General features: G+C 64.7%; 44 protein-coding genes and 1 pseudogene (1 of these 45 running past the window's edge). 11 read left to right on the top strand and 34 right to left on the bottom strand.

Annotation, left to right across the window (positions count from 1 at the left end; all coding sequences use genetic code 11):
• From DM374_RS25580 to DM374_RS25545, 9 genes are all read right to left on the bottom strand, one after another.
• Positions 1-143, bottom strand: the 5' portion of a protein-coding gene (locus DM374_RS25580) for an SGNH/GDSL hydrolase family protein (RefSeq protein ID WP_095153480.1). The gene continues 517 nt to the left of window position 1, outside the view; the window shows 143 of its 660 coding nt (coding positions 1-143); its start codon is at positions 141-143; its stop codon lies beyond the left edge, outside the window.
• A 21-nt stretch (positions 144-164) separates the two neighbouring features.
• Positions 165-4,172 carry a cellulose biosynthesis protein BcsC gene (locus DM374_RS25575; protein ID WP_110972379.1) on the bottom strand — a complete coding sequence of 1,336 codons (4,008 nt, stop codon included), beginning with the start codon at positions 4,170-4,172 and terminating at the stop codon, positions 165-167.
• The gene (bcsZ, locus tag DM374_RS25570; RefSeq protein ID WP_110972378.1) at positions 4,148-5,368 is read right to left on the bottom strand and encodes a cellulose synthase complex periplasmic endoglucanase BcsZ; all 1,221 of its coding nucleotides are present in this window, start codon (positions 5,366-5,368) and stop codon (positions 4,148-4,150) included. The genes DM374_RS25575 and bcsZ overlap by 25 nt, the downstream gene beginning before the upstream one ends.
• Positions 5,369-5,371: 3 nt before the next feature.
• Positions 5,372-6,433: a cellulose biosynthesis cyclic di-GMP-binding regulatory protein BcsB gene (locus DM374_RS34170; protein WP_318531821.1), complete on the bottom strand. Its 1,062-nt coding sequence runs from the start codon at positions 6,431-6,433 to the stop codon at positions 5,372-5,374.
• Positions 6,351-7,709, bottom strand: coding sequence for a cellulose biosynthesis cyclic di-GMP-binding regulatory protein BcsB (locus DM374_RS34165; protein WP_318531820.1), 1,359 nt, complete (start codon positions 7,707-7,709; stop codon positions 6,351-6,353). The genes DM374_RS34170 and DM374_RS34165 overlap by 83 nt, the downstream gene beginning before the upstream one ends.
• Entirely contained in the window at positions 7,706-9,931 is a 2,226-nt protein-coding gene (bcsA, locus tag DM374_RS25560) for a UDP-forming cellulose synthase catalytic subunit (RefSeq protein ID WP_110972377.1), read from the bottom strand. Before bcsA ends, DM374_RS34165 begins: the two co-directional genes overlap by 4 nt.
• Positions 9,928-11,091 (bottom strand): cellulose biosynthesis protein BcsQ, encoded by a 1,164-nt coding sequence (gene bcsQ, locus DM374_RS25555; RefSeq protein WP_110972376.1) that lies wholly within the window; start codon positions 11,089-11,091, stop codon positions 9,928-9,930. Before bcsQ ends, bcsA begins: the two co-directional genes overlap by 4 nt.
• Before the next feature lie 450 nt (positions 11,092-11,541).
• Positions 11,542-13,533, bottom strand: a complete 1,992-nt coding sequence (locus DM374_RS25550) for a peptidase U32 family protein (protein ID WP_110972375.1) — start codon at positions 13,531-13,533, stop codon at positions 11,542-11,544.
• Between the two features lie 256 nt (positions 13,534-13,789).
• A complete protein-coding gene (locus DM374_RS25545) occupies positions 13,790-14,170 on the bottom strand; it encodes a RidA family protein (protein WP_095153473.1) in 381 nt (126 codons plus the stop codon).
• A gap of 138 nt (positions 14,171-14,308) precedes the next feature.
• Between DM374_RS25545 and DM374_RS25540 the strand changes: the two genes are divergently transcribed.
• The 3 genes from DM374_RS25540 to DM374_RS25530 all read left to right on the top strand — a co-directional run bounded on the left by DM374_RS25540 (position 14,309) and on the right by DM374_RS25530 (position 16,124).
• A complete protein-coding gene (locus tag DM374_RS25540) occupies positions 14,309-14,578 on the top strand; it encodes a PepSY domain-containing protein (protein ID WP_095153472.1) in 270 nt (89 codons plus the stop codon).
• Between the two features lie 178 nt (positions 14,579-14,756).
• Positions 14,757-15,557, top strand: a complete 801-nt coding sequence (locus tag DM374_RS25535) for an exodeoxyribonuclease III (protein WP_110972374.1) — start codon at positions 14,757-14,759, stop codon at positions 15,555-15,557.
• 3 nt (positions 15,558-15,560) lie between these two features.
• A complete protein-coding gene (locus DM374_RS25530) occupies positions 15,561-16,124 on the top strand; it encodes a cupin domain-containing protein (RefSeq protein ID WP_110972373.1) in 564 nt (187 codons plus the stop codon).
• Here the strand turns inward: DM374_RS25530 and DM374_RS25525 are convergent.
• The 4 genes from DM374_RS25525 to DM374_RS25510 all read right to left on the bottom strand — a co-directional run bounded on the left by DM374_RS25525 (position 16,101) and on the right by DM374_RS25510 (position 19,438).
• Positions 16,101-16,778 carry a class I SAM-dependent methyltransferase gene (locus DM374_RS25525; protein WP_110972372.1) on the bottom strand — a complete coding sequence of 226 codons (678 nt, stop codon included), beginning with the start codon at positions 16,776-16,778 and terminating at the stop codon, positions 16,101-16,103. The two genes, DM374_RS25530 and DM374_RS25525, sit on opposite strands and share 24 nt — an antisense overlap.
• Positions 16,779-16,799: 21 nt before the next feature.
• Positions 16,800-17,465: a M24 family metallopeptidase gene (locus DM374_RS25520; protein WP_110972371.1), complete on the bottom strand. Its 666-nt coding sequence runs from the start codon at positions 17,463-17,465 to the stop codon at positions 16,800-16,802.
• Positions 17,466-17,556: 91 nt separating this feature from the next.
• Positions 17,557-18,084, bottom strand: a complete 528-nt coding sequence (locus DM374_RS25515) for a YbhB/YbcL family Raf kinase inhibitor-like protein (protein ID WP_110972370.1) — start codon at positions 18,082-18,084, stop codon at positions 17,557-17,559.
• A 46-nt stretch (positions 18,085-18,130) separates the two neighbouring features.
• Positions 18,131-19,438: an MFS transporter gene (locus DM374_RS25510; protein ID WP_110972369.1), complete on the bottom strand. Its 1,308-nt coding sequence runs from the start codon at positions 19,436-19,438 to the stop codon at positions 18,131-18,133.
• A 426-nt stretch (positions 19,439-19,864) separates the two neighbouring features.
• Here DM374_RS25510 and DM374_RS25505 point away from each other — a divergent pair, with 426 nt between their 5' ends.
• The 3 genes from DM374_RS25505 (at position 19,865) to DM374_RS25495 (ending at position 25,326) form a co-directional block, all read left to right on the top strand.
• A complete protein-coding gene (locus DM374_RS25505; protein WP_225422588.1) occupies positions 19,865-21,187 on the top strand; it encodes an alginate export family protein in 1,323 nt (440 codons plus the stop codon).
• Positions 21,188-21,247: 60 nt separating this feature from the next.
• Positions 21,248-22,933 carry an arylsulfatase gene (locus DM374_RS25500; RefSeq protein WP_110972368.1) on the top strand — a complete coding sequence of 562 codons (1,686 nt, stop codon included), beginning with the start codon at positions 21,248-21,250 and terminating at the stop codon, positions 22,931-22,933.
• Positions 22,934-23,070: 137 nt separating this feature from the next.
• Positions 23,071-25,326, top strand: a complete 2,256-nt coding sequence (locus DM374_RS25495; protein WP_110972367.1) for a tetratricopeptide repeat protein — start codon at positions 23,071-23,073, stop codon at positions 25,324-25,326.
• Between the two features lie 108 nt (positions 25,327-25,434).
• On the opposite strand, the gene DM374_RS25490 is transcribed toward DM374_RS25495, so the two are convergent.
• The gene (locus DM374_RS25490; protein ID WP_110972366.1) at positions 25,435-25,917 is read right to left on the bottom strand and encodes an OsmC family protein; all 483 of its coding nucleotides are present in this window, start codon (positions 25,915-25,917) and stop codon (positions 25,435-25,437) included.
• Between the two features lie 194 nt (positions 25,918-26,111).
• Here DM374_RS25490 and DM374_RS25485 point away from each other — a divergent pair, with 194 nt between their 5' ends.
• The 3 genes from DM374_RS25485 to DM374_RS25475 all read left to right on the top strand — a co-directional run bounded on the left by DM374_RS25485 (position 26,112) and on the right by DM374_RS25475 (position 28,887).
• The gene (locus DM374_RS25485; RefSeq protein WP_110972365.1) at positions 26,112-27,806 is read left to right on the top strand and encodes an FAD-dependent monooxygenase; all 1,695 of its coding nucleotides are present in this window, start codon (positions 26,112-26,114) and stop codon (positions 27,804-27,806) included.
• Positions 27,807-27,817: 11 nt separating this feature from the next.
• On the top strand, positions 27,818-28,000 hold the full coding sequence (locus DM374_RS25480) for a DUF2783 domain-containing protein (RefSeq protein ID WP_110972364.1): 183 nt from the start codon (positions 27,818-27,820) through the stop codon (positions 27,998-28,000).
• An 83-nt stretch (positions 28,001-28,083) separates the two neighbouring features.
• A complete protein-coding gene (locus DM374_RS25475) occupies positions 28,084-28,887 on the top strand; it encodes a helix-turn-helix transcriptional regulator (protein WP_110972363.1) in 804 nt (267 codons plus the stop codon).
• A gap of 102 nt (positions 28,888-28,989) precedes the next feature.
• Here the strand turns inward: DM374_RS25475 and mgtA are convergent, their stop codons facing one another.
• The 11 genes and pseudogenes from mgtA to DM374_RS25425 all read right to left on the bottom strand — a co-directional run bounded on the left by mgtA (position 28,990) and on the right by DM374_RS25425 (position 44,225).
• Complete coding sequence (mgtA, locus tag DM374_RS25470; protein WP_110972362.1) at positions 28,990-31,704, bottom strand: magnesium-translocating P-type ATPase; 2,715 nt, start codon at positions 31,702-31,704, stop codon at positions 28,990-28,992.
• Positions 31,705-31,925: 221 nt separating this feature from the next.
• Positions 31,926-32,630 carry an MgtC/SapB family protein gene (locus DM374_RS25465; RefSeq protein WP_110972361.1) on the bottom strand — a complete coding sequence of 235 codons (705 nt, stop codon included), beginning with the start codon at positions 32,628-32,630 and terminating at the stop codon, positions 31,926-31,928.
• Between the two features lie 397 nt (positions 32,631-33,027).
• Positions 33,028-34,647 (bottom strand): mechanosensitive ion channel family protein, encoded by a 1,620-nt coding sequence (locus DM374_RS25460; protein ID WP_110972360.1) that lies wholly within the window; start codon positions 34,645-34,647, stop codon positions 33,028-33,030.
• Between the two features lie 93 nt (positions 34,648-34,740).
• A complete protein-coding gene (locus DM374_RS25455) occupies positions 34,741-36,483 on the bottom strand; it encodes an amidohydrolase (protein ID WP_110972359.1) in 1,743 nt (580 codons plus the stop codon).
• Positions 36,484-36,581: 98 nt separating this feature from the next.
• Positions 36,582-37,418, bottom strand: coding sequence for a methyl-accepting chemotaxis protein (locus tag DM374_RS34515; RefSeq protein WP_404821380.1), 837 nt, complete (start codon positions 37,416-37,418; stop codon positions 36,582-36,584).
• Positions 37,419-37,445: 27 nt separating this feature from the next.
• Positions 37,446-38,141, bottom strand: a pseudogene (locus tag DM374_RS34510) (cache domain-containing protein); the annotation flags it as partial.
• Positions 38,142-38,301: 160 nt separating this feature from the next.
• Entirely contained in the window at positions 38,302-38,871 is a 570-nt protein-coding gene (locus tag DM374_RS25445; RefSeq protein WP_110972357.1) for a DUF3237 domain-containing protein, read from the bottom strand.
• 60 nt (positions 38,872-38,931) lie between these two features.
• Positions 38,932-40,794, bottom strand: a complete 1,863-nt coding sequence (locus tag DM374_RS25440) for a CocE/NonD family hydrolase (RefSeq protein WP_157969746.1) — start codon at positions 40,792-40,794, stop codon at positions 38,932-38,934.
• Positions 40,795-40,872: 78 nt separating this feature from the next.
• Positions 40,873-41,610, bottom strand: coding sequence for a TorF family putative porin (locus tag DM374_RS25435; protein WP_110972355.1), 738 nt, complete (start codon positions 41,608-41,610; stop codon positions 40,873-40,875).
• A gap of 233 nt (positions 41,611-41,843) precedes the next feature.
• Positions 41,844-42,971 (bottom strand): extracellular solute-binding protein, encoded by a 1,128-nt coding sequence (locus DM374_RS25430; RefSeq protein ID WP_110972354.1) that lies wholly within the window; start codon positions 42,969-42,971, stop codon positions 41,844-41,846.
• Positions 42,972-42,992: 21 nt separating this feature from the next.
• Positions 42,993-44,225, bottom strand: a complete 1,233-nt coding sequence (locus tag DM374_RS25425) for a serine hydrolase domain-containing protein (RefSeq protein WP_110972353.1) — start codon at positions 44,223-44,225, stop codon at positions 42,993-42,995.
• 127 nt (positions 44,226-44,352) lie between these two features.
• Between DM374_RS25425 and DM374_RS25420 the strand changes: the two genes are divergently transcribed.
• On the top strand, positions 44,353-44,955 hold the full coding sequence (locus DM374_RS25420; RefSeq protein WP_110972352.1) for a TetR/AcrR family transcriptional regulator: 603 nt from the start codon (positions 44,353-44,355) through the stop codon (positions 44,953-44,955).
• A 49-nt stretch (positions 44,956-45,004) separates the two neighbouring features.
• On the opposite strand, the gene DM374_RS25415 is transcribed toward DM374_RS25420, so the two are convergent.
• From DM374_RS25415 to araD1, 9 genes are all read right to left on the bottom strand, one after another.
• Positions 45,005-45,574, bottom strand: a complete 570-nt coding sequence (locus tag DM374_RS25415) for a nucleotidyltransferase family protein (protein WP_110972351.1) — start codon at positions 45,572-45,574, stop codon at positions 45,005-45,007.
• A complete protein-coding gene (locus tag DM374_RS25410) occupies positions 45,571-46,593 on the bottom strand; it encodes an XdhC family protein (RefSeq protein ID WP_110972350.1) in 1,023 nt (340 codons plus the stop codon). The genes DM374_RS25415 and DM374_RS25410 overlap by 4 nt, the downstream gene beginning before the upstream one ends.
• A 16-nt stretch (positions 46,594-46,609) precedes the next feature.
• Positions 46,610-47,962 (bottom strand): c-type cytochrome, encoded by a 1,353-nt coding sequence (locus DM374_RS25405; RefSeq protein ID WP_110972349.1) that lies wholly within the window; start codon positions 47,960-47,962, stop codon positions 46,610-46,612.
• A gap of 12 nt (positions 47,963-47,974) precedes the next feature.
• Positions 47,975-50,233, bottom strand: a complete 2,259-nt coding sequence (locus DM374_RS25400; protein WP_110972348.1) for a xanthine dehydrogenase family protein molybdopterin-binding subunit — start codon at positions 50,231-50,233, stop codon at positions 47,975-47,977.
• Positions 50,233-50,691 carry a (2Fe-2S)-binding protein gene (locus DM374_RS25395; RefSeq protein WP_110972347.1) on the bottom strand — a complete coding sequence of 153 codons (459 nt, stop codon included), beginning with the start codon at positions 50,689-50,691 and terminating at the stop codon, positions 50,233-50,235. The genes DM374_RS25400 and DM374_RS25395 overlap by 1 nt, the downstream gene beginning before the upstream one ends.
• A 285-nt stretch (positions 50,692-50,976) precedes the next feature.
• A complete protein-coding gene (locus tag DM374_RS25390) occupies positions 50,977-52,548 on the bottom strand; it encodes an aldehyde dehydrogenase (NADP(+)) (RefSeq protein WP_110972346.1) in 1,572 nt (523 codons plus the stop codon).
• Positions 52,549-52,582: 34 nt separating this feature from the next.
• Positions 52,583-54,136 (bottom strand): UxaA family hydrolase, encoded by a 1,554-nt coding sequence (locus tag DM374_RS25385; protein WP_110972345.1) that lies wholly within the window; start codon positions 54,134-54,136, stop codon positions 52,583-52,585.
• A gap of 29 nt (positions 54,137-54,165) precedes the next feature.
• A complete protein-coding gene (locus tag DM374_RS25380; protein WP_175650274.1) occupies positions 54,166-55,485 on the bottom strand; it encodes an MFS transporter in 1,320 nt (439 codons plus the stop codon).
• A 73-nt stretch (positions 55,486-55,558) separates the two neighbouring features.
• On the bottom strand, positions 55,559-56,557 hold the full coding sequence (gene araD1 / locus DM374_RS25375) for an AraD1 family protein (protein ID WP_110972343.1): 999 nt from the start codon (positions 56,555-56,557) through the stop codon (positions 55,559-55,561).
• A 111-nt stretch (positions 56,558-56,668) separates the two neighbouring features.
• Here araD1 and DM374_RS25370 point away from each other — a divergent pair, with 111 nt between their 5' ends.
• Positions 56,669-57,586, top strand: coding sequence for a LysR family transcriptional regulator (locus tag DM374_RS25370; RefSeq protein WP_110972342.1), 918 nt, complete (start codon positions 56,669-56,671; stop codon positions 57,584-57,586).
• Positions 57,587-57,671 lie beyond the last annotated feature (85 nt).

Genomic DNA, 57,671 nt, shown 5'->3' with positions numbered 1-57,671 from the left:
GAGCCGCAGACACCCAGCGAGTGCACTTGCGCGCCCTGTTGCACGAGGTTGTCGTGCAGGCTCTTGATCAGGTAGTCCGGCGTTGCCAGGTGGCTGTCGCCGATCATCAGGATCGTCAGACCAGCGAGAAGAGAAGCAGCCATTTCATTAACTCCTTTTTTGGCTCAGTTCGAATAAGGGGAACGGTAAGGGTTGACGGGCAGCGGCATGGCGCCGCCGCCATCCTCGAACAGGTAGCGCAAGTACAGGCCACCGGTGAATTGTCGATAGTCGCGGGCGTTGTCCACGCCGAAGGTGCCGCCGAAGAAGAAACCGTCGCCAAGGCGGTATTCGCCACTGGCGCCCAGCGAATAACCGATGCCGGTCTTGTTCTGCGATTCGTAGCGGGTGTTGATGAACTGCCCGTCGGCTGCATAAGCCTGGGCGAGGCTTTCCAGCGCTGCCTGCGAACTGTTTTTGCGATAGTACGGTGCGCTTTCCTGCTCGATGTGTTGCAGGCCGACCGAGCTCTGGACCTGATAGCTCCAGTTCGGCCCACGTTGTGCCCAGCTGACTGGCAGGCCGATGGAGAAGAAGGTCTGCGGGCTGAAATAACCGCCGTGGCCGTAGGTGAAGAAGCTCTGGTTGTTGTCGTAGGTGGAGCCAGACAGGCTGAGCCCGCCGGTCAGTCGCCAGTCCTGGTTGTTGAGCAGGTACCAGTAGATGCCGCTGCCCAGTTCGACGCGCTCGTTGTCCTCGACGTTGGTACCCGTCAGCTTGTGCCAGCCGGCGTAGGTATAGGCACCAAAACGCTGGTTGTCATAGCTGGCCTGGGCCCGCAGGCCGTTGGCAGTGACGCCACCCCATTCCACGCCGGTACGCGCGTCCCGTGCCCCGGCGAACGACACCAGGCTGTCGGTCACCGAGCGCCGCGACAGGTTGAGGTTGTAGCGGAAGTTGCTGGTCTCGGTGAAGGCCCGGTCCAGACTGACGCCGCCGATCACGTTGGTTTCCCGGAAGCCGACCGGGCTGGTGCCCAGGTCGGTCGTCAGGCCCAGCGACGGCATTTCATAGGCCACGGCGAGGCCGACACCCTTGTCTCTCTGGGAGCCGATGCCACCGAGGTCTTCCTGCCAGGCGTCGGCCGCGTCAGGTTGCTGGGCTGTTGGAAGCGTCAGGATGTGGGCGACATCTTCGACGCGGAACCCACCAAAGCGCGGACTGCTGTTGCTCGATTCATGCATGCTGCCCGCATTCAGCGACACCGGTGTCACGCGAATCGCCATGCGGTCATCACGCACCGGGAAGCTGATTTCCAGGGGCGCCTCGATATCGGTGATCTTGCCGAGCCCCGACTCGCCGTTGTTGGTGCGCACGGTGAAGCCCTGCTTGATCTGCGGGCTGCGCGACTCGCGGATGCTCGCCAGTTCCGCTTCGATCGATGCACGTGGATCAGGATTGACCACTGCGCGCTCCGGCTCCTCCACCGGCAGCGCGCGGCGGCGCTGGCCGGGCTCGACCTCGCGACTGGCAACCAACACTGGCTCGTCGAACGGCTCGCTGTCTTCTGGCGCGGCGGCAAGGCTCGCGGCCTTGCGCGCCTTGACCTGGACCTGCGCCGGCTCGGGGATTTCGTTGAACGCCATGCCTTCCAGACGCGACGCCTTGCGCTGGCCGGGTTGGCCGACGAAGGGGTTGGCCGCGATGGCTTCGCCGAACGGATTGTCGATCAGCGTGTCCTTCGGACCCTGCAGGGCCAATGCCTGGGCGTACAGTTCCTGAGCCTTGGCCAGCTTGCCACGGCTGCGGTACCACGCGGCGGCGGTGCTCAGCACTTGCGGGTTTTCCGGGGCCAGTTGCAGGCCGCGCTCGATGGCCTTTTCGGCTTGCGCGGTCTGGCCGTTCTGCTGGAAGGCCAGGGCGGCACCCATCTGCACATCGGCGTTGTCCGGTTGCGTGGCCAGCAACGGTTGGTACAGGTTGACGGCTTTCTGCGGGTTGCGGTTATCCAGGTACATACGTGCGAGCGACGACACCGCCTGGGCGTCGTCCGGACGCTGGGCCAGAGCCGGGGCGAGGGTGTCGTAGGCGGCGACCAGGTCGCCTTTTTCCCGAAGCAGGTCGGCCTGACGCACGGTGTACTGGAACAGCAGGTCGTCGTAGCTACGTTGTTCGGTGCTGCTCAGTGGCACGCCGCGCACATCGCGCAGGATCTGGCTGACTTCAACGTCCTTGCCGCCCTTGAGCAGGGCGCCGCCGTAGGCGATGCGCAGGCCCGGGGTCGGCTTGCTGCTCTGGGCGATGGCGTTGCGCAGCAGGCTTACCGCGCGGTCGGTGTAACCAATGTCGATATAGGCCGAAGCCAGCGCGGCGTATAGCTCGGGGCTGGCGCGAAGGCTGCTTTCCGCTCGCTGCAGCAGGCCCAGCGCCTGGGAACGCTTGCCCTGTTTGGCGAGGGCCTGGGCCTGACTGGCGAGCAGGCGCAGGTCGATTTCCTCGGCGAGGCTGTCCATGGCCGTGGTGCGTTGGCCGGTCGGGATGCGGTCGAGCAATTGCCGGGCTTTCGACCACTGCTCCTGGCGGCTGGCGAACAGCGCGCCGGCGAACAGCGCTTCGGCCTTGTTGGGATTGGCTTGGACCAGCTCGTCCATGATCTGCCGCGCTTTGTTCGGCGCATCGGTCTTCAGGTAGATGTTCGCCAGGTCGGAGCGGGTCCAGGGGTTTTGCGGGTCGTTGCGCACCGCGTCTTCCAGAGACTTGCGCGCACCTTCCAGGTCACCGCGGCGCTCGGCGTCCTTGGCTTGGCCAACGGCGATGGCGGCGCGCAGTTTGCGCAGGTCGCCGAGGCGCTGGCGTTGGACATCGCTGAGGTTGTCGATCAGGCGCTGGGCTTCACTGAGCTTGCCGTTCTGCGCGAGTACGCTGACCAGGCCCGTGAGGGCGTCCGGCTGGCCGGCGTCCAGGCTCAGGGCATGGCGATAGGTGGTTTCGGCGCTGCCGAACTGACCTTGGGACGCTTGCAGGTCGGCCAGGCTCAGATGGCCCTGGACTTCTCGCGGGTTAGCGGCGATGGCCCGTTGCAGCAGCTCGCGGGCTTTTTGCGGATTGCCGGCCTCGCGGGCTTCGGCGGCTTCGTCCAGCCATACCCAGTAGCGGTTGGCGACCAGTGCGCTTTGCCAGCGACTGGCATTGCCTTGCTTGATGGCCTGGCGCAGCAGGGCGTCGGCATCGTTCAGCCGGCCCTGGCGCTGGCGCACCAGACCCAGGCCGCCGAGCGCATCGGCATCCTGCGGGGCTTCACGCAGGCGTGCCTGGAAGGCCAGTTCGGCGGCGCTCAGGTCTTCGTTTTCCAACGCCTTGAAACCGCGCTGCAGATGGGGATTCTGCTGATAGGTCGATTGCGCCTGGCGCAGGCCGGTGCGCATCTGTTCGCGGATTTCCTCGTCGTCCGGGTAGGCCTTCAGGTAGTCCTCGTACAGCGCGATGTCGGCCTTGCCGCCGCCGAGCCAGGACAGGCCCTGGCGCCAGGCTTCCACGGCCTGGCTGCCGATGGCCGGATCGTTGCGGTAGGACGCCAGCCGGCGAATGCCCTCGGCGCGGGTGCTTTCGTTGCTCAGCAACAGCTTGGCCAGGGTCAGCTTGATCCGGCCATTGTCAGGGTCCTGGCGTTGCAGGCGTTCCAGACCCTGACGCGCTTCCTGCCAGCCGTTGGCGGTGTAGCCGAGGGTGCCGTAGAACTCCAGGGCCAGTTCGCCCTGCGGAGCACTGCCGTCGAACAGCTCGCGGTAACCCGCCACGGCCTTGTCGCCTTCACCGGACTCGACCTGTACCCGCGCCTGGTTCAGGCGCTCGGCGTTGTCGTCGCCGTGCAGCTTGATTTCCTGTTCCAGCAGCAGCGCCTGGCGCTCGCCGGGATGGGCTTTTTTCAATTGCTCCAGGTAGCGCTTGGCGCCGTCCGGGCGATTGCCGTCCAGTTCCAGCAGGCCGAGGTTGTAGATGGCATCGGCCTGTTGCGGATCGATCAGCAGCAGCTTGCGCCAGGCTTCGGACGCCCGGGCCCGGTCCTTGCGCGCTTGCCAGTACTGCCCCTGTTCGAGCAGCGCCTTGCCGTTCTCGTTGAGTTCGGCGTGGCCACTGTTGTGGATCAGGGCGGCGAGCAGGCCGACGGCTATGGTTTGGCGGCGCGAGCGCATGAAGTCTCCCAGAGAGGTTGCAGCTTCCCGTCGGCGAGGAAGCGGTAGTGCTGGTCCATGTAGCCAAGGGCGAACAGGCTGAGCACCACGTCGTAATAAGGGGGTTGTCGGGCCTGGACCGCTTCCGGGGTCAGGCTCTTGGCCAGCAGCGTATCGACGCGCGCGCGCTGCTGTTGCTCCAGCCAGGGTTGCTGGCGGGCCTTGAAGTAGGGCAGCAGGGCGGCAGAGAAACCGAAGGGCCCGTCGCCGCTGGTGGTGTTGCTTTTGACCTGGACTTTTTCCGGCGGCGTGCCTTGGGTCGCGACGGTCTGGGCCATGCCGCCGAGGCTGTCGAGCATCGGTTTGAATAGCGGGTCGCTGTTGGGGGTCAGGCCCACCCACAGGTAGACGCGGATGGCGTCGTAGCTGCCAACTTCGCCCTTGACCGGGTCGATGACGAACAGGCCGTTGCCCGGCCCGGTGCCGCGGTAGCCAACCCAGTCGGCGACGAAACCGTGCTGGCCGGCGCCTTTCATCAGCGTGGCGGTGCTGCGGGCGATATCGTTCCACGGACCTTGCGGATCGACCCCGGCCATGCGGCGCAGCACTGGCACCGGCAGGTAGCTGGGGTTGAGGTGCCAGAAGTGGTCGGGTTTGGCGAAGCCTTGCGGGCCGGGCAGCATGATCTTGCCCAGGCCTGGCAGATCGGCCACTTCCTTGCTTTTGATGTTGTTCAGCAGCAGCGCGGCTTCCTGGCTGTAGCGCTCGTCCTTCCACAGCCGGGCGGCTTCGATCAGGTCGTAGGCGAACCACAGGTCGGCGTCGGAGGCCGAGTTGGTGTCCAGCAGGCGCCACTGGCCCTTGTCGTCCTTGCCCCACCACCAGCCAGGCAGGTTGTTGCCGATGTCGCTGCCGGCAAGGTTGTTCTTGGCCCAGGCCCAGAGCTTGTCGAAGGCGACGCGATCGTTGGCCACCAGGGCGAAGAACATGCCGTAAGACTGGCCCTCCGAAGAACTGTGCAACTGCGGCGTGCTGGCATCCAGCACCCGGCCGTCAGGCTGGATGAAGTGCTGGGTGAAGCTGTGCCACAGCGGCCACTCGGAGACGGCGCACTGGCTCGCGGCCTGGCTCGTGCCGGGCAGCAGCCAGGCGCTCAGCGCCGCAGCCAGCAGAGTTTTCAGCGGCGCGCGCCGCTTGGCGAGTTTGACGGTTTTCATGGATTACTCGTCCTTGAGCCGGCGTCTGGCGATCGCCCGCAGCGAGAAGTAGGCTGCGCAACTGACCAGGGTTACACCCAGCACGGTCAGCCCCAGCAGCAGGAAGACGTGCTGCGACAACACCCACTGAATGTATTTGAACGGGCCGAGATGGCCGACGTAATAGGACTCATCGGCCACCAGCGACTGGACGTGCTTGCCTTTGATCATCGCGAGGCTGCCTTGCAGCGACTGGGTGTAATGTTCACCGCCGATCAGCGCATCGGTGACCTCCGCCAGGTTCTGTGGCTGTGGGCTGGACAGCACCACCACGCTGCGGCCGCGCTTGAGCGGCGATTCGAAACCGCTGACGTAGGAACTGCCGTTTTCGCCGCTGAAGGTCAGTGCGCCACGGGCCTTGCGCTGGTTGGCGACCGGGTCCGGGCTGATCCATTCGCGCACGCGCATCGGCAGGTCGGAGAACTCCACGTAGCGCTTGGCATCTTCGCTGCGGCTCGGCAGGTAGTCGGCCCATTCCTTGAGCAGCGGCTGGTTGTTGCCGGACGACAGCACCAACAGATCCTTGTCGGTGAACTGTGAGATATCGTCGGCTTGGCCCACGCTGACCGCGGTGGCCGGGTAGCCGGTGGAGTCGCCGAAGCGGCCGAGTACGGTCAGGTAGGCGTCCCATTCAGCCGGGCCGGCGTTGTCCGGAAGGATTACTGCGGTCTGCGACAGGTCGGCCAGGCGGGTGAATGGGAAACCGCTGTCCTTGAACACGCCGAGGTTGGGCATGGCCATGTAATGGTCATAGTGGCTCAGGTCGATCGTGGATTCCGGGTCGATCGCACTGCGCATGTTGTCGATGATGATGTCGTTGCATTCACCCTGCTTGATGAAGTCGTACATGAACCGAAACTGCAGGCGCGATTGCAGCGCAACCGACTCCAGCGGCAGCAGCATACTGGCTTCGCGGAGTACATTGTCGTCGGCTTTCAATGCCTTAAGCAGCTTCTCGCCGGTATTCATGTTCTCGATCGACGGCAGGTTCATCGAGCGGATGAACTGGTCGTTGAAGGCAACCATCAACGACGAACTGGTCGTTGAAGGCAACCATCAACGACGAACTGGCCGAGGTCTGCTGCAGTGTGTAGCGGTACTTGAGGTTCAACCGGGCGCCGTCTTCACGCCAGTTGAACAGGTCTGGCGGCAGGCGCATCGGCACGGTGATCATTGCCGGGGAATAGCCGGAAACGTTGAGCTGGCGCGGTTCGAGCAATTCGCCCAGGCGCACCGGGCGATCGCTCGGTAGCCAGTTCGGCGCGTCATAAGGTTGGCGTGGCACCAGGATATCGACCGTGTCGATCTGCACGCTTTGCCCGGACAGACTGCGACTGCCCACCACCAGCGCGGTGGCGGCGCGCTTGATCTCGTCGCTGTCGCGGCCGGCGATCACCAGCAGCTTGCCGTAGGGGTCGTTGGGGTTGCTTACCAGCGACAGGGTCGGGCCCTGCACTGACGGCAGGTCGAGGCCGTCGAGGTGACTGGCTTCATTGCTGTTGACCAGAACGATGCCGTTGCCTTTGGCTGGCAGGCTCTGCACCTGACTGGAGAACCGCGCGCCGCGGTAACTGGCCAACGCACCCATCCACGACGACACCGCACCGGCGGCTTCCAGCGTGGTGGTATCTGGCGCTGCGGCAAACACGAACGGCATTGCCAGGGCACGGCGGTCGCGGCGGTCGAACAAGGGCAATGGCAGACCGGCGAGGTCGTTGGGCAGCTCGACCTGGGAGACCTGAATGCTCAACTGGCTGTCGTTGCTGACCTTGGCCCACAGGCTCGAATGCGCCGGGTCTTCACATTGCATCGAGTAGTGGCCGATCAACTGCACGCTGAGGCGATTGAACTCGGTGATCAGGTACGGCGGGATTTCGATGGTGTGCTTTTGTACCGTGCCAGCGTTTTCCTTGGGCAGCGGCAGGCTGGCAGCCACCTCGTCGTTGACCATGATATTGATCTGCGACAGCTCACTGAGCAGCGCTGGCGAATAGGTGTATTGCAGCGTCAGTTGGGCGCCGGTCACCACTTCGTCGGCGCGCATGTCGAAGTTGACCGTGTCGCTCGACTCGATTCCGCGCAGGCTCATGGTGTAGTCCTTGCCCAGCTCCTTGAAGCTGAGGCGGTAGCCCGGCGCGCCAGCAACGGATAGGGCGTCGGCCTCCGGGCTGGCGGGCACTTGCGCCGTTTCTTCGGCGACGGCGGCGTGTCCAAGGCTGCCCAGCAGCAGTGCGCAGGCCAGCAGGGTGCGCGGACGGCGCAGCGGATTCACTTTTTCGTCGGTGAGAGCCGTGACAGTCATTGCGTTTCCATTGCAGGTTCAATGTTCGGGGTGTTGGTCTTGCGGAAGTAGCGACGATGGTGCAGCGCGGCCAGGGTGGCTTTGGCCAGGTCGGACATGCCGCGCAGGCCGACCTTGCTGACGTCGCGCAGACCGCTCAGTGGGGTGTCGACGTTGCTGCTGCCCCAGGACGACGCCCAGGTGTCGGCGCGGGAGAAGGTCAGACGGACCATGTCGCTCTGCTGTCGCAGGGTCAGTTCATGGAAGCGCATACCGGCCATGTTGCCGCGGGCGAACATCACCCGGGCCGGCAGCACGCAGGCCTGGCCCTGACGGTGCAAGGTGACGTTCAGATCCATGTCTTTGTTCAGGCTCACGCCCGGCGGCAGTTTCACGCCCACGCCGCTCTGCGAGAAATCGACGGTGTGGCAGTCGATCTCGCGGCCGTCTGGCAGGTTCAGTCGTACCGGCAGTTCGGCGTGAACCCGCGGCTCTGTGCGTACCTGGCGGCTTTCACTGGCCACCGCCACGGCGGTGCTGCTCATGATGACGTTGTAGAGCGTCCAGCCGAGGTTGATGACGATGGTGAGTACGGCGTCGGGGTCGCCGATGAACAACTGCACGACGCCGCAGATGATGCCGATCAGGTTCAGCACCAGCAGCACGATGTAGGGCCGGGCCAGCTTCCAGTCGAAGTAGTCCTTCTCGATGATCCCGCCCTTGTCGGTGACGTTGAAACCACCGATTTTCGGGTTGATCAGCGCGACCAGCACCGGGCGCATGATGTACCAGGCCAGCACCGAGTCGTACACCTCGTTCCAGAACGAGTGGCGGAAGCGCCCCTGGATCCGTGAGTTGGTCAGGCTGGCGTGGAAAATATGCGGCAGCACGTAGGCGGTGATCATCATGGCCGAGGCGTGGAAGATCTGTGCGCCGAAGATCAAGTAGGCCAGCGGCGCGGTGAGGAACACCAGGCGGGGCAAACCGTAGAAGAAATGCATCATGGCGTTCACGTAGCAGATTCTCTGGCCGAAACTCAGTCCCTTGCCGATGAACGGGTTGTCGGTGCGGAAGATCTGCGCCATGCCCCGTGCCCAGCGAATGCGCTGGTTGATATGGCGCGACAGGCTTTCGGTGGCCAGCCCGGCGGCCTGGGGGATGGCGAGGTAAGCGGTGTTGTAGCCCTTGCGGCTGAGTTTGAGGGCGGTGTGGGCATCTTCGGTCACGGTTTCCACCGCCACGCCGCCGACTTCCAGCAGGTGGGTGCGGCGGATCACTGCGCAGGAGCCGCAGAAGAAGGTGGCGTTCCACAGGTCGTTGCCGTCCTGCACCAGGCCGTAGAACAGCTCGCCCTCGTTGGGTACCGAACGGAAGGTGTCGAGGTTCTTCTCGAACGGGTCGGGGGAGAAGAAAAAGTGTGGCGTCTGCAGCAGCGACAGCTTTGGGTCCTTGAGGAACCAGCCCATGGTCACTTGCAGGAAAGAACGGGTCGGCACGTGGTCGGCGTCGAAGATCGCGATGAATTCGCCGTCGGTGACCTTCAGCGCTTCGTTGAGATTGCCGGCCTTGGCGTGACGGTTGTTGTCGCGAACGATGTAGTTGACCCCGATCTGCCGGGAGAACTCGCGAAACTCCTCGCGGCGGCCGTCGTCGAGAACATGGACGCGCAGCTTGTCACGTGGCCAGTCCATCGCCTGGGCGGCCAGCACGGTGAGTTTGACGATGCTCAGTTCTTCGTTGTACGTCGGCACGAACACGTCCACCACCGGCCATTCATTCGGCGGCGTGGTAAGGATCATCGGCTTGCGCTGAAGTGGCCAGGCGGTCTGCAGGTAGCCGAAGGAGAGGATGATCAGAGCGTAGATATCGGCGGCTACCAGCCCGTAGCCGAAAAACATGTCCAGCCCGTTATCGAAGTCGAGGGTGTCGGTAAGTCGCCAGTACACGTAGCGCAGGGTGGCGATCAGCGACAGCGCGATCATCGCCATTACCGGGATGCGTCCTGGCACCTTGCGCAGGACCAGCAACAGCGCCAGGCACAGAACCGCGAAGGCGACCTGTGGCACCAACTCCAGTGGCGTGGTGACTACAGCTACCAGCAGCAGCAAGCCGAGCACCGCCGAGCCGATCTTCAGACCGAGCTTGAGGCCGTCTGGCAATTGTTCGAAGCGGGCAAACCAGGCTATCGCCCGCGCCCTCCTGGACGTCGGCAAGACCGGCGTCGGGGTGAGTTGGGCGGTCATGAGGCGCTGGTTTCTTCGCGGTATTGCTCGATTCGTTGAGCCAGATCATGGGCAACCGCGCGCAGAACTTGGCATGCAGGACTGTCGAGCGGTTGTTGCAGGGGGTCGTACTCGTAGGCCAGGGACTCGTCGAACTGGTGGTCCAGCGGCAGGGCGGCCAGCCAGCGCTCGCCCAGTTGCTGACGCAGCACTTCGGCCATATCCAGGCTCAGCGGACGCTGGGCATCGACCTGGTTGACGAGGAAACCACAGGTTCCGGGACGCAGCGGCGCGAGCCAGGCTTGCAGCTTGTCCAGTACCAGATAGGACGCGGCGTCGGCCAGCGTCAGGGCAATCACCTGATTGGCAACGCCTAGTACCTGGTGCAACCACGGCGTGGCGCCGGTTGCAGTGTCGATGACCAGCAGGTCGTCGGCGCTCAGTTCGAGGGTCGCCAGTTGCTGCATCAGCCAGGCTGGATTGGCCGCCAGTTGCGCTTCGAAGGCGCGCACATCGGCGACGTTGCTCGGGCCGAAGGGCAGGCATTCGATACCGCTTTCGGTTGGTGCGCGGATGCCATCCCAGCCGGCCTCCTGCAAGCGAGCCTGGTTGATACCGGGCGTGGAGCGGGGCAGGTTGAAGTGGCTGAGCAGGGAATTCTGCGAGTCCAGGTCGAGCACCAGAGTGCGACCGGTGGTGCGTTTGAGCAGTTTGCCCAAGGACGCTGCGACGGTAGTTTTGCCAGCACCGCCTTTGGCGGATATCACAACGATGACATGGGCCTTGGGCCGTTGTGGCGGCTGGGCGCGCAGGGCGTTGTCGAGGGCTCGGCGGATGTTTTCTTCGGCGGCGGCGTGACGATCGCGGGCCACGACTGCCAGGCGTTCACGCAGGGAGGTGCCGAGGGGGAGGTCTTCGCTACTGCCTACCAAGGGCACCGCAAGCACGGGCGCTGTTAGTGGCGGTGCGGCGGGAAGGGCGGCTACGACGAGCGGGCGCTTGACTTCGACCAGGTTAATCGCCACCGGCCTGGCCGGCGCTGGAGCGGCGGGCGGTGAGGGCGGGGCGGCAGCGACTGGCAACGGTTCGAGGAATTCGAATTCGGTGTTGATTTCTTTGTAGCTGTCAGCACTTGCCCCAAAGCGGTGGAACAGGTTTCCAATATCGTCTGCTTGACTCATATATGTACTTCCAGCCTACGGCTATCTGGACTACAGAAGGGCAGGTTCGGATCTTCCAAGTGGGTAAGGGTGTGATATCAAAATAGTTGTGTCAATATTTTGTTTATTTGCTGTATGTCGTCTCGAATGCTGGCGTGATAGAAAAATAATCGCCATATTTTTGACCTGCTCAGCGATGGCTCTAGATTGGCCTCTCAATTCCCCCATCGGCTCGAAATCCTCAAAGTTGAATAATCTTTAAAGATTAGGCTGACAGATTTTTTCAGAAAAACCCCGAGCTGCGTACGAGAAAGCTTACAGATGATATCAATAATTCCTACAGTTTGCGCAAAGCGCAACCGGTCGGTGGTCGGCTGGGAAGGAGATTGGGGATGATTTTCGGGACCGCGGCGCGGTCCCGAAAGGGTCAACGATGCTTCAAGGCAGGCAACTTCAATGCCAGCCCTGGCCTCAGTGAGGCGCGCGGGGAATGGTCTTGAGCAGGTCTTCGGCGCTGATGTGGCCGACGATAGCGCTGCCGGGCTGCGGCAGGTCGAGGATATGGCCCTTCATCTTGCCCACCACATGCATTTCGCAGGGTTTGCAGTCGAATTTCAGGGTCAGCACTTCATCACCGTGCACCAGTTGCATTGGTGCCACCTTGGTGCGCACGCCGGTCACACCCTTCGCCTGTTTGGGGCAGAGGTTGAAGGAGAAACGCAGGCAGTGCTTGGTGATCATCACCGGCACTTCGCCTGTTTCCTCATGCGCCTCGTACGCTGCGTCGATCAGCGCGACCCCATGACGGTGGTAGAAGTCACGGGCCTTCTGGTTGTAGACGTTGGCCAGGAACGACAGGTGCGACTCGGGATACACCGGCGGCGGCGTGGTTTCGGCCTTGCGGCCACCGCGTGGGTGGGCGGCGACACGGGCATTGGTCAGCGACTCGATGACTTCGCGGCGCAGGGCCTTGAGCTGCGAGTTGGGGATGAAGAACGCCTGTGGCGCGTCCAGCTCGATGGAGTCGGCGTGGTACTGGGTGGTACCCAACTGGCCGAGCAGGTCGTGCAGTTGGTCCAGTGCCTGTTGCGGCTTGTTGGCTTCGCCGAACGGACCGTCCAGGTTGGCACTGGCAGCAACGCCTTCTTCGCTGATGGCGGTCAGTTGCAGGCGGTCTTCGCGCAGACGCGCGACCCACGACAGACCAATACGGCGTTCGGCCGAGGTCTTCTGCAAGGCCTGTTGCCAGTTGTGGTCGAGGTTGCGACTCAGCGGATGGTTCGGCCGCAGCTTGAACAGGCCCTCAGGCATTTCATTCGGCTCGACGCGGTAGCGGTAGCGCTTCTCGCCGTCTTCCTCGAACTCGCCCTTGAGCTCGGCGATGTTGGCGCGGAAACCCACCACTTCACGCTTGACCAGAACATTGAGGCCGTCACCGTTGGACAGCGGGTCATGGGTGACGACCTGCATGTCACGCTTGCCGACCTTGTCTACCGTACCCACCAGCAGACCGGTGAAGGTCGGCGAGTCGAAGGCGCCGATGTCGATCTTGCGCTCGCTGACGAAATAGTCGGTGCTGCCGCGGTGGAAGGTCTTGTCCGGGTCCGGGACGAAGAAATGCGCAGTGCGGCCACTGGATGCGCGAGCGAGGTCCGGGCGGTCTTCGAGGATGTCATCCAGGCGCTGGCGGTACCAGGCCGTGATGTTTTTCACATAGCCCATGTCCTTGTAGCGGCCCTCGATCTTGAACGAGCGCACGCCAGCGTCCACCAGGTCGCGCAGGTTGGCGCTCTGGTTGTTGTCTTTCATCGACAACAGGTGTTTTTCATAGGCGATCACGCCGCCTTTTTCATCCTTGAGGGTGTACGGCAGGCGACACGCCTGGGAGCAGTCGCCGCGGTTGGCGCTGCGTCCGGTCTGGGCGTGGGAAATGTTGCACTGGCCGGAGAAGGCCACGCAGAGCGCGCCGTGGATGAAGAACTCGATCGCCGCGTCGGTTTCGTCGGCGATGGCGCGGATTTCCTGCAGGTTCAGCTCGCGGGCCAGCACCAGTTGCGAGAAGCCCGCCTGGTCGAGGAACTTGGCGCGGCCGAGGGTGCGGATGTCGGTCTGGGTACTGGCGTGCAGTTCGATGGGCGGAATATCCAGCTCCATCACGCCGAGGTCCTGGACGATCAGCGCATCGACACCGGCATCGTAGAGCTGATGGATCAGCTTGCGTGCAGGTTCCAGCTCGTTGTCGTGGAGGATGGTGTTGATGGTGGTGAAGATCCGCGCATGGTAGCGCCGGGCGAATTCCACCAGTTCGGCGATTTCGCTGACCTCGTTGCAGGCGTTGTGCCGTGCGCCGAAGCTCGGGCCGCCGATGTACACGGCATCGGCGCCATGCAGGATGGCCTCGCGGGCGATGGCGACATCGCGGGCAGGGCTGAGCAATTCCAGGTGATGTTTGGGCAAGGACATGATGTTTTTCTAGGCTTCAACACGGTCAAGGCGCGCATTGTAGCGGCGAAATGCCTGACCGGCACCCGAATGCTGCCCGGTGGTTTTTGCGGGGCGCCGAACCGCAGCGATGAGGTCTTCAGTGAATGCAGTGTTGCCTGGCCTGGCGCAATCGCCGGCAAGCCGGCTCCCACAGTGTTGGGTCTGACACAAACCCCAGTGGGCGCGGGCTTGTCGCGGCGCCGAACCGCAGCGATGAGGCCATTTGCCCGGGCAATCAGCCCTTGGCCGCCATCGCCGTGACTTCCACCCGCATGCCTTCCACCGCCAGCTCGGACACGCCCACCGCCGCGCGTACCGGCCATGGCTTGCTGAAGAAACGCTGATAAACCTCGTTGAACGCCGGGCGGTCGGCCATGTCGGTCAGGTAGATGGTCAGGTGCAGCACGCGGTCCATGCCGCTGCCGGCTTTTTCCAGGGCCACTTTCAGCGCCTGCAGGGTGCATTCGCTCTGGGCGGTGATGTCGCCCAGTTCCAGGCTGCCGTCGGCGCGGGTCGGGATTTGGGTGGACACCAGAATGCCGCCGAAACCGGCCACGTCGGAGGAAATGGAGTCCGCATCCGGGTCGGGGATGTAGGTGATGTCTTGATTGGCCATGAGGATCTCTTGCGATGACTGAGTAAAACAGGCCGCACAGTGTAAGCCGCGAGCCGTCTTGCGGCGAATTCGTTTGAACCCTCGGCGCCGGGGACCAGTCCCAATCAGGACCTTTCATGCAAAACAAGGAGAAGTGCAATGAAACCTATCACCTCGATGTTCGCTGGCCTGGCCCTGGTGGGTGCGCTCGCGGCCCCGGCCTGGGCGGACCAGCCGGGTGCCGACTGGAAAGTCACCCAGGAGCAGGCCTCCGCGACCCTCAAGGCCGCCGGCTACACGCAGATCACCAAGATCGAGGCCGACGATGGCCACTGGGAAGGCGAGGGCACCAAGGCTGACGGCATGAAGTATGAATTCAAGGTCGATCCGCACACCGGCAAGATCGTGAAGGATGAAATGGATCACTGATCCCGCCGCTGTATCCGGGGCCGCCAGACGGCCCCGAAACCTCAAGCGGCCCGCAACGCGTCGACAATCGCCTGATTGAACGCCGGCAAGTCATCCGGCTTGCACGGGGTAATCAGGGTCAAAGCCATTGGCCGGCAGTGCTTCACCTCGGCATCCACCCATATCGCGGGCCCAACTCATGAAAGCGCTGAAGATTGCCACCTTCAACATCAACGGCATCCGCGCTCGCCTGCCCAACCTGCTGGCCTGGCTGGAGCGCGAACAGCCGGACATCGCCTGCCTGCAGGAATTGAAAGCGCAGGGCTTTCCCAGCGAGCAACTTGCCGACGCCGGCTACGGCAGCCTCTATCACGGCCAGGCAGCCTGGAATGGCGTGGCGATCCTGGCCCGCGATGCTGAGCCGCTGGAAATCCGCCGCGGCCTGCCCGGTATGGAAGACGACAGCCAGAGCCGCTACCTGGAGGCCGCGGCCCACGGTGTAGTGGTGGCATGCCTGTACCTGCCCAATGGCAATCCGCAACCCGGCCCCAAGTTCGACTACAAACTGGCCTGGTTCGAACGCCTGATCGAACATGCCCAGGGGCTGCTGGACAGTGACCACCCGGTGGTGCTGGCCGGCGACTACAACGTAGTGCCCACCGATTTCGACATCTATAACCCGCGCTCCTGGCTCAAGGACGCGCTGCTGCAGCCGGAAAGCCGCGCCTGCTACCAGCGCCTGCTCGACCAGGGCTGGACCGACGCGCTGCGTCATCTGTATCCGGAGCAGCGCCTTTACACCTTCTGGGATTATTTCCGCGAGCACTGGCCGAAAAACTCCGGCCTGCGCATTGATCACCTGCTGCTCAACCCGGCTTTGGCCCCGTACCTGAAAAACGGTGGCGTCGATGCCTGGGTGCGCAATGAAGCCAAGGCCAGCGACCACGCTCCGGCCTGGATCGAACTGGGCCCGCGCAAGCGCAAGGCCCGAGAGGACTGACTGATGAACGACGCGCTTTTCGTCGATCTACAACACGTTGCCGAGACGATGCGGCAGTTGCACTTCCACGACGACGGGGCCACGCCCAACAGCCCGTTGCCGGTCATTCGCTATCACCTGCGGTCGAAGCCGGGCAGCGACATGGCGGCGGCGTTCGAGGCGCTGTTCAACCGCAACCAGTGGACGCCGTTGTGGCGTGCCGGCATTTTCGACTATCACCACTACCATTCCACTGCCCATGAAGCGCTGGCCGTTGTGCGTGGCGAGGCGCGGGTCACCTTGGGCGGGCAGTCCGGGCAGACCCTGAGCATTGCCGTCGGCGATGTCCTGGTGCTGCCGGCCGGAACCGGCCACCGCTGCGTCGAGAGCAGCCGGGATTTCCTGGTGGTGGGGGCGTATCCGCGTGGACAGGAGGACTACGATATCCAGCGCCCCGGCAACGCCAGTCACGCCGATTCGAAAGCACGAATCGCCCGGGTTGCGCTGCCACTGGCCGACCCGGTGGCCGGCAGTGATGGCCCGCTGATGACGGCCTGGAAAGCCTCAGGCCGCGCGCGCAGCGAGTAGCAGAGAGGCCGGTTTGCCGGTAAGCGGGTGTGGCGGTTCGATGAGGGCGTCGAGGCGGAATCCGTTGGCGTGCAGCAGCGTCACCCAGCTTTCCAGCGTGCGGAAATACCAGGGCGCCGGGTCGCGGAACGCCGCGTCAAAGCCTGCCCAGGAGCCCGCGCGCCAGCTATCGGCATAGGGTTCATCGCCACAGGCCACGTGAGGGTGCAACGTCTGGATCAGCAGATGGCCCGGACGTTCCAGCCACGCCGGCAGCGCCGCCAGCAACCGCTCCAGTTCCTCGGCGCCGAACAGCGAGAAATTGCAGGCGATCAGATCGACCTGGCGGTGCGGCGTTTGCTGGCTGAACGCTGCATAGTCGAGACATTCGTAGTCACCCTCGGGATCGCTGATCCGGGCGGCTTCGACCAGGCCCGCCGTGGCGTCCACACCCCAGGTCGCGATGCCCCAGCCGCGCAACGCACGGCACAGCCAGCCTTCGCCACAGCCAAGATCGAGAACACGTTGCGGCCGCCGCGCATCGATGGCGCTCAACATGGCGTGGTCGGTGACCAACCGGCGGCTCTCGATCCGCGCTTCGCGCACGGCGGTGATCCAGGGTTCGGCGTTGGTTTGCCAACTGGAGAGGATCAGGGATTCGGGGTCAGTGCTCATCTGAATTCCTCATAATGCCATTCAGGCCAGAAGGTCTTCGTAAAACGCCCCGTACGGCTTGCTCGGGTGGGCGATCTGGATTTCCAGGATCCATAGCCCGCGGTTCGGTCGCTCGGCCAGATCGCCAAGGTCGCCGGCGCGGTAGATAGCGTGGGGGAAGTCGCTGACGCGATGGCCCTTGATATCGAGGTTGAGCGTCCAGCCCATGGCTTCGGCTTCCTGGCGGGCGAAGTCGTAGAGCTCGACGCCGCTGCAGTTCTCGTCACGCCAGTGTGCTTCGACCCGCTGGTACAGGGTCTTGGCCGCGGCGGCGCAGGCGATCATCTCCGGGTCGTCGCCCACGGCGAAGGTAGCGCCGGCGTCGCCTTCATGGCCTTTCCAGACGATGCCCATGTCGATGAAGAAAATGTCGTTGTCGCCCAGCACCGGATCGCCGTCCGAGCGCTGGTTGAAGGCTTTCAGGGTGTTGGCGCCGAAACGCACCAGCAGCGGGTGCCAGATGCGTTCCATGCCCAGCCCGGCAAGGATCTCCTTGCCGCGAGCGGTGGCTTCGGACTCGCTCATGCCGGGGCGAATCACCGCGGCGATAGCGTCCACGGCTTCCCAGGTGCGGGCCTGGGCGTACTGCATCAATTCCAGCGCGTAATTCGCGCCAGTGGCTTCCTTGGGGTACACGGCGGTGTTCATTGGTGGCTCTCTGTTCAAGGGCTCTTGGGTGTTTTCGCTGTATAGACTTCTATATGGCGATAGCTCTTGCAACACTTTGTTTCGTGAACCCTCAGTGCCCGTACAAGCCGACCAGGCTCTGCGCCCCCAGTGCGTGCCCTTGCAATGCCTTGAGCAAACCGTCCCGGTCCAGACCGTCGGGCAGCGTGCCGGGTGCCAGGTCAGTGGCGATCAGGGTCAGGGCGTAATGATGAGGGTTGTCGCCGGCGGGCGGGCAGGGGCCGCGATAAACGGTGGCGCCCTTGACGTTCTTGCCGACGGTGATGCCCTCGCTGACACCTTCGGCCAGTTCGCCACGTTTGGCATCGATGTTGTAGGCCACCCAGTGGACGACGCCGAGGCCCTTGGCGCCATCCGGGTCGAACATCACCAAGGCCACCGAGCGGGTGCCTTCGGGCAGGTTCGACCAGCTCAACTGCGGTGAGCGTTCCTGGCCCTTGCCACAGGCGGTGTCAGGGCCGATCTGGGCCAGGGCAATCCGGCCGCCATCGCTGAAGGAGGTGGAGGTGATGGACAGCGGCGCCGCATGTGCGGCGCCTGCGAAGGCCAGCAGGGCGAGGGCGGGGATCAGTGTTTTCACTGCGGTTCACCTTTGAATGAGCTTCGGGGAACCGCAGTGTAGACGCTTACTCGACGCCAGCGCGGGGGGCCGGCGGCGACCCGGCGTATTCGCCCATTTCCGGTACCGGAGGATGGTCTTGGGCGGCGTGGCGCAAATCGTCGGTAACCCGCAGTTCGGCACCGGTCGGCGAGAAGGTCGCGGACGGCACGAACGGCGCGGGGTTGGCCGGCACCGGGCGCTTGCCGCGGCGCCACAGGAAGAAGCTCACCAGCGCCAGGTTGATCACCGCCATGGCCCAGAACAGACCAACCTCGCCGTAGCGGTTCATCAATGGCGAAATCGCCACCGGACTGATCGCCGAGCCCAGCGAGTTGATCAGCAACATGCCCTGGATCATCGGCACCAGCGCTTCGACCGGCGCACGGTCGGCGGCATGGCTGACCGACACCGGATAGACGGCGAACACGCCACCTCCGAGCAGGAACAGCATCACCGGCAGCAGCATCGAATCGGACGGCAGCAGCAGGATGACCACCGACAGCACGGTGCAGAGCATGCCGAGCGCGATCAGCACGTCCTGGCGGTCCTTACGGTCCGACCAGCGGCCCACCGGGTACTGCAGCAGCATGGCGCCGAGAATCACCCAGGCCATCATGGTGCCGACTTCGCCGACCGCCAGGCCGATGCGTTGCAGGTACAGCGGCAGCAAGGTATAGACCGCAGCGATGGCGAGGCCGGAACCGAAGCAGCCGACCAGGCCGGTCGGGGTCACGCTGAGCAACTGGCGCGGCTTGAGCGGTTCGACGTGCTCCAGCAGTGGCGACACCCGCGGCAGGATCACGATCGGCAGCACCGACAGCGCCGCCAGCATGCCGGCCATCATGAACGGCGCCTGGTCACCCCAGCCGGCAATTTCACCCAGCGCCGCCTGGCTGACCACGCCCGCGCCATAGAACGCGATCATGTACAGCGCCAGCAGGCGCCCGCGGACCTTGGTGTCGCCGGCCATCAACAGCCAGCTTTCGATCACCAGGAACACGCCGACCGTGGCCCAGCCGTTGATCATCCGCAGCACCATCCAGCCCCAGGTGTCGACGAACAGGCCCTGGGCCAGGATGGTAACGGCGATCAGCGAGGCGAAGCTGCTGTAGGCGCGGATATGGCCGATGCGCAGGATCAGCCGGTCATTGAACACTGCGCCGAGGGTCAGGCCGATGAAATAGGCAGACGAGACCACACCGATCATGGTGGCCGATTCGCCGGCCTCATCCAGGCGCAGGGTGGTCAGGGAAGACAGAAAGCCATTACCCAGGGCCATGATAAACAGCCCGAGCAGGGGTGCCAGCGCCATGGCCAGCAAACGCGGAGACATACGTACCTCAAGAGTTTCGATTAGCGGTCAGACCCTTGGTACGCGCGCGCACGTCAGCCGGACCCTTGCGGACCGGGGCTGCTCGTTGTTGGGATTGTCGCTGCTCGAAGTGACCAGGCGAAAAAGGGCGCGAGATTCTAATGGGTTTTGCCGGCTGACTGACAGATGGGTGAGGGTGTGGCGGAGTGTCGCAGGGGCCTGACCCCACCCCCTCTCTGTAGGAGCGAGCTTGTCGGGGCGCCGAACCGTCGCGATATGCGCTAATCCTTTGCCCATCGCGAGCAAGGGCCTGGCAGAGACCTGCAAATCCCCGGGCAGGCAGATGCAAGAATCCTGACCACCCAGATGAGTTAATCCCCCGGCGATCAAGATTCAGACGGATCGCACCTTGCGGTAGTCCTTACGATAAAAATAAAGGGGATTGATGTGAACAGGTTTCGCCATGGCTCATTACTGGCCGCGGCCCTCAGCGCCATTTCTTCCGGCGCGTCGGCCTACGAGCTGTACTCCACTGCGGATTCCACACTGAAGTTGAATGTCCAGGGTGCCTTGGGCTTCTTCCACAGCGACGAAAGCTACAACCAGGGCGGACCGATCGATCCGGGTTCGGTGGCCTGGCAGGAAGCCTTCCTGCGTTATGGTCTGAGCGGTACCACGCGTTTCCCGGACGCGGGCAATTCGTCGCTGTACGGCGAGTTCAACCTGGTCAGCAACGGCACCTGGGGCCAGGGCGATGCGGCGGGCTACACCGATGGCACCGAGCGCCGCACCGACGTCGACCGTGCCTACGCCGGCTGGCGCTCGGGGGATCTGTTCCTGGCACTGGGCAAGGACGGCGTGGATATTTCCGTCGGCAGCCAGAAAGTGAAGGTCGGTGACGGCTTCATCATCAACGGCGACGGCCTGAGCGTCGGTAACAACCTCGCCGGAGGCAGCGCCAATCGCGGCGGCGCCTATTACCTCACCGCGCGCAACGCGTTCGACAAGACCGCCTGGCTGCGCCTCGGCGGGCAGCAGGGCTGGCGCGGCGACCTGATCTGGCTGAAATCGGACAACGAAATCAAGGCCAAGCCTGAGCTGGGCGTTGCCGTGCTCGAGCACGTCGCGCCGGAGGGCACGGTGGGCCTGACCTACGTCAAGGGCCTGGATGTCGAGGACAAGCTGGCGAATGCCTTCAGCGGCCAGCGCGACGGCCTCAAGATCACCAGCCTGCGGGCCCAGGGCAATGCCGGGGTCAAGGACCTGTTCCTGTCCTTCGAGTACGCCCACGAAGACAAACGCCTGGGCGACGAACACGCCTGGTACGCGGAGGCCGGCTGGACCTTCTCGGCCATGCCCTGGCAACCGCGGGTCGGCTATCGCTACAGCCGCTACTCGGAAGATTACGACCCGTTGTTCAGCGGTTTCAGTCGCGGCTACGGCACCTGGTTCCAGGGCGAAGTGGCGGCCAACTACTCCGGGCCGTTCCAGCGCAATGCCGGCATCCACATGCTCAGCCTCGGCCTGACGCCGCACCCGGACGTGGCGATGGGCGTGCTGTACTTCGACTTCAACACCCTCGACCGTACGCAAGGCAACCTGGATGCCAAAGAACTCGACCTTTACGTCGACTGGACCCTTGGCAATTTCACCATCAGTCCGCTGGTCGGCCTGTACAAGCCGAAGAAGAGCGCTGAGGAAGGCGGATCGCAACTGGGCAGCGATGACCTCAATCTCTACAGCCAGTTGGTAATTTCCTTCGCCTTTTAATGACTTTTCCGGCCCGAGTGGCTTCCCACTTCCTAAAACCAATAAAAAAGGACATTCCTGATGCGTGTTCCCTTTTTCCGCACGGCGCTTGCCGCAGCCGTCGGTATGACCGCTTCACTGGCCGTCGTCTCGGTCCAGGCTGCGTCCAGCGATCCCGCGCGCCCCAACATCCTGCTGGTGGTCGCCGATGACATGGGCTACGCCGACCTTGGCAGTTTCGGTAGCGAGATCGAGACGCCAAACCTCGATTCCCTGGCCGCCTCGGGCGTGCAACTGACCAACTTCCAGGCCATGCCGGCCTGTTCGCCGACCCGTGCCGCGCTGCTGACCGGCGCCGACCCGCATCAGGTCGGGCTGGGTAACATGGCCGAAGAGACCGCGCCCAACCAGGAAGGCAAGAAAGGCTACGAGGGTTACCTCAACGACCGCGCGGTGACCATCGCCTCGCTGCTGCGCGACGCGGGCTACGACACCTACCTGACCGGCAAATGGCACCTGGGCAAGACTGAACAGACAGGCCCGGACCAGCGCGGTTTCGAGCATTCCTTCAGCCTGCTCAGCGGCGGCGCCAGCCACTATCCCGACATGAAGCCGGCGTATGCGCCGACACCGGACGCGAAAGCGCCTTACGCCCAGGATGGCAAGCGCCTGGACGCGCTGCCCGCCGACTTCAGCTATTCCAGCCAGTATTACGCCGACCGGATGATCCGCTACATCGCCGCGGACAAAGACAGCGGCCGGCCGTTCTTCGGCATGCTGGCCTTCACCGCGCCGCACTGGCCGCTGCAGGCGCCCGAAGCGGCCATCGCCAAGTACCATGGCCGCTACGACGCCGGCTACGACGCTCTGCTCGAAGCCCGACTGAACAAGCAGAAAGCCCTCGGCCTGGTGCCGCAGGACGCCGAACCTGCCGCCCGCTCGCCGAAAGGCCGCGCCTGGGACAGCCTCAGCCCGGAAGAACGCCAGCGCGAGGCGCGGGCGATGGAGATCTATGCGGCGATGGTCGACCAGATGGACGCCAACACCGGCCGGGTGTTCGACTACCTGCGTCAGAACGGTCTGTACGACAACACCGTGGTGATATTCATCTCCGACAACGGTGCCGAAGGCCATGATCTTGATGAGACCTGGCCGGCGGACCAGTTCCCGGAGATCCGCAAGGTGATCGACGAAACCAACGACTTCAGCTACGCCCATATGGGCAAGCCGGGTTCCTACACCTTCCTTGGCCCGAACTGGTCACGGGTATCCGCGCCGACCCTGAGCCTGTTCAAGGGCTTCCCGACCGAGGGTGGCACGCGCACTGCGGGGATCATCCGCATTCCGGGTGCTGATCCGCAGGGGAAAAAGCTCGATCAACTGGTCAGCGTCAAAGACTTCGCGCCGACCCTGCTGGAGCTGGCGGGGGTGAAGCATCCGGGGCAGCAGTACAAGGGGCGCGAGGTGGTGCCCATGACCGGTACCTCGATCATCCCGCTGCTCAAGGGCGAGAAAGTCGCCGAGCGCACCCAGGGCGGCGAACTGTTCGGCAAGCGCTTCGTGCGCAAGGGCGACTGGAAACTGGTACACATGCCCAAACCGTGGGGCACGGGTGACTGGCAGTTGTTCAACCTGCAGTCGGACATGGCCGAGCGCCATGACCTGAGTGCCAAGGAACCAGGGAAAGTGGCGGAACTGAAAAAGGTCTGGGACCAGTATGCGCAGGAAAACCATGTGATCCTGCCGGACCACGTTAGCGGTTACTGATTTGCTGGGCGCCAATCGCTGGCAAGCCAGCTCCCACCGGATTTGAACACACTACAAATCCTGTGGGAGTCCGGCTTGCCGGCGATAAGGCCATCAGCAGATGGACCACAAAGCCGTCATCAAGACAGAGAACAACGATGCATTTGCGTGCACACCTGCACTGCCTGACCCTGCTACTGATCCTCGCGTCCCCCTTCGGCGCGGCCGCGCCGCGCCCGCCGAGTGAACACCTTTCCGACGGCTACGTCGCCCAAGCGCGCTGCACCGCCTGCCACCAACCCGAGGCCAGCGCCTGGGATAACTCCCATCACAGTTGGTCGCTGCGCGAGGCCAACAGCGCCAACGTGCTCGGCGACTTCAACGACACCACCTTCAGCGACGCCGACGGCAGCCGCATGCGCTTTTTCAAGCGCGGCGAGCGCTTCTTCGTCAACGCCGAGGGCGAAGACGGCAAACCTGCGGATTTCGCCATTGCCTACACCTTCGGCTTCGACCCGCTCCAGCAATACCTGATCGAGCGCCCTGGCGGCCGTTTGCAAAGCCTCACCGTCGCCTGGGACAGCCGGCCCCGGGACAAAGGCGGGCAACGCTGGTTTTCGCTATATCCCGGACAGCGCTTCACCCCGGATGACGCCCTGCACTGGACCGGCCGCTACCAGAACTGGAACGCCATGTGCGCAGACTGCCATTCCGGCAACCTGCGCAAAGGCTACGACTCGGCCAGCGATACCTTCCAGACCACCTGGAGCGAAATGGCGGTGGGTTGCCAGAGCTGCCACGGCCCTGGCCAGCGCCATCTCGACTGGGCTGAACAGCACCAGGACAAGCCATCGCCCGCCATGAGTCCGACGCAAATGGGTCTGACGGTGGACTTTCATAGCGCCGAGCCAGGCTATCTGGTCGAGCAGTGCGCCCGCTGCCACAGCCGGCGTCAGCCGCTGGGCAACGGCAGCCAGCCAGGCAAACCGCTGCTCGACGCCATGCGCCCGGCGGTGCTGTCCGACGGGCTCTACCATGCCGACGGGCAGATCCTCGACGAAGTCTTCGAATATGGCTCCTTCATCCAGAGCAAGATGTTCGCCAAGGGCGTAACTTGCAGCAATTGCCACGAGCCGCATTCCACAACGCTGCGCGCCGAGGGCAACGACCTGTGCAAGGCCTGCCACAACCCGGCTGGCAACCCGCGTTTCCCCACCCTGGTCAAGCAGGACTACGACAGCTCGCAGCACCATCATCACTCACCGGGAACGCCGGGCGCGCAGTGTGTCAGTTGCCATATGCCGACCCGTACTTATATGGGCGTGGACGCGCGTCGCGACCATGCCTTGCGTATTCCGCGCCCCGACCTCGACGGCAAGACCGGTGCCCCGGACGCCTGCACCGCCTGCCACCAGGACAAGCGCCCGGCATGGGCGGCCAGCGCCATCGAAGGATGGTTTGGTCAGCCGAAACGCGAGCCGCACTACGGCGAAACCTTCGCCGCTGCCCGCCGCCACGACCCCAGTGTCATCCCGCAACTGGCGAAGCTGATCGACGACGCCGGCAAACCGGTGATTGTCCGGGCCAGCGCCGTCGAATTGGGCGCGGGTTACGGCGATGTTCTCCAGCACAGCCTGCTCGCGGCGTTGGGCGATGACAGCCCGCAGGTGCGCCTGCAGGCGGCCCGCGCCCTGGAAGGGCAAACGCCGGCGCAGCGCCTGCAATACCTGCTGCCATTGCTACAGGATCCGAGCCTCGCAGTACGCGATCAGGCGGCGAGAGGTCTGGCCGACCAACGCAGTGCCGGCCTCGCGCAACCCGTCGCCGACCGCCTGGACGCGCAACTGAACGACCACCTGGAGCGCCTTCGCGAAAACGCCGACTTGCCGGCTGCGCGCTTGAACCTCGCGGTGTTGCAGGAACGCCTGAACCGTCCCGCCGACGCGATCGACAACTACCGTCAGGCGCTGCAGCAGGATTCGCGCTACGTCCCGGCGCGCACGGGGCTTGCGCGGCTGTTGATGGCTCAAGGACAAGTCGCGGAAACCGAACAACTGCTACGCACCGGCCTGGAACTGCAGCCGCACCAGCCTGAACTGGCCTATTCCCTCGGTCTGGTACTGGGCCAACAAGGCAAGAACGACGAAGCAATCACTTGGCTACAACGCGCCGACGGTCCACGCGCCCAGTTCAATCTGGGTTTGCTGCTGAGCCGGATGGGGCGCGCCGAAGAGGCGAAGGCGGCGTTTTTGAAAGGGCTGGAACAGGACAGGGACAATGCCGACCTGCGCTATGCGCTGGCTTACCTCAGTGCGCGGTCGGGGCGAGCCGACGAGGCATTGGGTTATTGCGACGGTTCGCCGGATCCGCGATGCCAGCGTTTGGTCCAGGCGATCCAGGCACGCGGCCGTTGAGGAGAATTGCTGTGCGCTAAGGCGTTCGGCGGAAGCGGGGCTCGTCCTCCAGCCACTGGTCGGGCCTGTGCAGCCCGATCAGGAATGGTGGAAGCCGGGTAAACGGGCTCAACTCGCCGATGCAGTTGAAATGTCGGGTTCATGCGTCACCGGAAAATTAACCGACCGGGCTATAAAGCACTTCTGATGCGCCAGGTGATGCAGTTCGCGGGCGGTTCCCAGGTCTGAACCGGCGGCAATCACCACCCTCGGCCGCAACACCACCGAGGTGAACTGCCCGGCGCCGCTGTGTTCTTCGACCATCTCGCCTTGTGCGTCGTCCTCGTAGCTGAGCACCACCACGCCGGCTTCGGCGCAGAGCCCCAGGTACCAGAGCTTGTGGCAGGCGGAGAGGGAGGCGACCAGCAGGTCTTCGGGGTTCCAGCGTGCCGGGTCGCCACGGAAGGCCGGGTCGGACGAGCCGTCGATCGGTGCCTTGCCGGCGCTCTGGATCAGGTGGTCGCGGCTGTAGCTGCGGTAGCTGGAGGTCCCCGTGCCCTGGTTGCCGGTCCAGGTGACGTTGACGTCGTAACGGTGTTGTTTGTCTGTCATGGGATCCCTCCTGAATGAACGAGGCCACGAGCCTACGCCGCGCCGCCGTCGGGCGAAACAGGCGTGGGCGCCGGGCCGGGTTGCCGGTGTGCAACAAGCGCCGCCAGTTTGTCTCCTTTTGGGGACATGCCTGCGCCTCGATCACGCTTAGCATGCCGTCCCATAACCACAAGAACACCGGAGACGCATTGACGATGCATAGCCCCTCGACCGAGCCGCGGCGCTCGCTGTATTTCGATTATCAGGTCTATCCCGCTTTCACCGCCGACGTGGCGGCCGGCGCTACCCGACGCGAGGCGGTGGTAGTGGTCGGCGCCGGGCCGATCGGCCTCACCGCCGCCCTGGAGCTTGCCCGCTACGGTATTCCCTCGGTGGTGCTGGAGGCCGAGCAGCAGGTCAGCGAAGGCAGCCGCGCCATCGTGTTTACCCGTCGCTCGATGGAGATCCTGCAACAGGTCGGCGTCGCCGGGCGGGTAACCGAGGCCGGCCTCGGCTGGCGCTTCGGCAACTCGTTCTATCGCAACCAGTTGGTGTTCCGCATGGAAGCGCCGCATGACCCGGACGACCGCTTCCCGCCCATGACCAACCTGCAGCAGCCGTGCCTGGAGCACGCGCTGGTGGAGGCGGCCCAGGCCAATCCGCTGATCGAGCTGCGCTGGGGCAACAAGGTGGTCGGCCTGACCCAGGCGCCGGAACATGCCCGCCTGGAGGTGGACACTCCGGCCGGCGTTTATGCACTGGAGAGCGCCTGGGTGATCGCCGCCGACGGCGCCCGCTCCGGGTTGCGCAGCCTGCTCGGGCTGAAGCTGGAGGGCGCGGCCTATGAAGGCCGTTTCGTGATCGCCGATATCCGCATCAAGCTCGACCTGCCCACCGAGCGCCTGGCCTATTTCGATCCGCCCTGGAACCCCGGCAACACGGTGCTGATGCACCGCGAACCAGGTGATATCTGGCGCATCGACTATCAATTGCCCGCCGATGAAACGCCGGAACAGGCGCTGTCTGCGGCGTCCTTGCGTGAGCGCATCGACGCTCAACTTGCCTTGATGGGCGTTACAGATCGCACCTGGGAACTGGACTGGTGCTCGGTGTATTCCGCCCGCGCCCTGACCCTGCCGGACTACTTGGCCCAGCGGGTGATTTTCACTGGCGATGCCGCGCACCTGCTGCCGATCTTCGGCGTGCGCGGGGCCAACACCGGATTCCAGGATGTCAACGACCTCTGCTGGAAGCTGGCGTTGCAGATAAAGGGCCCGGCCGGGCCGCGGCTGTTGCAGTCCTACAGTCACGAACGGGTGGCGGCGGCCCGGGAGATCATCGAGGAAGCGGGCAAGAGCACGCGCTTCATGACCCCGCCCAGCACCGGCCAGCGTTTGCTGCGCGACGCGGTGCTGTCGTTGTCGCTGACCCAGGACTTCGTGCGGCCGCTGTTTCACTGGCGCACCTCGCGGCCCCATGACTACGCCGATTCGCCGCTCAATTGCGCGAATGCCGACGACAGCCTGTTCCAGCAGGGCCCGCGGGCCGGCGCGCCGCTGCTGAACGTGCGTCTGGACGACGACGATTACCTGTTCGATCACCTGGGGGCGGCGTTTCACTTGCTGTACTTCACCGATGACGGGTCGATACCGCTGGAGATCCAGGCCCGGGCTGCGGCGTTGCAGGGGCAGGGCGTTCCGCTGCGGCTGATTGCGGTGGGCAGTGCGCGCCCGGTCGAGGGTGCCGATCTGACCCTGGCCGACCACGACGGTCATCTGCGACGCAAATACGCTGCGCAGGCCGGCAGCGCTTACCTGGCCCGACCGGACCAGCATGTCTGCGCCCGCTGGCAATCACTGGGCGCTGACGCCCTGACCGCCGCCCTCCACGCTGCATTGGGAAACAACTGAGGACAACCGCCATGGCACACCTGACCACCTTTGAGCTGGAAACCCTCTATGACCGCCTGGCCGACAGCCTGGACCAGGCACCTGACGGCAAACGCGAGCTGCTGTTGGTCAAGCTTGCCTTGCTGGCCGCCGAGGCCCTGGGCGATGTCGAGCGCTTCAGCGAACTGACGGTGATCGCCGGCCGTGACCTGTAGCTCGCAGGGGGCTGGAAGGGCGTCCAGCTTGCCCGATCAGCCTGATAGACTCGCGCTCTTCGAACCCCAGAGAGGGACACGTCATGCAGTTCTGGCCATTGCGTACCGTGCCGCCGCCGCAGCGCCTGAATATCGGCCTGGCCGCCAGGCTACTCGCCCGCGTGGGGCACGACCATCGCCGGCAGTTGGCGGGCGACCTGTTGCAGTTGATCGGCAACGGTATTCCGTTGGCCCAGTGCACGGTGTTCGCCTATGCGCCGCGCAGCAATCCACAGGTGTTTACCTTCGCGGACCGGGCCCGGGAAGTGTCGCTGCCGAAGATTTCCTCAAACTATGCCGAGCGCTTCTATAACCAGGACGGCAACCGGCAGGCCATGAGCGGCAGCGGCGGCGAGCGGATCGTGGTGCAGCGCCAGCACATTGATGACATCGGCCATGCCGAATACCGGCGTATCTGCTACGAGCAGCCGAAGATCGCCGAGCGTCTGGCGCTGCTGACCCGCTGCGACAATGAGCGCTGGCTGTCGGTGAATTTCTACCGGGGGCGGGAACATGGCTGCTTCGGCAATCAGGAACTCGACTGCCTGGAAGCCTGGGCGCCGCTGTTGATGCAGATCGTGCGCATGCATTACCTGGCCTGGCGGCAGGTCGACGAACTGCCGCGGGTATTGGCCGAACGCCTGTCGACCCTGTACCCGGAACTGACCCCGCGTGACCTGGAGCTGCTGCGCTTGCTGCTGACCGGCATCGACAACGACGACATCTCCCAGTGCCTGGGCGTGCGGCCGTCCAGCGCGGCGACCTATATCAAGCGGCTGTACCGCAAGCTCGGCACCGGGAGTTTGCGTGAATTGATCGGCCTGGTAACCCAGGGCTACCGGAACTGATCGCCCATCTGTACCTAGCGGGTATGACGCCATGAGCAATGGTTGATGGCGCGGGAGCTGTCCCGCGCCGGCTGAAGAAATATTGGCGATCCCGGAGACGGATTACTGCCAGCCGTAGCGCCGGGTGAACCAGCCTTTCATCGCCTGCACCACGCTGACATACCCCAGCAGAATCACCAGCAGGAACGGGAAGTAGCTCCACGGCAGCGCCTGCAGTTTGAAGTAGCTGGCCAGCGGCGACATCGGCAGCAGCAAGCCGACACCGACAATCACCAGGGTCATCACCAGCAACGGCCAGCCCGCGCGGCTGTGCACGAACGGCAGCTTGCGGGTGCGGATCAAGTGCACCACCAGCGTTTGCGAGAGCAGCCCTTCGACGAACCAGCCGGACTGGAACAGGGTCTGGTGCTCTGGCGTGTTCGCGGCGAACACGAACCACATCAACCCATAGGTGAGGATGTCGAAGATCGAGCTGAGCGGCCCGAAGAACAGCATGAACCGCCCGATGTCCTCGGCCTGCCAGCGTTGTGGCCGGGTCAGTTGTTCGGCATCGACGTTGTCGAAGGGGATCGCGGTCTGCGACAGGTCGTAAAGCAGGTTCTGCACCAGCAGGTGCAGCGGCAGCATCGGCAGGAAGGGCAGGAACGCGCTGGCCACCAGTACGCTGAAGACGTTGCCGAAGTTGGAACTGGCGGTCATCTTGATGTACTTGAGCATGTTGGCGAAGGTCTTGCGGCCTTCGACCACGCCTTCTTCAAGGACCATCAGGCTTTTTTCCAGGAGGATGATGTCTGCGGCCTCCTTGGCGATGTCCACCGCCGAATCCACCGAAATGCCGACGTCCGCCGCGCGCAGCGCCGGGGCGTCGTTGATGCCGTCGCCCATGAAACCGACCACATGACCGCGCTGGCGCAGCAGGCGGACGATGCGTTCCTTGTGCGCCGGGGTGAGGCGGGCGAACAGGTTGCCTGCGGCGGCACGGTCGCTGAGCTGGCGGTCGTTGAGGGCATCGATCTCGCTGCCCAGCAGCAGGCCGACGACCGGCAGGCCGACTTCACGGCAGACGCGCTGGCTGACGCGCTCGTTGTCACCGGTCAGCACTTTCACCGCCACGCCCTGTTCGGCCAGGACCCGCAGCGCGGCGGCGGTGGTTTCCTTGGGCGGATCGAGGAAGGCGATGTAGCCGGTGAGCAGCAGATCGCTTTCGTCAGCCACCCGGTACTGCTCACGTCCACCCGGCAGTTGTTTGACCGCCACCGCGACCACCCGCAGGCCTTCGTCATTGAGCAGGGCAGTGTGTTCACGGATGCGCGCCAGCAGTTGCGCGTCCAGCGGCAGTTCCTCGTCGCCCAGGCGGACCCGCGTGCACACCGCCAGCATTTCCTCCAGCGCGCCCTTGCACACCAGGCGATGCCCATTGCCATCCTGCTCGACCACCACCGACATGCGTCGGCGCTGGAAGTCGAAAGGGATCTCGTCGACTTTGCTGAAGGCGCTGCCCAGGCGTTCTTGCCGCTGCGGACCGGTATGTTCCAGCACGGCGACGTCCAGCAGGTTTTTCAGCCCGGTCTGGTGATGGCTGTTCAGCCAGGCATCGTCCAGCACCGCCTCGCAGGGCACGCCGAGCACATCGGTGTGGCGCTCCAGAACGATGCGGTCCTGGGTCAGGGTGCCGGTTTTGTCGGTGCACAGCACATCCATGGCGCCGAAGTTCTGGATCGCGTCCAGGCGCTTGACGATGACTTTCTTGCGCGAAAGCGCCACGGCGCCCTTGGCCAGGGTCGAGGTGACGATCATCGGCAGCATTTCCGGGGTCAGGCCAACCGCGATGGACAGCGCGAACAGCGACGCCTCCAGCCAGTCGCCCTTGGTGAAACCGTTGATCAGCAGCACCAGTGGGGTCATCACCAGCATGAAGCGGATCAGCAACCAACTGACCTTGTTGACCCCCTGCTGGAAGGCGGTGGGTTCGCGGTCGCTGCTCAGCACCCGTTCGGCGAGGTTGCCGAAATAGGTGTGTTGGCCGGTGCCGACCACCAGGGCGCGGGCGCTGCCGCTGACCACGTTGGTCCCCATGAAGCACAGGTTGTCGCATTCCAGCGGGCTGCCGACGGCGCGCCGGGCATGGGCGAATTTCTCGACCGGCAGTGATTCGCCGGTGATCGCCGCCTGGCTGATGAACAGGTCCTTGGCTTCCAGCACGCGCAGGTCGGCGGGGATCATGTCGCCCGCCGACAGCAGTACCAGATCACCGGGGACCAGATCGCGAAACGGCACTTCCACCGCACCGCGCCGATCGACAGCCGGGTCGCCGCTGCGCAGCACGCTGGCGGTGTTGCTGACCAACGCCTTGAGACGCTCGGCGGCGCGGTTGGAGCGGGCTTCCTGGAAAAAGCGCAGCAGCGTGGAGACCAGCACCATGCTGCCGATCACCAGTGCGGCGGTGAGGTCTTCGGTGATCCAGGACACCAGGGCCAGCAGGCTGAGCAGCAGGTTGAACGGGTTGCGGTAGCACCACCACAGGTGCAGCAATGGCGAGACCGGTTTTTCCTGGTCGACCACGTTGGCCCCGACCCGGTCGCGCACGGTTTCGGCGCGGGTCGCGTCGAGACCTTCGGGCCCGGTGCCGAAGCGCTGGTAGAGGGCGGCGGACTCAAGGCCGGCGACGGTGGACAATTGCCGAATGAATTCAACCGGCAGGTTGCCGCGGGCGCTGCCATTGCGCAGCAGTTCCAGCATCGCCTGGCGGCGGAAATGCCGGCTCAGGCCGTGGTCGAAGAACGCCAGCATGCGCCGGCCGAAACGTTTGAACAGCATGATGCACTCCTGAGCGGCCGCCAGAACGCGACCACCGGATGGTGTTGTGCAGCGCAGCAATTGCCGCCGCTGCCGGTCAGGCCGGGCAGCGGCGCGAGAAAACGCATCAGCCGCCGTCCGGCCCGGGTCTGGGTGACACGGGACTGGGGTCTGGATTCATGACTGGGCTCCGTAAGCTCCTGTTTGGGGTGGATGAGTTTGGGGTGGAGGGGGTGGCCGGATCACTCGCCGGCCAGGTCGAACACTTGCCAGCGCACCGAGCTGACGCCTTTTTCCAGGCTGATGCGGCTGACCAGACGTTCCAGCTGGCTGGTGGCGCCGTGATTGCCGAGCAGCTCGGCGCGCACTTCCAGCTTGGCCGGGTTGGCCTGGTCTTCGCTGTGCAGCGATTGCAGGCGCAGAGCAACGCCGTCGAGGCTGTGCAGCATCAGGCTGCGCACCTGGATTTCGTCCTCGGCGCGGCAGACGATTTCCACGCCGTAGCGCTGTTCGACTTCACTGGCGGGGACCACGTCCTGCTGGTTCAGGCGCTGGGCGATGTCGCGCAGCAGGATGTTGGCGCAGAGCACCACCAGGCAGCCGATCACCGCCTCAAGTAGCAGGCCCATGCTGCACAGCACGCCGATGGCGGCGGTGCACCAGAGGGTGGCGGCGGTGTTCAGGCCGCGGACGTTCAGACCGTCGCGCATGATCACGCCGCCACCGAGAAAGCCGATGCCGGAGACCACATAGGCGGCAATGCGCGAAGCGTCGCCGCCCAGGCCGGGTACGGCCTGGGTCATCAGCACGAACAGGCAGGCGCCGGTGCTGACCAGTGCGTTGGTGCGCAGGCCGGTGAGGCGCTGGCGCAGTTGACGTTCGGCGCCGATCAGGGCACCGAGGATGAGCGCTGCGGCGGCGCGCAGCAGAAAGACTTTCCAATCCATGATTCACCTCGTTTTTCCGGCCGCAGCCGGCGGGTGCGCCAGACGAAACTGGCACGCTATTCGGGGTTATGGATTGCGCGGTCGCAGGGTTCCCAACGCCGCGCGTAACAGCCGCGCCGCGGAGGAAAACTGCAAGGGGAAATGGGGAGGCGTCATCCCGTCAGGGATGCGAATCGCCACTGTCCGCTGTAATCAGCGAGACAGTGGCAGGGGAGTGCTGCCGGACGTGCTCGCTGTTCAGACCTGTCGCAATCGACTGGGGCTACTGTCCAAGGCAGGACTCCTGTGTGGGAAGAAAACGGAGCGGAAAGTACGCCCTCCGATGTGCTCAGTCAAGGCCCGGTTGTGCCGGGCGTCAAGGCAGTTCGCGGCTCGTTCAGCGAAGCGACAGAAAACCTTATCGCTGCTGTTGCGGCGGCTCGGGTTCGTGGGCTGGCGCCGCGTACCAGTTCTCTTTTGGCACCCGTTTTTCGTGGTTCGGATCGCTCATGTAGTGAGGCGACATCATCTGCACGCCGTACTCGTTGAACACATCCTGGATATTGGCGTGCAGCACGCTCAGCAACTCCGCCCGCGGTCGCGGCTCACTGGGCACGGCCTGGGCCACCAGACGGTATTCCGGGTAGAAATCCGAGAGGGCGATCTGGAACACCTGCGGACGCGGGCTGTCCAGCACACCGGGCGTGCGCCGCGCTGCTTCCAGCAGGATCGCCTCGACCTGCCGCCAGGGCGTGTCGTAGCCGATGGTGACGGTGGCGTCGACCACATAACCTGCGCCCTGGACCACCCGCGAGTAGTTCTTGGTCACCGCGCCGGTGATCATCGAGTTGGGGATGGTCAGCACTTCGCCGAGCCCGGTGCGGATGCTGGTGGTGAACATGCCCAACTCGGTGACCGTGCCCTCGTGCTCGCCGATGCGCACGAACTCGCCGGGGCGCAGGGTGCGGGTGTAGGTCAGGATCAGCCCGGCTGCGGCCTGGCCGACCACGCTGGTGGCGCCGAGGGAAATCATCAGGCCGATCAGTACCGACAGGCCCTTGAACGCCTCGGTGCCGGAGCCGGGCAGATAGGGATAGGCCATGGCCAGGGCGAACAACCAGATCGCCAGCGAGGTGAGGCGGGTGGTGGGCGGCAGGGTTTCGTCGTTGAGCCAGTTGATAGTGCCGGGCCGTGCCAGGCGCGCCAGCAGGCGTTTGCTGAAGGCGCTGATGCCGCGGGCGATGAAGAAAATCAGCAGCGCAATCACCAGTCCCGGAATGGCGCTGGCGATAGCCTCCAGCAGATACCCCGCCAGGTTCAGCAGGTACTGGTTGAGGCTTTCGCCCCAGGGCCGGGTGTAGGGGAAGCGCTGCAGCACGAAGCTCAGCCACTCGTACCCGACCAGCAGCGCCAGCAGCCAGTACACCAGATCGACCAGCCGGCGCGAGGCCATCAGCAGGTTGCTGGTGTCGAGCAACTGGGTCTGGCCGATGCGTAACACGCCGGTGTGTTTACGCACGCTGATGGGCAGCCAGCCCAGCAGCCGCGCACGGCCCCAGCCAAACAGGCGCAGCAGGCCAAGGAACAACAGGGTCGCGGCGCTCGCGTAGCCGCCGGCCTTGAGCATGAATTGCAGGTTGCGCGCTTCGTGGTTTTCCGCGAGCACCTGGCGCAGCCTCGCGGCGGCGCCGTCGGCCAGGTCCGCCACCGAGCCGTCGCTGTCGACAAGGTCGTCGGGGGTGACGATAAAGGCCCGGCGCTGGCCCATCAGCACCAGGTACTGGTCCTTGATGTTGTCGAGATGGACGCGCGGGTCTTCCTGGCTTTCCATGACCTGGCGAATCACGTTTTCGGCGCGCTGGGCGCGGATCTCCGGGGTCTCGCCGAGCAGATCGGCCTGGAAAGTGATGATGGTGCGGTTGGCGATCTTCAGTGCTGCCGGTTCCGTCTGCGCCAGCGATTTATCATCGGCTGCGCCTGCCGGCATCATCAGTGCCCAGAGCAGCGCCATGATCGCCAGCCCAATCCCTTTAACCATCGTTCTCGACTCCTGCGCTGGTGAATAGCACCAGACTAGTGTCGGTCGTGCGGGTTGTCTCCTTCTCAGCACCTGGCTTTGCGCAATTGCGAATTACGGCTGCCGATACACCTCCTTCCCACCAAACCAGGTCTGCACCACCTGCGTCTCGGCCAGCGCCTGTTCGCCGACGGTGAACACATCCCGGTCCAGCACCACGAAATCCGCCTGCTTGCCTTTGACCAGCGAGCCGATCCGGTCTTCCAGGCGGATGGTTTTCGCGGCGTTCAAGGTGTAGGCGTAGAACATCACCTCGCGCGAGATGGTTTGGTCGGGGTTGAGTACGCCTTTGCTGCCGCGCCGGGTGGTTGCCTGGGCAATGGCCATCCACGGGTTGGCGGGCGATACCGGCCAGTCGCTGGCCCCGGCGATGGTGGCACCGGCCTTGAGCAGCGAGCGGGCCGGGTACTGGAAGCGGAAGGCGAAGGCGCTGACGTAAGGTTTGACCATGTCGATGGCGTAGTCGTCGCCAATGGCCCAGAGCAGTTGCATCGAGGCAATCACGTTGAGCGGTTTGAAACGGGTGAACTCTTTCGGGTTGACCAGTTGCAGGTGGGTGATCGAGTGCGGTATCCCACTGTCGCCGGCTGCGCGGGCCTGTTCGAAGGCGTTGAGTGATTCGCGCACGGCGCGGTCACCGACGGCGTGGATATGCACCAGCCAGCCGCGTTTGTCCGCAGCGCTGACCAATTCGCCGAAGTGCTCGGGATCGAACAGCAGTTCGCCCTGTTTGTGGCTGTTGCTGTACGGCGAAATCACCGCGGCGCTCTGCGCGGGGAATTCCAGCACGCCGTCGGCGAAGATCTTGATGCCCGGCAGGGTGAGGTTGGGCACGCCTTCGAACTGTTGGCGAACCTTTTCCAGCACGTCCAGGTCGGCAGGGCGGCTTTTCGGATTGGCCACCAGCAAGGCGGCGACGTGGGCGCTCAACTGGCCCTTGAGGCCCAGCGCCTTGTAGCCCGGCAGCACGCCAACGGTGGTTTCCGTGGGCTTGATGGCGAACACCGCCTGGCCGGGCGAGGCGTTGGCCGCCGGGTCCATCCAGCCGGTGATACCGAGGCTGTTGTTGTAACGGACTGCGGCTTCGGCGCCCTTGAGCAGCGTGGCGTCGTCGAGTGGCGGCAGCACGGCCGACACCCGGTCCCAGCCGGCGTCTACCAGAAAACCGCTGGGCTCGCCGTTCGCGAGCACGCCGATGGTGTCGCGCTCGGCCGCGTCGAGGCTGGCCAGGAGCTTCTTGTCGATGCCGGCGACGGCGAGCATCCGGGCGTTGACCCAGGCGGTATGGTGGTCGCTGCCCATCAGGATGATCGGGGTCGTGGCCCATTCGCCCTGGTTGAAGATCCGCCCCAGCGCTTCGGCCTGGGCCCAGTAGCCTGAGTTCATGCCCTGCACTTGCAGGGTGTCGGCGCCCAGGCGGGCCTGGCCGTTGTCGCGCCATTGGCGCAGGCGCTGTTCCAGTTCCGGGAGGGCGATGACCTCATCCTGCAGGTTCGCCGCCGACAGCGAGAGGCCGCCGAAAATGGCGTGGGAGTGGGTGTCGATCAGGCCTGGCATGACCCGTTTGCCGGCGAGGTCGAGCACCTGGGTGTTGGCATCGGCCAAGGCGCGGATCTGCTGGTTGCTGCCGGTGGCGATGACCTTGTCGCCTTCGACCGCCATGGCCTGGACCTGGGGCAGGTGGTGGTCGGCGGTGAAGATCCGGCCGTTGATCAGAATGAGGTCGGCTGCGGCTTGGGCATGGCCGGTGAACTGCGCCAGTAGCAGGGCGCAGAGGGTGGTGGAAAATCGTTTCATTGGTTTGCTCGGTGTCGGTGTGAAAAAGGGGAGCCTTTCGCGAGCAAGCTCGCTCCTACAGGACCGCACTACCGTAGGAGCGAGCTTGCTCGCGATGCTCAGTCCTCGATCCTGAAGCGGTTCAAGGTGAGTTTCAGATCACTGGAACCCGCATGCAGACGGTCGCTCAGGTCGCGGGTGCGCTGGGCGAACTCGGCTGCTTGCTTAGCCTGTTCGGCAGCGCTGGACAGGTTGCGGTTGATATCTTCGACGGCCAGCGACTGTTGCAATGTCGCCTCGGCCACGCTGCTGCCCTGCAGGGCGATGGCCCGCAATGACTCGACGATGGCGCGCAAGCGCTCGCCGGCCAGGCTGGCCTGGGTGACGGTGTGCCCGGACAGGGTGCGGGTCTGGCTGATCATCGCCACGGCGTTGCCGCTGCTGACGCTCAGTTCGCCGATCATGCCCTGGATTTCCGTGGTGGCGTCCTGGGTGCGCTGCGCCAACAGGCGCACTTCATCGGCGACCACGGCGAAGCCGCGACCCTGTTCACCCGCCCGTGCCGCCTCGATGGCGGCATTGAGGGCGAGCAGGTTGGTCTGCTCGGCAATCGCCCGGACGATGGCCAGCACCGAGCTGATCCGCTCGCTCTGTTGCGCCACCGCGTTGATGGTCTCGACACCACTGTTGATCAGCGTCGAGAGTCCGTCGATTTCCCGCAGGGTCAGTTCAACATTCTTCAGCCCGTCCAGCGCCTGGGACTCGGCCGCAGACGCCTCTTTCGCCGAAGCCTGTGCGTGGTTGGCGACGTCCTGGATGCTGTAGGTCACTTCATTCAGCGCAGTGGCGATCAACGTCACTTGTTGCGCCTGCAGCGCGCTTTGTTGCCGGGCCGATGTCGCGTTGTCGTGGATGGTTTGCGCCGCTTCGTCGGTCGCCGTCGCGGCCACGCGCATGTCGCCGATGATGCCGCGCAGGGTCGCGGTAAAGCTGTTGAAATCCCGCGCCAGGCCGGACAGTTCGTCGCGGCCATCGGTGGCCAGTTGGCGGGTCAGGTCGCCGTTGCCCCTGGCGATTTCGGCCATGGCCTGCACGGTGTTTTTCAACGGCCGGGCGATACCCCGGGAGATCAGCGCGGTCACCAGCACCAGCAGCACCGACAAGGCCAGGCCGAGGGTGCAGATACGCAGCACTTCGTAGTGGAAGCGGCCCTGGATGTCGTCGATGTACACGCCGCTGCCGAGAATCCAGCCCCAGGGCTTGAACAGCTCGACATAGGAGATCTTGTCCGCCGCGCCGGCGCCGCCGGGTTTCGGCCAACTGTATTCGACGATGCCCTTGCCGGCGCCCTGGGCGATCTTCAGCATTTCGCCGTTGATCGCCAGGCCGTTGGCGTCTTTCAGGCCACTGACGTCCTGGCCTTCGAGGGCCGGGCTCAGCGGGTGCAGGAGCATCCGCTGGCCGAGGCTCTGGATGAAGAAGTACTCGGTGCTGTCATAGCGCAACCCGCGGATCATTTCCCGGGCCTGCTGTTGTGCGTCTTCCTCGCTCAGCAGCCCTTGCTGTTGCAGGCTGTGGAAGCGCTGGAGGATGCCGGTGGTGTTCTCCACGGCGGTCTGGATCTGGTAAATCTTGGCCCCGTACAAACCAGAGCGGATCTGCAGCAGGACCAGGGTCATGAGCACGGCGATGGTCAGCATGGCCACCAGCAGGATCAGCCACAGGCGTCTTTCGATTGCGATGTTTCTCAGGCTCAGCATGGTGTGCCTCGCGGTACGGCTGCCCAACGGAAAAAAACGGGCGCAAGCCAGGGAGCGGAGTGCTTGCGCCCTGGCAGCATCAGACGCCGCCAACCTTGTAGACGCTGATCAGCACCTCGTGCTCGCTGATGCCGTCGATAGTGCCGACGAACACGTAGTCGTTGAGCCAGGCATTGGCCCCCGGCTGGGTCTTGAAGCGCGGCGTGGTGCGGCAGTAGAAATCGCTTTCCTGCATGTCGCGCAGTTCAAGACCCTTGGCTTTCTTGGCCAGCCCGGACTCGTTGAGGCGCCAGATACCGGGGTTGTCGATGATGATGAGCTGGCCGTCATCGGTTTTCAGGCGGTACAGCGCGTTGATCAGGGTGACGCCGTCGTCGCGGGTCACCGACATGTCGGCGCCGCCCGCGACGACGTTGCCTTTGAAGCCCTTGCCGGTGAAGCTGCCGCCGATGATCGGGTAGTTGATGCGCGTGCCGTCGGGGCCTTTGCCCATGTCTTCGCGCGGGCCGAGCTGGACGCTGATCTGCATGACCAGTTCGTTGTCCAGGCGCTTGGGGATTTTTTCCTTGAGTTCCAGCGCCTGCGCGGGAGCCAGGCAGACGGCGGCGAGAACCAGGCACAGCAGGCGCAGCGTGTTGAGTGTTTTCATGGGTTCAACTCGTGGCAATAAGGGCTGGGCCACCCGCGTCCGGCGCGGGTGGCGCGGGCGTCAGAACGGCGGCCAGGACGACAGCGGGTCGTGACGGCAAGGCTGTTTGAGCAAAGAGTTGCACTCGGGCAGGTCTGGCGGCACGTTCACCCCGGTCAGTTCGCCGAGCACCAGTCGCGAAGGGTGCGCCGCGTCATGGAACACCGTGTTGCGGCTGGACAGCGCGTAGTAGGCGAAGCCGTAACCACCGGTGCGCGACGGTGCGTCAATCCAGATGCGCAGGCGCGAGCCTTCACGGAACGGGTGGGAGAACGGCGGGATTTCCACCCGGCCCAGCGCCGGCACGTTCGGCAGCATCGGCTGGATGCCGTCCGGCTCGTTGAGCTGTTGTGGCCGCAGTTCGCTGGACTTGCTGTCGTCCAGCTTGCGGTTGGACATGCGCAGCCAGCCGCGCTGGACGAACACTTCCTTGTCGTCCGGGCGCACTTCGGTGATGGTCACCTGCACATCGGTGTCCGGGGCCAGGAAGGTCGACAGCCAGATGTCCGCGCTGCCGCTGCCGTAGCTGAGGAAGTCGCGTTCGAACGGCGCGCTGGTGTAGGCCAGGCTGCCGTCACGCCACAGCGGGTGCTGCCAGCCCCAGGCATGGTCCTTGAGGTAGGTGTTCACGTCCGGGCCTGGGATCGGATAGATATAAGCGTCCGGTTTGCCGCTGCCCTTGCCGCCCTGGACCAGTTCGCCGCCCTCGTTGAGGGCGAAGCTCACCGGCTTCACCGGCAGCGGGTACTGGTTGCGCTCGATGGTCCAGCCGGGGCGTGCGCTTTCGTTGGCCTGATGGCGACCGCTGCGGTCGTCGGCCACGGTTTCCTGCCAGATTTCCAGGTGCGGGGTGCTTTCGAACTGGTTCTGCTCGCCTTTGACGAAGTGGTCGAGGAAGGCGTACAGCTTTTTGCGGAAGCGTTCGGACTCGTAGAGGTTGTGGCCGCCGCTGGTCTGCACCATCCACAGCTGTTTCGGATCGAGGCGTTCCTGGTAGAAACCTTCGCGAGCCAGTACGGCCTCGTCCTGCCAGGCCTGCATCGACAGCACCGGCACTTGCACCAGGTTCGCGCGGTCACGCGGGGCGCGTTGCTTCATCCATTCATCGTGCTGCGGGTGACGGAGCATCTGGTACATCAATGAGGTGTCGACCACCTTGGCCTGGTTTTCCGTCACCTGGGCGATGCAGCGCTCGTCGCCTTCGCTTTTTGCGCTGGCCTTCACCGCTTCCCAGCGCTGGTCGACGAACCAGTGCCAGGTGGTGGTGAACTCCTGGTTCGGCACGCCGCCGAGGAACCAACTGTCGGTGTAGGCATCGCCGAGGATCATGCCCGGCGCGATGGCCTTGAGGCCCTGCGGGCGTTCGGAGGCGGTCATCAACTGCGACATGCCGGCCCACGACCAGCCGAACATGCCGACATTGCCGTTGGACCAGTTCTGCTGCGCGGCGAACTCGACCGCGCTGCGGCCATCGGTGCCGTATTCCGGGCCGAGAAAATCGAAAGTGCCCTGGGAGCAGCCGGTGCCGCGGGCTTGCACGCCCATCACGGCGTAGCCGCGCTCCACCAGGTCCTTGTCCATGGCCACGGAGAAGGTTTCGTTGTCTTGCAGGTAGGCCGAGCCACCGATGCTGCCGGAGTCGTAGCCGCTGTAGCGGACCAGCACCGGGAACTTGCCTTCGCCTTTAGGCAGCAAGACCGAATAGCGCAGTTGGGTGCCGTCGGCGGCGGTGATATAGCCGGTGACGCGCTTGCCCCAGAAGGCTTCGAAGCTACGGTCGGACGGCGGCAGGCCTTCGCCGCCGGGCGGGGCACCGGCGCAGCCGGCAATCAGCAGGGCCAGGCTCAGGGCGCTGAGGCTCAGCGCGCGGGTGAGGGAGGGCATGGACATAACTATCCTCGGATCAGTCGTTACAAAGGGGAGCGGGGCGCTGGCGTGCGGCCCGCATCATTCAGGCCGTGCTCAGAAGCGCTTGCTGGCCGAGAACACCACGGTGGCGGAGCAGTCGCCGCCCTTGCCGAAGTTGTTGGTGCACTCGGCCTCGGAGAGGTCGGTGTCGATGTAGGCGGCCTTCCATTCCAGGCCGTAGGCGCGCTTGCTGACCGCCAGTTGCCAGTCGTTGTAGTCGCTGCGGTACTTGCCGCTGGCCGAGCGCCAGGCCTGGTCGTCCGGGGTCGAGGTGTGGCCGAAGCGGACGTTGAGCTTGGTCTGCCACGGCAGGTAGAAGTCGTATTCGGCCCAACTGATCAGGCGATGCTCATCGCGCACAGTGATGGCAGCGTTGGCGGGCAGCACGCCCCAGCCGATCAACTGGTCGACCTGGGCCGCGGCTGCGGCGCGGGCCGGTGGGTTACGCAGGTCGTTGGCGTATTTGAAGCCCACCGTGGCGTTGCGGTAGCCGAGGGTGCCGATCCATTCGCCGAAGTTGATCCAGCTATCGCCGGGGTATTCGTAGCGGACATAGGACAGCGAGAAGCGGGTGTTTTCGGTGATCGGCCGGGCGATACCGACGTAGTAATCCCACTCGCGGTTGCTCTGCGTACCCATGTCGACGTTGGCGGTGAAGACGCCGGCGTAGAGACCGCTGATCTTGTGCACCAGGGTGGCGGACGTGAGCAGGACGGGGCCGTCGTCCTGGTTCAGGGAAAAGCCGCCGACCCGGTAGTCGCTGGCCAGCCCTCCGGTCATCAATTTGTTCATGCGTTCTGCTCCATTGTTGTGATTGATCTGGCAGATAAAGGCGTCGCGTTTTGGGTCTTGTTATTGGCTGGCCTGACGGCCCCCGCGCTTTTTCCGGGCATGACGAGAGCGCTGGCTCGATCGAAGACGAGCCACTCAGGCACCGGGCAAGGGTTGTTATTGGCGGGTGAAGCGGGTCGCGGGATCAGTGTCGGCGGGTGCGGTGCTCCTTTTTCGGGTGGGTGGATGGCGCGTCAGACATCGGACCGAATCCGGTTCCACAGCCGTGTCAGCAGGCGCAGCACTTGCCGCTGCGGTGGTTCGGCCTGGAACAGCAGGTGACGGTCCTCCTCCGGGACGAACAGGTTGCGTTCGCTGAGCAGTTGAGGGTCGATCAGCGCTTTGCTCGCCGGTGTCGGATTGGGGTAGCCAATCTGGTTGGTGACCCGGGCGATCACGTCCGGCTGCAGCAGCCAGTCGATGAAGGCGTGGGCCTGGGCGAGGTTTTTCGCGCCCTTGGGGATCACCATATCGTCCGACCACATCAGCGTGCCCTGGCGCGGCAAGGCCATGCGGATGTCGTTGCCGTTGTTGGCGCCGAGGGCCATGTTGCGCGCCGCGAGTATCCCGCCGGACCAGCCGAGGGCCACGCAGATATCGCCGTTGGCCAAGTCCTGGGGGTATTTCGACGAGTTGAAGTAGCGCACGTAGGGACGGATCGACTTGAGCAGCGCCTCGACCCGGTCGTAATCGGCCTGGCGCGTGCTGTTCGGGTCCAGGCCGAGGTAGTGCAGGGCGATCGGCACCACCTCGTTGGGGCTGTCGAGAATGGCTACGCCGCACTGGCTCAAGCGGGCGATGTTCTCCGGCTTGAACAGCAGGTCGTAGTCGCGCATGTCGACGTCTTTGCCGAGGACCGCCTCGACCTTGGCCTTGTTGTAGCCGATCAGCGTGCTGCCCAGCAGGTACGGCACCGAATAGCGGTTGCCGGGGTCCAGGTGCTCGCGCTGTTGCAGGGTGGCGGGGTCAAGCTGGTGCCAGTTCGGCAACTGCTTGCGGTCCAGCGGCAGTACGGCGCCGGCGGCAATCAGGTTGGGCACCTGGCTGCTGCCGGGGAACGCGAGGTCATATCCCGCAGTTCCGGTCAGCAGACGGGCTTCCAGTGTTTGCGGACTGTCGAAGACGTCGTAGGTGACCTTGATGCCGGTGTGTTTCTGGAAATCCTGCAGCACGTCCTTGGGCAGGTACTCGATCCAGTTATAGATGCGCAGTTCGCCGCCCAGCTGTTGGGTCGCGGTGTCGGCCTGGTCCTGGGCCTGGACGAACAGGCTGGTGCCGCCCAGCAGCAGGGCCGTGGTCATGGTTTTCAGCAAATGCTTCATGGGGCTCTCCTGTCGGTCGGTTCAGAGCGCGCGGGCAAGCGCACGTAGCAGGCGAACGGTGTCGATATCGAGGATGCTTTCGGCAACCGGTAGGGATGACTGCTTGACGATCACCACGCGGCGTTCGAAATCCAGGTACAGGTACTGGCCATGGATGCCCACCGCCAGCAGCGCTTCACCGGGATAGACGTACCACTGGCTCTTGTAGCTGGCCCCCGGACTCCACTGGGCGAAGCTGTCGTTGGCGGCGTAAATGGCCGGATCACCGCCGGCCAGCACCGCGCTGATGGCGTCGGCGCTGATCAGTTGCCGGCCCTGGCAATGCCCGCGATCGAGCAGCAGGCTGCCATAGCGGGCCATGTCGCGCAGGGTCGCGTTGAAACCGCAGCCGGTGATATTGCGGCCCCACGGATCGGCGAGGAAAAACCCGTCCCGCTCGCAGCCCAGGCTTTGCCAGATATCGCCCAGCAGCTCGGCGCAACTGCGGCCGGTGGCGCGTTCCATCACCCAGCCGAGGGCTTCGGTGGTCGCGGTCACGTAATGGAAGAAACCGCCGTGCTCGGCGCGCTTGCGCATCCCCGGCAGGTATTCGTAGAGCGACTGGCAGGCGCGGATACCGGGCGGTGGCGGGGTGAGCCCGCAGGCGTAGCCGAAGTGCGAGCTGCCGGAGTCGGGATCGTCGTAGACCTCGTCGTAATCGATGGACACCCCCATGTCCATCAACTGGCGCACGCTGGCGTCACCGAAGGCGCTGCCGGTGAACTCCGCGACGTAGCTGGCGGCGAGGCGTTGATCGTCCAGTTGGCCGTTCTGCACCAGTTCCTCGGCTTTCATGCCGATCAACGATTTGGTTACCGAGAACATGATGTGGCGCTTGCTCTCGCCGTGGCCGTTGCCGTAAAGCTCCTGGACGACCTGGCCGTCTTTCATGACCAGCCAGCCGTCGGTGTGGGTCGCCGCGAGGTGATCGGCGAGGCTGACGTCATCGCCCGAGGCACTGACAAAGCTGAAATCGGCGATCGAATAACCGGCGCTGGGCAGCGGCTCGGCGGCTGTCTGGCCACGCGGCACGCTGATGCTCGGGCGGATCCGACCCAGGTTGTGAAACGCCCAGCGGTTGTGCGGCGGGGTCATGAAGTTGTGCCATGTCACCCGTTGTTCGGCGGGCGGCGGGAACCCCTCCATCAACGGCGTTACGGAAGGAGCGCTGGTGCGGTAGGCACTGCGCATTGCCTCGACGAAATCGGTGTTCATGGACAGCTCCGTGGGGTGGCGGTGGGAAATTTTTATCTCCATATAATTTTATAGTCAAATAAAATATTTGATCGAAGTTGAAAATTTATTAGAATCGGCACCTTGCCCAGGCCACCCGGAGAAGAGCGTGAGCGGATTACGACAGAGACAAAAGGAACTGCGGCGGGAGGCTATCGTTGCGGCGGCGCTGGAGCTGTTCGAGACCCACGGCTTCACCGCGACCACCGTGGAGCAGATCGCGGTCCAGGCGGGGGTGTCGACGCCGACGGTGTTCAATTATTTCGGCAGCAAGCAGGACATTCTGCTGGCCCTGATGGAGCACGCCGACCAGCGCGCGCTCAGCGATGCCCGGGTGCAGATGCCGGCGTTCGACAATGCGGTCGACGCCATGTGCCATCTCGAATCGCAGATCATCCGCCGCGAGTTGCAGGCCTTGCCCGCCGCCATCTGGCGCGAGCTGCTGCCGCTGGGCCTGCTGACCCCGCGCCCGGACGCCGCGACCCACCTCAACAAACGCCTGATCGACGAAGTGGCCGGGTTGCTGCGCGAGTTACAGGAGCGGGGATTGTTGAAGGCGTCGTTCGATGTCGATTTCGTCGCCGAATTCCTCAACGACTACAGCTCGACGCTGTTCATGCGCCTGGTGCAGGACGACGTGCCGGACCTGGAGGCCCATGACCGGCGGATCCGCAAGCTGACCCAGACGTTGGTGGAGGGGTTGGCGCCGTAGGCGGATCGGGGCGCTTGGCTTAAGCCGTGGCGCGGATAGTCGGTGTAACTTACCCCGTGAGATCGCCGGGCAGATCGATATCCCGCACAACGCCGGGGTCGTCCACCTCGATCCGCACACAGGCCTGAGGGTTGTCGCCGATCACCTGGCGGCCACCCTGATCGCCGTTTGCCCGCAACAAGGCGGGCCAGAAGCGGCGCCCGAACAGCACTGGATGGCCCCGCTGGCCGTGGTGAAGCGGCATCAGGATGCGCTCGCTGTCAGCTTGGGCGCACAACTGCCGCAGCGTCTGCGTCTCGATCCAGGGCATGTCTCCAAGCAATACCGCCACGGCCACGGCGGGATTATCCGCCAGCGCGCCAATGCCTGCGGCCAGGCTGGCGCCCATGCCTTCGTCGGCGTATTCGGCGCGGATGAGCGCGACCCGGCTATCGAGGCCCAACTGCCGAGGGTCATCGTCGTGCCGCAGCACCACGTGGACCTGATCGAAGCAGGTCAGCACCCGCTCCACCGTCGCGGCCAGCACGGTCTGGCCAGAGGGTAGCCGCGCCAGCCGCTTGTCGCTGCCAAAACGCTTGCCTCGACCGGCGGCCAGTACCAACGCCACGCAGGTGCTCATACCGCTGGCACCTGCAATTCGCGGCTGTGCTTGGCCCGGGAAACGCTGATTTCGCCAGGCAGGGCAACGCCGTTCTTGGCGGCAAGGATTTCGGCCATGACGCTGACGGCGATCTCGGCGGGGGTCTTGCTGCCGATATAGATGCCGATGGGACCATGCAGGCGTTTGAGTGAGGCTTCGGTTTCGCCGAAATGCTCGATCAGCCGCTCGCGGCGCAACTGGCTGTTACGGCGCGAGCCGATGGCGCCGACGTAGAACGCCGGGCTGTGCAGGGCCTCGAGCAGGGCCAGATCATCGAGCCTGGGGTCGTGACTGAGGGCGACAATGCAGGTGCGGACATCGACCCGGTAGGCGCGGACCACGTCATCCGGCATGCCGACGATCTTCTCGACCCCGGCGACGTTCCAGCCGCCCATGTACTCGGGCCGTGGGTCGCACACCGAGACCTTGAAACCGTTGAACAGGGCCATGGTCGCCAGGTACTCGGCGAGCGCCCCGGCGCCGATCAACAGCACGCGGTAGCCGGGGCCGAGGGTGTTGAACATGTGCCGGCCATCGAAACTGAACTGCTCCGGGAGCGGGGTCGGGGTCAGGGTGACCTGACCGTTGCTCAAGTCGAGGTCGCGGCGAACCAGGCTGCCGTTGTCGAGCAATTCGAGCAACTGCTCCAGGCGGGCCGGTGCCGGGTCGAATTCGAGGATCAGTTCGAGGGTGCCGCCGCAGGGCAGGCCGAACCGGTGGGCCTCGTCGGCGCTGACGCCGTAGCGCACCACTTCGGGCAAGCCGCCGCGCATGCCGGCGCCGCCATAGGCGGTGGTGTAGCGATGGATCAGGTCATCCTCGATGCAGCCGCCGGAGACGCTGCCCACCACCCGGCCATCGCCGCGCAGCGCCATCATCGAACCCACCGGCCTGGGCGATGAACCCCAGGTGCGGGCGACAGTGGCCAGCAACACCGGCTCTCCCGCCTTGACCCAGTCGCGGACGCTACGCAGGACCAGCAAATCGATGCTTTCCATGACTGCCATAACCTCCTCAGCGCATCTGCAGAATGATCGGGCTGCTGCTAGCCGGATCGGTGTGACCGCGCAGCTTGCCGACCGCCTGGGGCTCGACCTTGCCACCCTGGTTGCCCCAGGTGGTGCGGATGAAACTCAGCACATCGGCGATTTCCTGGTCCGTCAGTTGCGCGCGGAACGCCGGCATGCGGTAGGCATCCGGCAACCCGGCGGCGACCACCCGTTGCGAGCCATTGAGGGTGATGTTGATCGCCGAGGCGTCTTCGCGGGCGAGCGCCGAAGTCGCCCCGGCCAGCGGCGGCATCCACTCGGCCAGGCCCTTGCCGTCGAGGCCGTGGCAGGAAGCGCAGCGGGTCACGTAGGTATGCGCGCCGGCATTGTCCAGGTGCTGTGCGGCGGACACCGCCTGGTATTGCCAGGGTGCGCCGTCGCGTTGTGCATCGCCGGGCAGCGATTTCAGGTAGTGGGCGATTGCTGCCAGATCATCGTCGCTCATGAACTGCGTGGAGTTATTGAAGGCCTCGGTCATCGAGCCGTAGACCACCGCATGCTGGTTACGCCCGGTCTTGAGGAACCGGACGATCTCGGCCTCGCTCCAGCGCCCCAGCCCGGTGTTGTGATCGTCGCGCAGGCTGGGCGCGTACCAGCCGTCGAGCAGGGCACCCGCGAGGTAGGGCTTGCCGGCTTCATCCAGGGCTTTTTCGTTGAACGCCAGGCCGCGGGGAGTATGACAACTGCCGCAATGACCGGGGCCCTGGACGATGTAGGCGCCGCGGTTCCACCGTGCGTCCTGTCCGGGTTTGTCCGCGTAGGGCGTGGTCGCGGCAAAAACACCGTTCCATAGAGCGATGGGCCAACGCATGTTCAGCGGCCAGGGAATGCTCCCCGCAAGGTTGGCTTGCCTGACCGGCCGCACGCCTTGCATGAAGAATGCATAGAGCGCGCGGACATCGTCGTCACTGAGCTTGGCGTAGGACGGGTAGGGCATGGCCGGGTACAAACGCCGGCCACCAGGCGCGACGCCATGGCGCACGGCGCGGTCGAAGTCGGCGAGGCTGTAGCCGCCGATACCGGTGTCCCGTTCGGGGGTGATATTGGTGGCGTGGATCACGCCCAGCGGTGTTGCCATCGGCAACCCGCCAGTGAATGGCGCGGCGTCCGGCAGGCTGTGGCAGGCGACGCAATCGCTCAGGCGCGCCACATATTCGCCACGGCTGACCAGCGCCGGGTCGGCACTGGCGTCAGCGCGTGGCGCGGTTTCGAACGGCGAGGCGGGCTCGCGGTTGACGTACCAGGCCAGCAGGCCCGCCGCGACAAGGCACGGCAGCACCAGCCAGCCGGCGGTTCTTGCGAATCGGCTGCGAGTCATGGGCGTTCCCCGTCAGGTGAAGGTGTAGCGGCTCAGGGGCATGCTGCGAATGCGCTGCCCGGTCAGCCGCGCTACCGCGTTGGCCACTGCCGGCGCGACCGCCGGCAACGGTGGTTCGCCGATACCGCCCATCTTCGCCCCGCTCTCGATGATGCGCACATGCACCCTGGCCATGCGCGACGGCGGCAGGATCGGGTACAGGTCGTAGTTGCGCGCCCGTGGCTTGCCGTCGATGAACACCGCTTCCTCCAGCAACGCCTGGGACAGGCCCAGGGCCACGGCACCATTGACTTGCGCCTCGATGATGGCCGGATTGACGATGCTGCCCGGATCGATTGCCTGCCAGATGTCGTGCACCTTGACCTGGCCATTCTCGATCGACACTTCGGCGATTACCGCAGCTTCAGAGCCGAAGGGCGAAGCCATGGCCACGCCGCGGGCACGCCGGGTGCCGTCTTCAGCGGTGAACGGGCCGCGCTTCCAGCCGTCGGACAACTCGCCCACTGCATTCAGCAGGTTGGTCAACCGCGGGTTGTCGCGCAGCAGGTGCTGGCGTAGCTCGAAGGGGTCCTTGCCGCCCTTGTCGGCCAGTTCATCGAGGAAGGCCTCGTAGAAGAAGTCATTGAGGGAGTTGCCCACCGAGCGCCAGTAGCCGAGCATCACCGGGCCCTGAACATAGCGTTGGGCGATACGTTTGTTGGGGATGGCGTAGGACTTGCCTGACAAACCTTCCAGGGCGGTGGGGTCGAGCTTGTCGCCCTGCTTGCCGGCGAGAGCTTCGCTGGGCCCTTCGGTGGCGCTGATCGCTTCGATGGCCACGGGCAGCCCGTCGCCATCCAGCGCGGCACGGAACCTGACCGCAGCGATCGGGCGCAGCACATCACGCAGGAATTCTTCCTCGCGGCTCCAGATCAGCTTCACCGGGCGGCCGACCGCCTTGGCCAGCTCGATGGCCTGCGGGTACGGATTGGCGGATTCGTAGAGAAAGTGCCGGCCGAAAAAGCCGCCCAGCAGCGGCGAGTGCAGGGTGATCCGGGCGGGATCGAGGCCAGTGCGTTTGGCGATGTCGGCGCGGAACATGTCCGGCGCCTGGTTGGGCAGCCAGACTTCCAGCGAGCCATCGGGGTTGAAGCGCGCCAGGGCCGATGGCGGTTCCAGTTGGGCGTGGTTGAGGTATTGGTTGTGATAAGTGGCCTCGACCGTGGTCTTGGCGGCGGCGAGGATGCCGGCGACATCGCCCTCGTGCTCATCATCCCGGGCCGGCCCTTGTTCGGCGGCGAGGCGTTCGCGGAAGGCATCGCTGGAAAAGTCCGCGGGCATCGCCCGGACCTTGCCGGCGCTGGCCGCTTCTCGCCAGTCGACCTGAATGGCCTCGACCGCACGCTTGGCGTGCCACCAGCGCTCGGCCACCACGGCGACCGCGCCGGGCAGGCGATGGACCGAATGCACGCCTTTCATCGCCTTGACCTGCGCTTCATTGCGCAATTCCCCCACCGTCATGCCCAGGCGCGGCGCGTGTTGCACCGCAGCATGCAGCATGCCGTCGAGCCTGATGTCGATGGTGTACTGCGCCTTGCCGGTGGACTTGTCGTAGGCATCGACGCGGCGTACCGGCTTGCCGATCCAGCGGAACTGGCTGGGGTCGCGCAGTTGCACGCTGGCCGGATCGGGCACGGGCAGGTCCATGGCACGTTCGGCCAGCTCGCCGTAGGCCAGCGAGCGGCCCGAGGCCACATGCAGCACCTTGCCGGGCTCGGTGGACAGTTCGCTCACCGGCACGCCGAGACGCTCGGCCGCGGCCTGCAGCAACATGGCCCGGGCCAGGGCGCCGAGACGGCGCATGGTCGGGTAGCTCATGCGCACCGACATGCTGCCGCCGGTAATGCGCATGCCGTTTTCCATCACCACATAGGCATCGCCCGGTGGCGCGCTGTCGACCAGGAAGGTGGCGGGATCGGCGTCCAGTTCTTCGCCGACGATCTGCGCCATGGCGGTGTAGGTGCCTTGTCCGCCTTCCATGAACGGGCAAAGCAGGCGCACGGTGCTGTCCGGACGGATTTCAAGGAAGGCCGGCACCTGGGTGCCGCGCTCCTGGGCCGCAACGGCGGCAGCCTGGACCCTGGCCGAACCCAGCGGCAGGCCGAAACCGATGACCAGAGCGCCGACCGCAGTGCCGGCTGATGCCAGCAGGAAGCCCCGGCGCGACAGGTTGACCGGTTCGCCTTTGAGCAGGGCAGTCAATGTTTCAGGAGCGTCGATAGGTGTGTTCATCAGACATTCTCCTGCTGCGTCGCCAGGTCATGCACGGCGGCATGGATGGCGTTGTAGGTGCCGCAGCGACACAGGTTGACCATGGCCGCGTCGATCTGCGCATCGCTCGGTTTCGCCGTGTGCTTGAGCAACGCGGTCGCCGCCATCACTTGTCCGGACTGGCAGTAACCGCACTGGGCCACCTGGTGTTCGACCCAGGCCGCCACCACACGCTTGCCAACTTCGTCGGCCTCGATGGCTTCGATGGTGGTCACCTCGCGCCCGCTCACCGCCGCCACCGGGGTGACGCAGGAACGCACCACGTTGCCGTCCACCAATACCGAACAGGCGCCGCACTGTGCCAGGCCGCAGCCATACTTGGTCCCGGTCAGCCCCAGGTCGTCGCGGATCACCCACAGCAGGGGCGTATCGGCGTCAGCCTCGACCTCATAGGTCTTCTGGTTGATTCGTAGCTCCATGGTTCACCTGCTAATCAGTCGGTTGATGTCTTGGTTTTCTTATAGGCAGGTGCCACGCACAGACGCGTGACCCAAACCAGAAACGCTAGCACAAGGCTGCAAAAGCCATTCGCCGCATCCAGTTCATGGAACCGAACGGTATTCCATGGCTGGCGCAAGCCCGCTTGAGGGAGGAGGTTTGGGGGATTTTGAAGGGAGGGACTATGTTGCGAGATTGTCGACGCGATAGGGGCCGGCAGCCCGCCGTCTCGGACGGCTAAGCCCCAGCCCCGAACTCAACGCTAACTAGCGGCTGTATTCGCCGTCCACAAGCCGCGGAATGCCCAGCGGATTGGCATCCTGCAACGCTGGAGGCAGCAGCTCATCGGGGTAGTTCTGGAAGCACACCGGCCGCAGGAAACGATCGATGGCCAGCGTACCAACCGACGTGCCACGAGCATCCGAGGTGGCCGGATACGGCCCACCGTGAACCATCGCATCGCAGACTTCGACACCGGTCGGATAGCCGTTGAGCAAGACCCGGCCGACTTTTTCCAGCAACAGCTCACTGAGCCAGCCATAGGTGCGCAGCTCGTCCGGTTCGCCGATCAGGGTGGCGGTCAGTTGCCCGCGCAGGGCCTGGATCGCAGCGCTCAGTTGGGTCTGATCTTCGACTGCGATCACCAGCGTGGCCGGGCCAAACACTTCTTCCTGCAACAGCTCGTCGCCGTTCAGCAGCAGGCTGATATCGGCCTGGAACAGTTGCGGCTGCGCCTGCGTGCCGGTTTGCGCGGCGCCGGCCAAATGGCGGATGCCCGGGTGAGCGTGCAGGTGCTCCAGCCCCTTGCGGTAGCTGGCCAGGGTGCCTGCATTGAGCATGGTCTGCGCAGGCTGGTCAGCCATGCTGGACTTGAACTGCTCGACAAAGGCGCTGAACGCCGGCGAGCGCAGACCGAGAATCAAGCCGGGATTGGTGCAGAACTGGCCGCAACCGAGGGTCACCGAGCCGCTGAGTTCGCGGGCGATGGTTTCGCCACGGACCTGCAGTGCGTCCGGCAGGAGGATCACCGGGTTGATGCTGGACATCTCGGCAAACACCGGGATCGGCTGCGCCCGTTCGGCGGCCATGCGGCACAAGGCGTTACCGCCCTTGAGCGAACCGGTGAAACCCACGGCCTGGATCGCCGGATGCTTGACCAGCCATTCGCCCACGCCGCCGCCATAGATCATGTTGAACACGCCCGCCGGCATGCCGGTGCGTTCAGCGGCGCGCAGGATCGCGTCGGCGACCCATTCCGCCGTCGCCATATGGCCGCTGTGGGCCTTGAACACCACGGGGCATCCGGCCGCCAATGCGGAGGCGGTGTCGCCACCGGCGGTGGAGAAGGCTAGCGGGAAGTTGCTGGCACCGAACACCGCCACCGGGCCGACGCCGATGCGGTACTGGCGCAGGTCCGGGCGCGGCAGCGGCTGGCGCTGCGGTTGCGCGCGGTCGATGCGCGCGCCATAGAAGTCACCACGGCGCAGTACCTTGGCGAACAGGCGCATCTGGCCGCTGGTGCGACCGCGTTCGCCCTGGATCCGCCCGGCAGGCAGCGCCGTCTCGCGGCACACGGTGGCAACGAAGTCGTCACCCAGGGCGTCGAGTTCGTCAGCGATGGCGTCGAGGAAGTCCGCACGCGTGGCGGCGCTCAGGTTGCGGTAGATCGGGAAGGCGGCGCTGGCCGCTTTGGCAGCGGCATCCACTTGCGCCTCGGTGGCCTGGCTGAACCGGTGCGGCAGCGCCTCGCCGGTGCTCGCGTCGAGGCTTTGCAGCCAGGTGTCGCCTTGGGCCGAGCGCTGGCCGCCGATGTAGTTGTGACCGAGGATCGAGGTCATTGGGGTCTCCGTAATTCAGATAAAAACAACAAAATCAGGTGATGGCGCCGATCTGCCACGGCACGAATTCGTTCTGCCCGTAGCCGTGCTGTTCGCTCTTGCTGCGCTCGCCCGAGGCGATGCTCAGCATCAGGCGGTAGATGTGCTCGCCGCGCTCTTCGATGGTCATGCTGCCGTCGGCGATGCCGCCGCAGTTGACGTCCATGTCTTCTTCCTGGGTTTCCCAGAGGCGGGTGTTGGTCGCCAGCTTGATCGACGGCGAGGGCGCGCAGCCGTAGGCCGAGCCGCGGCCGGTGGTGAAGGCGATCAGGTTGGCGCCGCCGGCGACCTGGCCGGTGGCGGAAATCGGGTCGTAGCCGGGGGTGTCCATGAACACCAGACCGTGGGCGCGCACTGGCTCGGCGTACTCGTAGACATCGACCAGATCGCTGGAGCCGGCCTTGGCCACGGCGCCGAGGGATTTCTCCAGGATGGTGGTCAGGCCACCGGCCTTGTTGCCGGCGGACGGGTTGTTGTTCAACTCGGCGCCCATTCGCTCGCAGTAGGCTTCCCACCACTTGATGCGGGCGATGAGTTTTTCGCCGACCTGCTGGCTCACTGCGCGGCGGGTCAGCAGGTGCTCGGCGCCATAGATTTCCGGGGTCTCCGAGAGGATCGCGGTGCCGCCGGCGGCGACCAGACGGTCCACCGCATTGCCCAGCGCCGGGTTGGCGGTGATGCCCGAGTAGCCGTCCGAACCGCCACATTGCAGGCCGACGGTAAGGTGACGAACGCTGACCGGCTCGCGCTCGACCCGGTTGGCCTCGGCCAGCAGCGATTTGACCTGGGCGATGCCGCTGGCGATGGTCTTCGAGGTACCGCCGGTGCCCTGGATGGTGAAGGTGCGCAGGGCGTCGCTGCTTTCCAGGCCCTGGGCAGCGAGCAGGTCGGGGATCTGGTTGGTTTCGCAGCCCAGGCCGATCATCAGCACCGAGGCGAAGTTGGCGTGCACCGCGTAACCGCCGAGGGTGCGTTGCAGCATGGCCAGGGCTTCACCGCCCGGATCCACCGCGCAACCGACGCCGTGGGTCAGGGCGACCACGCCGTCGACATTCGGGTAGGCGGCCAGGGCTTCGGGGTGGATGTCACGGCGGAAGTGATCGGCGATGGCGCGGGCCACCGTGGCCGAGCAGTTCACCGAGGTGAGGATGCCGATGTAGTTGCGGGTAGCGACCCGGCCATCGGCGCGGACGATGCCCATGAAGGTATCGCCGCTGGGCGCCTGCACGCCCTTGGCATCGACGCCAAAGGCGTAGTCACGGGCGAAGTCGCCCATCGCCAGGTTATGCACGTGAACGTGCTCACCGGCAGCGATGGCCTGGCTGGCAAAGCCGATGATCTGCCCGTAGCGGCGCAGCGGCTGACCGGCGGCGATGGCGCGGGCGGCGACTTTGTGCCCGGCCGGGATCGGCGCCAATACGCGGATGCCTTCTTCCAGCTCCAGGCCTTCAGGCAGCGGTTGGCGGGCGATCAGCACGTCGTCCAGCGGGTTGAGTCGGATCACGGCGTTGGCAGCGCTTTCACTGCCTGTTCTTGTAATGAGTTGCATGGCGGTTACCTCAGAAATACAGCGGGGGCTCAGGCCAGCCCGCGCTCGCGATAGTCGATCAGGCCGGAGAACAGCATCAGGCCGAAAGCCATGACCACGAAGAAGATCAGGGCCAGGAAGTAGGAACCGGTGAACTGCACGATCAGGCCGATCAGGATCGGCACCAGTACGCCGACCATGTTGCCGCAGAAGTTCATGCTGCCACCCAGCACGCCGGCCTTCGACTTGCCGCCGAGGATTGCCGGCAGGCACCAGTACATGCCGCACCAGCGGATGAAGAACAGGGCGACGCAGAGCAGGGCGATAACCCGTGCGGCATCCGGGGTGTAGGCCACCAGCAGGATGCACAGTGCAGCCACGGCGGCGGAGCCGGCGAACATACTGCGCATCACGGTGTTTGGCTGGCCGCCGTTGGTTTTCCATTTATCGGCCACCCAGCCGCCGATCAGTTCGCCGACGAAGCCGCACATGAAGATCAGGAAGGTGGCGCCGCCCATCGCCTTGATATCGAGGTTGTGGGCCTGGTGCAGGTAGCTTGGCATCCAGGTCAGCAGGCCGTAGAACACGCTGTTGTAGCAGGCGTAGCCGGCGAACATGCACAGCACCGAGCGGCTTTTCAGCAGCTCTTTGAGCACGGCCTTGCGGTTGCCGTTGTTCTTGCTCGCGGCGTCGTTGGCCTGGGTGATGTAGTCCAGCTCGGCCTTGTTGACCTGCGGGTGTTCGCTCGGGTGGTTGCGGATGTACCACCAGGCCCAGATCCCGACCACCACGGTGCCGACGCCGGCGATGAAGAAGGCGATGCGCCAGGAGTCGAACCAGGTGATCAGGCCAGCGATGATGATCGCGCCAAAGGCGGTGCCCAGCGGTGCGCCGCCGTCCACCAGGGTGGCGCCGCGGCCGCGTTCGTTGGGGGTCAGCCAGGCGCCGTTGAGCTTGGCGCCTGCGGGCATGATCGGCGACTCGGCAACGCCCAGGCCGACGCGGGTGACCAGCAGGGTGATCCAGTTGTGAGCGAAACCGCCCAGCGCCTGGAACGCACCCCAGCCGACGGTGGCGACACCGACGATATTGCGCACCTGGAAGCGGTCCAGGAGCATGCCGCTGGGGATCTGCATCAGCGCGTAAGACCAGAAGAAGGCGCTGAGAATCAGGCCTTCCAGGGCCGGGGTCAGTTCGAACTCGGCAGAAATCAGCGGCAGCGCGACCGACAGCGAGGCACGGTCGATGTAGTTGATCGCCGCCAGCAACAGCAGGATCAGGAAAATGCGCCAGCGCACGGCGGTCGGGCGAGCGCTGTCAGTGGCGGCGAGGGCGGGCGAGGGGGCCGCCGGATAGGGGCTGTTCTTCATGCTCATCTCACTCTTATGGTTGTTATGAAATGCCGGGGCGGCGCCTCCCTGCGCCTGGTTCACCTGTGCCGGGTCAGAGCGGCTTCACGGCCCCCGGTTGCAGCGGTTCGGCGGCGTGGGCAACGCCGTTGCGCAGCGGCGCGCCGAATTCGGCCAGGCTGATCTCGAACACATCGCCTTCGACGGTCTTGATGTGGTCGGCGAACGACAGTGTCGCGGTGCCGAAGAAATGGATATGCACGTCGCCAGGGCGGAGGAACTGGCGGTACTTGAAGTGGTGATACTCCAGGTTCTCCAGCGAGTGGCACATGTTGTCTTCGCCGCTGAGGAAGGGTTTTTCCCAGAGCACGGTGTCACCACGGCGGATCCGGCTGGTGCCTTCCAGGTGACGGGGCAGCTCGCCGACCCGCAGTTCCGGGCCATAGGAGCAGTTGCGCAGCTTCGAATGGGCCAGGTACAGGTAGCTGCGCCGTTCCATGATGTGGTCGGAAAACTCGTTGCCGATGGCGAAACCCAGGCGGTAAGGCTGGCCATCATCTCCGATCACGTAGAGGCCGGCCAGTTCCGGTTCCTCGCCGGCGTCTTCGGCGAAGGCAGGGCTCTGGAATGCCTGTCCCGGACGGACCACGGTGGAACCGTCGCCCTTGTAGAACCATTCCGGCTGCGCGCCCACGGTGCCAGCGGCGGGACGGCCGCCGTCGATGCCCCACTGGAACATCCGCGCGGTGTCGGTCAGGGCGGCGGCGTCATCGATTTTCTGTTGGTGCATCTTGTCGCGGGTCGAGGCGCTGCCCAGGTGGGTCAGGCCGGTGCCGCTGATCAGGCAGTGCGCCGGGTCTTCGTGGTCCAGCGGTGGCAGTACGCGGCACTCGGCGAGGGCCAGGGAATAACTTTCAGTACCGCTGTCCAGCCCGCGCGCCACAACCTCGGCGCTCAGGCTGCGCTGGTTGCGGATGGCGGCGAGGGCCAGTTCGCGCATGTGAGTGGTGTTGCGCACAACCTGGATCAGGTCGCCTTCGACCACGCCAACGTGGCGTTTGGCTTGTGCAGTCTCGAATTGGATCAGGCGCATGGAGGCTCCTGTTTGTTCTTGTGGAGGATCGTTTGACGGCCACTTTAATTTTCCCGGGCGATGCTGCCTAATGAGAGCTGTTTACCCCGTGATAACTTTTAGTGATCCCCTATGCTGCCTTCCTTGAGTTCCATGGCTTCACGCCTGCGCCTGCGCCAGTTGCGCCTGCTTATCAGCCTTGACGAGTTGGGCTCGATCCACAAGGCCGCCGAGGCCATGTCCATCACCCAGCCCGGCGCGACCAAAGCCCTCAACGAAATCGAATCGACCCTCGGTGCGGTGCTGTTCGAGCGCACCAGCAAGGGTCTGGAAGCCAATGACCTCGGGCGTTGTGTGGTGCGTTACGCACGCCTGATCAATACCGACCTGGCGCATTTGCGCGAAGAAATGCTCGGTATTCTTCAGGGCCATGGCGGGCGGTTGTCGGTCGGCACCATCATGGGCGCCGTGCCGATGATGGTGGAGAGCCTGGCGCAGTTGCGCGAGAGCCAGCCGGACCTGTCGGTGACCGTGGTCGAGGACACCAGCGACCGCCTGCTCAGCCTGCTCGACCAGGGCCGGCTGGACGTAGTGATTTGCCGGACCAGCGTCAGCCGGCGGCCGGATGCGTATGACAGCCGGGTCAAGCATCAGGAACAACTGGTGCTGGTGGCGAACCCGGCGCACCCGCTGGCTGGCAGCGAAACCTTGAACCTGACGCAACTGACGGATTCACGCTGGGTGGTGTTCCCGGTGAACATGCCCCTGCGCCTGACCCTGGAGCGTGAATTTCGACAGGCGGGGTTGAGCTTTCCGCAGTACCCGATCGAAACCTCGTCCACTTTCACCACCTTGTCGCTGTTGCGCCAGGACACGGGGTTGCTCGCGGTGATGCCGTGGGATGTGGCCAAGGTGGCGGTGGAGCACGGCATGCTGGTGAAGTTGCCGCTGCAGATGCTGTCGCGCAGCGAGCCGTATGAAGTGGTGACGCGGCGGGGCGTGGAGTTGAGCGGACCGGCGCAAGTGTTGGTCGGTATCTTGATGGAGTGATTACCTCATCGCGAGGGTGGCGACAGGTTCATCGCTGGCAAGCCCCCACAGTGTCCTTGTAATGCCTCGGACCTGAGGCAGCCAT

It is taken from the genome of Pseudomonas huaxiensis, assembly GCF_003231275.1.
GTDB classification, from domain to species: Bacteria; Pseudomonadota; Gammaproteobacteria; order Pseudomonadales; family Pseudomonadaceae; genus Aquipseudomonas; species Aquipseudomonas huaxiensis.
This window is presented reverse-complemented; position numbering and strand designations above follow the sequence as displayed.

What these genes read in the sequence shown, in the direction of transcription:
- DM374_RS25575 (WP_110972379.1), bottom strand. Translation starts at nt 4,172, where the DNA reads ATGCGCTCGCGCCGCCAAACCATAGCCGTCGGCCTGCTCGCCGCCCTG.
- bcsZ (WP_110972378.1), bottom strand. Translation starts at nt 5,368, where the DNA reads ATGAAAACCGTCAAACTCGCCAAGCGGCGCGCGCCGCTGAAAACTCTG.
- DM374_RS34170 (WP_318531821.1), bottom strand. Translation starts at nt 6,433, where the DNA reads ATGGTTGCCTTCAACGACCAGTTCATCCGCTCGATGAACCTGCCGTCG.
- DM374_RS34165 (WP_318531820.1), bottom strand. Translation starts at nt 7,709, where the DNA reads ATGACTGTCACGGCTCTCACCGACGAAAAAGTGAATCCGCTGCGCCGT.
- bcsA (WP_110972377.1), bottom strand. Translation starts at nt 9,931, where the DNA reads ATGACCGCCCAACTCACCCCGACGCCGGTCTTGCCGACGTCCAGGAGG.
- bcsQ (WP_110972376.1), bottom strand. Translation starts at nt 11,091, where the DNA reads ATGAGTCAAGCAGACGATATTGGAAACCTGTTCCACCGCTTTGGGGCA.
- DM374_RS25550 (WP_110972375.1), bottom strand. Translation starts at nt 13,533, where the DNA reads ATGTCCTTGCCCAAACATCACCTGGAATTGCTCAGCCCTGCCCGCGAT.
- DM374_RS25545 (WP_095153473.1), bottom strand. Translation starts at nt 14,170, where the DNA reads ATGGCCAATCAAGACATCACCTACATCCCCGACCCGGATGCGGACTCC.
- DM374_RS25540 (WP_095153472.1), top strand. Translation starts at nt 14,309, where the DNA reads ATGAAACCTATCACCTCGATGTTCGCTGGCCTGGCCCTGGTGGGTGCG.
- DM374_RS25535 (WP_110972374.1), top strand. Translation starts at nt 14,757, where the DNA reads ATGAAAGCGCTGAAGATTGCCACCTTCAACATCAACGGCATCCGCGCT.
- DM374_RS25530 (WP_110972373.1), top strand. Translation starts at nt 15,561, where the DNA reads ATGAACGACGCGCTTTTCGTCGATCTACAACACGTTGCCGAGACGATG.
- DM374_RS25525 (WP_110972372.1), bottom strand. Translation starts at nt 16,778, where the DNA reads ATGAGCACTGACCCCGAATCCCTGATCCTCTCCAGTTGGCAAACCAAC.
- DM374_RS25520 (WP_110972371.1), bottom strand. Translation starts at nt 17,465, where the DNA reads ATGAACACCGCCGTGTACCCCAAGGAAGCCACTGGCGCGAATTACGCG.
- DM374_RS25510 (WP_110972369.1), bottom strand. Translation starts at nt 19,438, where the DNA reads ATGTCTCCGCGTTTGCTGGCCATGGCGCTGGCACCCCTGCTCGGGCTG.
- DM374_RS25500 (WP_110972368.1), top strand. Translation starts at nt 21,248, where the DNA reads ATGCGTGTTCCCTTTTTCCGCACGGCGCTTGCCGCAGCCGTCGGTATG.
- DM374_RS25495 (WP_110972367.1), top strand. Translation starts at nt 23,071, where the DNA reads ATGCATTTGCGTGCACACCTGCACTGCCTGACCCTGCTACTGATCCTC.
- DM374_RS25490 (WP_110972366.1), bottom strand. Translation starts at nt 25,917, where the DNA reads ATGACAGACAAACAACACCGTTACGACGTCAACGTCACCTGGACCGGC.
- DM374_RS25485 (WP_110972365.1), top strand. Translation starts at nt 26,112, where the DNA reads ATGCATAGCCCCTCGACCGAGCCGCGGCGCTCGCTGTATTTCGATTAT.
- DM374_RS25480 (WP_110972364.1), top strand. Translation starts at nt 27,818, where the DNA reads ATGGCACACCTGACCACCTTTGAGCTGGAAACCCTCTATGACCGCCTG.
- DM374_RS25475 (WP_110972363.1), top strand. Translation starts at nt 28,084, where the DNA reads ATGCAGTTCTGGCCATTGCGTACCGTGCCGCCGCCGCAGCGCCTGAAT.
- mgtA (WP_110972362.1), bottom strand. Translation starts at nt 31,704, where the DNA reads ATGCTGTTCAAACGTTTCGGCCGGCGCATGCTGGCGTTCTTCGACCAC.
- DM374_RS25465 (WP_110972361.1), bottom strand. Translation starts at nt 32,630, where the DNA reads ATGGATTGGAAAGTCTTTCTGCTGCGCGCCGCCGCAGCGCTCATCCTC.
- DM374_RS25460 (WP_110972360.1), bottom strand. Translation starts at nt 34,647, where the DNA reads ATGGTTAAAGGGATTGGGCTGGCGATCATGGCGCTGCTCTGGGCACTG.
- DM374_RS25455 (WP_110972359.1), bottom strand. Translation starts at nt 36,483, where the DNA reads ATGAAACGATTTTCCACCACCCTCTGCGCCCTGCTACTGGCGCAGTTC.
- DM374_RS34515 (WP_404821380.1), bottom strand. Translation starts at nt 37,418, where the DNA reads ATGCGCGTGGCCGCGACGGCGACCGACGAAGCGGCGCAAACCATCCAC.
- DM374_RS25445 (WP_110972357.1), bottom strand. Translation starts at nt 38,871, where the DNA reads ATGAAAACACTCAACACGCTGCGCCTGCTGTGCCTGGTTCTCGCCGCC.
- DM374_RS25440 (WP_157969746.1), bottom strand. Translation starts at nt 40,794, where the DNA reads ATGCCCTCCCTCACCCGCGCGCTGAGCCTCAGCGCCCTGAGCCTGGCC.
- DM374_RS25435 (WP_110972355.1), bottom strand. Translation starts at nt 41,610, where the DNA reads ATGAACAAATTGATGACCGGAGGGCTGGCCAGCGACTACCGGGTCGGC.
- DM374_RS25430 (WP_110972354.1), bottom strand. Translation starts at nt 42,971, where the DNA reads ATGAAGCATTTGCTGAAAACCATGACCACGGCCCTGCTGCTGGGCGGC.
- DM374_RS25425 (WP_110972353.1), bottom strand. Translation starts at nt 44,225, where the DNA reads ATGAACACCGATTTCGTCGAGGCAATGCGCAGTGCCTACCGCACCAGC.
- DM374_RS25415 (WP_110972351.1), bottom strand. Translation starts at nt 45,574, where the DNA reads ATGAGCACCTGCGTGGCGTTGGTACTGGCCGCCGGTCGAGGCAAGCGT.
- DM374_RS25410 (WP_110972350.1), bottom strand. Translation starts at nt 46,593, where the DNA reads ATGGAAAGCATCGATTTGCTGGTCCTGCGTAGCGTCCGCGACTGGGTC.
- DM374_RS25405 (WP_110972349.1), bottom strand. Translation starts at nt 47,962, where the DNA reads ATGACTCGCAGCCGATTCGCAAGAACCGCCGGCTGGCTGGTGCTGCCG.
- DM374_RS25400 (WP_110972348.1), bottom strand. Translation starts at nt 50,233, where the DNA reads ATGAACACACCTATCGACGCTCCTGAAACATTGACTGCCCTGCTCAAA.
- DM374_RS25395 (WP_110972347.1), bottom strand. Translation starts at nt 50,691, where the DNA reads ATGGAGCTACGAATCAACCAGAAGACCTATGAGGTCGAGGCTGACGCC.
- DM374_RS25390 (WP_110972346.1), bottom strand. Translation starts at nt 52,548, where the DNA reads ATGACCTCGATCCTCGGTCACAACTACATCGGCGGCCAGCGCTCGGCC.
- DM374_RS25385 (WP_110972345.1), bottom strand. Translation starts at nt 54,136, where the DNA reads ATGCAACTCATTACAAGAACAGGCAGTGAAAGCGCTGCCAACGCCGTG.
- DM374_RS25380 (WP_175650274.1), bottom strand. Translation starts at nt 55,485, where the DNA reads ATGAAGAACAGCCCCTATCCGGCGGCCCCCTCGCCCGCCCTCGCCGCC.
- araD1 (WP_110972343.1), bottom strand. Translation starts at nt 56,557, where the DNA reads ATGCGCCTGATCCAATTCGAGACTGCACAAGCCAAACGCCACGTTGGC.
- DM374_RS25370 (WP_110972342.1), top strand. Translation starts at nt 56,669, where the DNA reads ATGCTGCCTTCCTTGAGTTCCATGGCTTCACGCCTGCGCCTGCGCCAG.